51 protein-coding genes and 1 tRNA gene (2 of these 52 running past the window's edge) are annotated in these 56,968 nt (G+C 71.1%); 16 read left to right on the forward strand and 36 right to left on the reverse strand.

Annotated elements, in window-relative coordinates:
* Positions 1–1,125: the 3' portion of a family 43 glycosylhydrolase gene (locus EWH70_RS24275; protein WP_130477793.1), read on the forward strand. The gene continues 270 nt to the left of window position 1, outside the view; 1,125 of the gene's 1,395 nt are visible here — the last part of the coding sequence; its start codon lies beyond the left edge, outside the window; its stop codon occupies positions 1,123–1,125.
* Between the two features lie 90 nt (positions 1,126–1,215).
* On the opposite strand, the gene EWH70_RS24280 is transcribed toward EWH70_RS24275, so the two are convergent.
* The 9 genes from EWH70_RS24280 to EWH70_RS24320 form a co-directional block, all read right to left on the reverse strand.
* Positions 1,216–2,991 carry a family 43 glycosylhydrolase gene (locus EWH70_RS24280; RefSeq protein WP_205669231.1) on the reverse strand — a complete coding sequence of 592 codons (1,776 nt, stop codon included), beginning with the start codon at positions 2,989–2,991 and terminating at the stop codon, positions 1,216–1,218.
* A 4-nt stretch (positions 2,992–2,995) separates the two neighbouring features.
* Positions 2,996–4,336: a right-handed parallel beta-helix repeat-containing protein gene (locus tag EWH70_RS24285; RefSeq protein WP_130477795.1), complete on the reverse strand. Its 1,341-nt coding sequence runs from the start codon at positions 4,334–4,336 to the stop codon at positions 2,996–2,998.
* Positions 4,337–4,508: 172 nt separating this feature from the next.
* On the reverse strand, positions 4,509–7,592 hold the full coding sequence (locus tag EWH70_RS24290; RefSeq protein ID WP_205669232.1) for a glycoside hydrolase family 2 TIM barrel-domain containing protein: 3,084 nt from the start codon (positions 7,590–7,592) through the stop codon (positions 4,509–4,511).
* Positions 7,593–7,657: 65 nt separating this feature from the next.
* Positions 7,658–9,058, reverse strand: coding sequence for a BNR repeat-containing protein (locus EWH70_RS24295; RefSeq protein ID WP_130477796.1), 1,401 nt, complete (start codon positions 9,056–9,058; stop codon positions 7,658–7,660).
* A 41-nt stretch (positions 9,059–9,099) separates the two neighbouring features.
* Positions 9,100–10,185, reverse strand: coding sequence for a glycoside hydrolase family 43 protein (locus tag EWH70_RS24300; RefSeq protein ID WP_130477797.1), 1,086 nt, complete (start codon positions 10,183–10,185; stop codon positions 9,100–9,102).
* Positions 10,186–10,226: 41 nt separating this feature from the next.
* On the reverse strand, positions 10,227–11,120 hold the full coding sequence (locus EWH70_RS24305) for an alpha/beta hydrolase family protein (protein ID WP_130477798.1): 894 nt from the start codon (positions 11,118–11,120) through the stop codon (positions 10,227–10,229).
* Between the two features lie 39 nt (positions 11,121–11,159).
* A complete protein-coding gene (locus EWH70_RS24310) occupies positions 11,160–13,403 on the reverse strand; it encodes a rhamnogalacturonan lyase family protein (RefSeq protein ID WP_130477799.1) in 2,244 nt (747 codons plus the stop codon).
* A gap of 30 nt (positions 13,404–13,433) precedes the next feature.
* Complete coding sequence (locus tag EWH70_RS24315) at positions 13,434–14,474, reverse strand: rhamnogalacturonan acetylesterase (RefSeq protein WP_130477800.1); 1,041 nt, start codon at positions 14,472–14,474, stop codon at positions 13,434–13,436.
* Between the two features lie 11 nt (positions 14,475–14,485).
* On the reverse strand, positions 14,486–15,445 hold the full coding sequence (locus EWH70_RS24320; protein WP_240687195.1) for an alpha/beta hydrolase family protein: 960 nt from the start codon (positions 15,443–15,445) through the stop codon (positions 14,486–14,488).
* Between the two features lie 435 nt (positions 15,446–15,880).
* Between EWH70_RS24320 and EWH70_RS24325 the strand changes: the two genes are divergently transcribed.
* Positions 15,881–16,747 carry a glycoside hydrolase family 16 protein gene (locus EWH70_RS24325; protein ID WP_130477801.1) on the forward strand — a complete coding sequence of 289 codons (867 nt, stop codon included), beginning with the start codon at positions 15,881–15,883 and terminating at the stop codon, positions 16,745–16,747.
* Between the two features lie 594 nt (positions 16,748–17,341).
* On the opposite strand, the gene EWH70_RS24330 is transcribed toward EWH70_RS24325, so the two are convergent.
* The 8 genes from EWH70_RS24330 to EWH70_RS24365 form a co-directional block, all read right to left on the reverse strand.
* Complete coding sequence (locus tag EWH70_RS24330; protein ID WP_130477802.1) at positions 17,342–18,679, reverse strand: helix-turn-helix domain-containing protein; 1,338 nt, start codon at positions 18,677–18,679, stop codon at positions 17,342–17,344.
* Positions 18,667–20,745: a DUF6807 family protein gene (locus EWH70_RS35875; RefSeq protein ID WP_240687196.1), complete on the reverse strand. Its 2,079-nt coding sequence runs from the start codon at positions 20,743–20,745 to the stop codon at positions 18,667–18,669. Before EWH70_RS35875 ends, EWH70_RS24330 begins: the two co-directional genes overlap by 13 nt.
* A 38-nt stretch (positions 20,746–20,783) precedes the next feature.
* Positions 20,784–21,512: a cupin domain-containing protein gene (locus EWH70_RS24340; RefSeq protein WP_130477803.1), complete on the reverse strand. Its 729-nt coding sequence runs from the start codon at positions 21,510–21,512 to the stop codon at positions 20,784–20,786.
* 20 nt (positions 21,513–21,532) lie between these two features.
* Entirely contained in the window at positions 21,533–22,366 is an 834-nt protein-coding gene (locus tag EWH70_RS24345) for an ABC transporter permease (protein ID WP_130477804.1), read from the reverse strand.
* A 4-nt stretch (positions 22,367–22,370) separates the two neighbouring features.
* On the reverse strand, positions 22,371–23,279 hold the full coding sequence (locus EWH70_RS24350) for an ABC transporter permease (RefSeq protein WP_130477805.1): 909 nt from the start codon (positions 23,277–23,279) through the stop codon (positions 22,371–22,373).
* Positions 23,276–24,379 carry an ABC transporter ATP-binding protein gene (locus EWH70_RS24355; protein WP_240687197.1) on the reverse strand — a complete coding sequence of 368 codons (1,104 nt, stop codon included), beginning with the start codon at positions 24,377–24,379 and terminating at the stop codon, positions 23,276–23,278. Before EWH70_RS24355 ends, EWH70_RS24350 begins: the two co-directional genes overlap by 4 nt.
* Entirely contained in the window at positions 24,366–25,571 is a 1,206-nt protein-coding gene (locus tag EWH70_RS24360; RefSeq protein ID WP_130477806.1) for an extracellular solute-binding protein, read from the reverse strand. Before EWH70_RS24360 ends, EWH70_RS24355 begins: the two co-directional genes overlap by 14 nt.
* 115 nt (positions 25,572–25,686) lie before the next feature.
* Complete coding sequence (locus EWH70_RS24365) at positions 25,687–26,751, reverse strand: LacI family DNA-binding transcriptional regulator (protein WP_165436393.1); 1,065 nt, start codon at positions 26,749–26,751, stop codon at positions 25,687–25,689.
* A 120-nt stretch (positions 26,752–26,871) separates the two neighbouring features.
* On the opposite strand from EWH70_RS24365, the gene EWH70_RS24370 reads away from it, so the two are divergent.
* The 3 genes from EWH70_RS24370 (at position 26,872) to EWH70_RS24380 (ending at position 28,998) form a co-directional block, all read left to right on the forward strand.
* Entirely contained in the window at positions 26,872–27,924 is a 1,053-nt protein-coding gene (locus EWH70_RS24370; RefSeq protein ID WP_240687198.1) for a LacI family DNA-binding transcriptional regulator, read from the forward strand.
* Positions 27,925–28,298: 374 nt separating this feature from the next.
* A complete protein-coding gene (locus tag EWH70_RS24375; protein ID WP_130477809.1) occupies positions 28,299–28,520 on the forward strand; it encodes a hypothetical protein in 222 nt (73 codons plus the stop codon).
* 100 nt (positions 28,521–28,620) lie between these two features.
* On the forward strand, positions 28,621–28,998 hold the full coding sequence (locus EWH70_RS24380; RefSeq protein WP_130477810.1) for a hypothetical protein: 378 nt from the start codon (positions 28,621–28,623) through the stop codon (positions 28,996–28,998).
* Positions 28,999–29,110: 112 nt separating this feature from the next.
* Here the strand turns inward: EWH70_RS24380 and EWH70_RS24385 are convergent.
* From EWH70_RS24385 to EWH70_RS24400, 4 genes are all read right to left on the reverse strand, one after another.
* Positions 29,111–29,184: transfer RNA gene (locus tag EWH70_RS24385), tRNA-Leu, on the reverse strand.
* 73 nt (positions 29,185–29,257) lie between these two features.
* Complete coding sequence (locus tag EWH70_RS24390; RefSeq protein WP_130477811.1) at positions 29,258–29,923, reverse strand: response regulator transcription factor; 666 nt, start codon at positions 29,921–29,923, stop codon at positions 29,258–29,260.
* Positions 29,920–31,071 carry a DUF418 domain-containing protein gene (locus tag EWH70_RS24395; protein ID WP_240687199.1) on the reverse strand — a complete coding sequence of 384 codons (1,152 nt, stop codon included), beginning with the start codon at positions 31,069–31,071 and terminating at the stop codon, positions 29,920–29,922. The genes EWH70_RS24390 and EWH70_RS24395 overlap by 4 nt, the downstream gene beginning before the upstream one ends.
* A gap of 126 nt (positions 31,072–31,197) precedes the next feature.
* Positions 31,198–32,439, reverse strand: a complete 1,242-nt coding sequence (locus EWH70_RS24400; RefSeq protein WP_130477812.1) for a sensor histidine kinase — start codon at positions 32,437–32,439, stop codon at positions 31,198–31,200.
* A 118-nt stretch (positions 32,440–32,557) separates the two neighbouring features.
* Here EWH70_RS24400 and EWH70_RS24405 point away from each other — a divergent pair, with 118 nt between their 5' ends.
* Positions 32,558–32,800: a hypothetical protein gene (locus tag EWH70_RS24405; RefSeq protein ID WP_130477813.1), complete on the forward strand. Its 243-nt coding sequence runs from the start codon at positions 32,558–32,560 to the stop codon at positions 32,798–32,800.
* A 13-nt stretch (positions 32,801–32,813) separates the two neighbouring features.
* On the opposite strand, the gene EWH70_RS24410 is transcribed toward EWH70_RS24405, so the two are convergent.
* The 5 genes from EWH70_RS24410 to EWH70_RS24430 form a co-directional block, all read right to left on the reverse strand.
* Positions 32,814–34,037, reverse strand: a complete 1,224-nt coding sequence (locus EWH70_RS24410) for a cytochrome P450 (protein WP_130477814.1) — start codon at positions 34,035–34,037, stop codon at positions 32,814–32,816.
* Positions 34,030–34,350, reverse strand: coding sequence for a DMT family transporter (locus EWH70_RS24415; RefSeq protein WP_130477815.1), 321 nt, complete (start codon positions 34,348–34,350; stop codon positions 34,030–34,032). Before EWH70_RS24415 ends, EWH70_RS24410 begins: the two co-directional genes overlap by 8 nt.
* 2 nt (positions 34,351–34,352) lie before the next feature.
* The gene (locus EWH70_RS24420; RefSeq protein ID WP_130477816.1) at positions 34,353–34,691 is read right to left on the reverse strand and encodes a DMT family transporter; all 339 of its coding nucleotides are present in this window, start codon (positions 34,689–34,691) and stop codon (positions 34,353–34,355) included.
* Positions 34,688–35,233, reverse strand: a complete 546-nt coding sequence (locus EWH70_RS24425) for a TetR/AcrR family transcriptional regulator (protein WP_130477817.1) — start codon at positions 35,231–35,233, stop codon at positions 34,688–34,690. The genes EWH70_RS24420 and EWH70_RS24425 overlap by 4 nt, the downstream gene beginning before the upstream one ends.
* A gap of 110 nt (positions 35,234–35,343) precedes the next feature.
* Positions 35,344–36,243, reverse strand: coding sequence for an arginase family protein (locus EWH70_RS24430; protein WP_130477818.1), 900 nt, complete (start codon positions 36,241–36,243; stop codon positions 35,344–35,346).
* Positions 36,244–36,357: 114 nt separating this feature from the next.
* Here EWH70_RS24430 and EWH70_RS24435 point away from each other — a divergent pair, with 114 nt between their 5' ends.
* Positions 36,358–37,380: a glycosyl hydrolase family 18 protein gene (locus EWH70_RS24435; protein WP_205669234.1), complete on the forward strand. Its 1,023-nt coding sequence runs from the start codon at positions 36,358–36,360 to the stop codon at positions 37,378–37,380.
* A 139-nt stretch (positions 37,381–37,519) separates the two neighbouring features.
* Positions 37,520–38,917, forward strand: coding sequence for an alpha/beta hydrolase (locus EWH70_RS24440; protein WP_130477819.1), 1,398 nt, complete (start codon positions 37,520–37,522; stop codon positions 38,915–38,917).
* Here EWH70_RS24440 and EWH70_RS24445 read toward each other — a convergent pair.
* Genes EWH70_RS24445 through EWH70_RS24455 form a run of 3 tightly spaced genes read right to left on the reverse strand, consistent with a single transcriptional unit; the run spans position 38,907 to position 41,555 of the window.
* Positions 38,907–39,920 (reverse strand): hypothetical protein, encoded by a 1,014-nt coding sequence (locus EWH70_RS24445; RefSeq protein ID WP_130477820.1) that lies wholly within the window; start codon positions 39,918–39,920, stop codon positions 38,907–38,909. The two genes, EWH70_RS24440 and EWH70_RS24445, sit on opposite strands and share 11 nt — an antisense overlap.
* The gene (locus tag EWH70_RS24450; protein WP_130477821.1) at positions 39,917–40,429 is read right to left on the reverse strand and encodes a SigE family RNA polymerase sigma factor; all 513 of its coding nucleotides are present in this window, start codon (positions 40,427–40,429) and stop codon (positions 39,917–39,919) included. The genes EWH70_RS24445 and EWH70_RS24450 overlap by 4 nt, the downstream gene beginning before the upstream one ends.
* The gene (locus EWH70_RS24455) at positions 40,419–41,555 is read right to left on the reverse strand and encodes a glycosyltransferase 87 family protein (RefSeq protein WP_130477822.1); all 1,137 of its coding nucleotides are present in this window, start codon (positions 41,553–41,555) and stop codon (positions 40,419–40,421) included. Before EWH70_RS24455 ends, EWH70_RS24450 begins: the two co-directional genes overlap by 11 nt.
* Before the next feature lie 75 nt (positions 41,556–41,630).
* Here EWH70_RS24455 and EWH70_RS24460 point away from each other — a divergent pair, with 75 nt between their 5' ends.
* Positions 41,631–42,053: an SRPBCC family protein gene (locus EWH70_RS24460; protein ID WP_130477823.1), complete on the forward strand. Its 423-nt coding sequence runs from the start codon at positions 41,631–41,633 to the stop codon at positions 42,051–42,053.
* On the opposite strand, the gene EWH70_RS24465 is transcribed toward EWH70_RS24460, so the two are convergent.
* Entirely contained in the window at positions 42,025–42,633 is a 609-nt protein-coding gene (locus EWH70_RS24465) for a cysteine hydrolase family protein (RefSeq protein WP_130477824.1), read from the reverse strand. The genes EWH70_RS24460 and EWH70_RS24465 overlap by 29 nt on opposite strands.
* A 37-nt stretch (positions 42,634–42,670) precedes the next feature.
* Between EWH70_RS24465 and ligD the strand changes: the two genes are divergently transcribed.
* The 3 genes from ligD to EWH70_RS24480 all read left to right on the forward strand — a co-directional run bounded on the left by ligD (position 42,671) and on the right by EWH70_RS24480 (position 45,203).
* Complete coding sequence (gene ligD, locus EWH70_RS24470) at positions 42,671–43,648, forward strand: non-homologous end-joining DNA ligase (RefSeq protein WP_240687200.1); 978 nt, start codon at positions 42,671–42,673, stop codon at positions 43,646–43,648.
* Positions 43,649–43,709: 61 nt separating this feature from the next.
* Positions 43,710–44,885, forward strand: coding sequence for a phosphotransferase (locus tag EWH70_RS24475; protein WP_205669235.1), 1,176 nt, complete (start codon positions 43,710–43,712; stop codon positions 44,883–44,885).
* Positions 44,886–44,906: 21 nt separating this feature from the next.
* Positions 44,907–45,203 (forward strand): hypothetical protein, encoded by a 297-nt coding sequence (locus tag EWH70_RS24480; protein ID WP_130477825.1) that lies wholly within the window; start codon positions 44,907–44,909, stop codon positions 45,201–45,203.
* Here EWH70_RS24480 and EWH70_RS24485 read toward each other — a convergent pair.
* Together EWH70_RS24485 and EWH70_RS24490 are read right to left on the reverse strand one after the other, a co-directional pair.
* Positions 45,200–46,147 carry a zinc-binding dehydrogenase gene (locus EWH70_RS24485; RefSeq protein ID WP_130477826.1) on the reverse strand — a complete coding sequence of 316 codons (948 nt, stop codon included), beginning with the start codon at positions 46,145–46,147 and terminating at the stop codon, positions 45,200–45,202. The two genes, EWH70_RS24480 and EWH70_RS24485, sit on opposite strands and share 4 nt — an antisense overlap.
* Positions 46,092–48,299 (reverse strand): MMPL family transporter, encoded by a 2,208-nt coding sequence (locus EWH70_RS24490; RefSeq protein WP_205669236.1) that lies wholly within the window; start codon positions 48,297–48,299, stop codon positions 46,092–46,094. Before EWH70_RS24490 ends, EWH70_RS24485 begins: the two co-directional genes overlap by 56 nt.
* 101 nt (positions 48,300–48,400) lie before the next feature.
* Here EWH70_RS24490 and EWH70_RS24495 point away from each other — a divergent pair, with 101 nt between their 5' ends.
* Complete coding sequence (locus tag EWH70_RS24495; RefSeq protein WP_130477827.1) at positions 48,401–49,099, forward strand: response regulator transcription factor; 699 nt, start codon at positions 48,401–48,403, stop codon at positions 49,097–49,099.
* Positions 49,096–50,469 (forward strand): sensor histidine kinase, encoded by a 1,374-nt coding sequence (locus tag EWH70_RS24500; RefSeq protein ID WP_130477828.1) that lies wholly within the window; start codon positions 49,096–49,098, stop codon positions 50,467–50,469. Before EWH70_RS24495 ends, EWH70_RS24500 begins: the two co-directional genes overlap by 4 nt.
* A gap of 93 nt (positions 50,470–50,562) precedes the next feature.
* Here the strand turns inward: EWH70_RS24500 and EWH70_RS35880 are convergent, their stop codons facing one another.
* Positions 50,563–50,784, reverse strand: a complete 222-nt coding sequence (locus tag EWH70_RS35880; RefSeq protein ID WP_205669238.1) for a VOC family protein — start codon at positions 50,782–50,784, stop codon at positions 50,563–50,565.
* Between the two features lie 48 nt (positions 50,785–50,832).
* On the opposite strand from EWH70_RS35880, the gene EWH70_RS24510 reads away from it, so the two are divergent.
* Complete coding sequence (locus EWH70_RS24510; protein ID WP_165436394.1) at positions 50,833–52,152, forward strand: serine/threonine protein kinase; 1,320 nt, start codon at positions 50,833–50,835, stop codon at positions 52,150–52,152.
* Between the two features lie 104 nt (positions 52,153–52,256).
* Here the strand turns inward: EWH70_RS24510 and EWH70_RS24515 are convergent, their stop codons facing one another.
* Genes EWH70_RS24515 through EWH70_RS24525 form a run of 3 tightly spaced genes read right to left on the reverse strand, consistent with a single transcriptional unit; the run spans position 52,257 to position 56,487 of the window.
* Entirely contained in the window at positions 52,257–54,353 is a 2,097-nt protein-coding gene (locus EWH70_RS24515) for a transglutaminase TgpA family protein (protein ID WP_130477830.1), read from the reverse strand.
* Positions 54,350–55,528: a DUF58 domain-containing protein gene (locus tag EWH70_RS24520; protein WP_130477831.1), complete on the reverse strand. Its 1,179-nt coding sequence runs from the start codon at positions 55,526–55,528 to the stop codon at positions 54,350–54,352. Before EWH70_RS24520 ends, EWH70_RS24515 begins: the two co-directional genes overlap by 4 nt.
* 5 nt (positions 55,529–55,533) lie before the next feature.
* On the reverse strand, positions 55,534–56,487 hold the full coding sequence (locus EWH70_RS24525; protein WP_130477881.1) for an AAA family ATPase: 954 nt from the start codon (positions 56,485–56,487) through the stop codon (positions 55,534–55,536).
* Between the two features lie 89 nt (positions 56,488–56,576).
* Between EWH70_RS24525 and EWH70_RS24530 the strand changes: the two genes are divergently transcribed.
* Positions 56,577–56,968, forward strand: the 5' portion of a protein-coding gene (locus EWH70_RS24530) for a hypothetical protein (RefSeq protein ID WP_130477832.1). Its footprint extends 58 nt past the window's final position; the window shows 392 of its 450 coding nt (coding positions 1–392); it begins with the start codon at positions 56,577–56,579; its stop codon lies off the right edge, out of view.

Genomic DNA, 56,968 nt, shown 5'->3' on the forward strand with positions numbered 1-56,968 from the left:
AACGGGTTGTTCCTGCGGCACCGGGACTGGCGCCTGCGCGTCGACGCCAACACCGGCGACTCGGCCTTCCGCGCGGACGCCACGTTCTGCCCGCAGGACGGCTCCGTCGCCGGGTCGCTGTCGCTCTCCTCCTACAACTACCCCGCCAGGCGGATCCGGCACCGTGACTCCGGATTATGGCTGGACACCTACCAGGACAGCCCGAACTTCCGGGCCGACAGTTCGTTCCGGCTCAAGTCGCCATGGGCACCCAAGGTGAACAAGGGCCCCGTCGTCCCCGGGCTGTTCGCTGATCCGCACCTCACCAGCTTCAACGGCCGCTACTACCTCTACCCGACCACCGACGGATACGCGAGCTGGAGCGGTACCTACTACAAGGCGTTCTCCTCCACCGACCTCGTGAACTGGACCGACCACGGCGTGATCCTCGACCACGGGCCGGACGTGTCCTGGGCGGACAACTCGGCCTGGGCGCCGGCCGTCGCCGCGAAGAACGGCAGCTACTACCTGTACTTCAGCGGCGGGCTCGCGCGTGGCGACACCAGCAAGCACATCGGGGTGGCGGTCGCCGACTCCCCCACCGGGCCGTTCCGTGACGCGCTGGGCCGGCCGTTGATCCGCAGTGGCCAGTACACCGGTCAGGCGATCGACCCGATGGTGTTCACCGACGACGACGGGCAGTCCTATCTGTACTGGGGGCAGGGCGCGGCCAGGGTCGTGCCGCTGAACCCCGACATGGTGTCGTTCGATCCCGCACGGGTCCGCGTCATCACACCGCCCGGGTACAACGAGGCGGCGTTCGTGCTGAAACGTAACGACATCTACTACTTCATGTGGTCGGAGAACGACACCCGCAGCGAGGACTACCGCGTCGCCTACGCCACCGGACCGACCCCGCTCGGACCGTGGACCAAGCGCGGCATCGTCCTGCAGAAGCGGCTCGGCGCCGGCATCAAGGGCCCCGGCCACCATTCGGTCGTGCGCGCACCGGGAACCGACACCTGGCACATCGCGTACCACCGCTTCGCCATCCCAGCCGGCAACGGCACCAACCGCGAGGTCGCCATCGACCGGATGGAGTTCAACGCGGACGGCACCATCCGCCCAGTCGTGCCCACCCCGTGAAGGACGCACGCGGGACGCACGTGAAGGCCCCCTTCATCACGTGAGACGTGGTGAAGGGTGCCTTCACGAACTTGCCGGCCAGCGCGAGAACTACGACACCCTGACGAGGGAGAGCTGGTCGACGATGACACCGCCCGAGCCGGATGCCCGCACGGTGACGGTGGCGGCGCCGCTGGGCAGCTGGATGCCGGTGAGCTCACGCTTGGCCCAGCCACCCGACGACGGGATAGCGAGAGTGCGCTGGGTGCCGTTGGCGCCGGTGATCACGACCTGCCCGGCACTGCCCCGGGCATGCAGGGCCAGTTTGTAGGTGCCCGCCGGGACGGAGGGAATCCGCTGCTCCACACCGCCGCTGTTGCTCATCTGGAGCGCGAAGCGAGACCCGTTCACACCACCGTTGACGTTGGTCACCCGGCCACCGAGGTTCCGCCATCCCCGCACACTGGACACGATGATCCGGTCGGCCTGGATGTCCGGGTTGAGGATGTAGTTGTTCGCCGGCCCGACCCGCCACTCACCCGTCGTGGCGTTGAACTGCCACTGGCTCACCGAATGGAACTGCGGCCGCGCACCGGTCTTGGTGATCGGCACCCACTGGTTGTAGCCGATACCGTTCCAGGCGAAATCGGCCCACCGGTCGCCGGCGTAGATCACCGTGTTCTGCTTGGTGCCCTTGACCGTCACGAAGAACCCGGTCTGGGTCACGTGGCTGTAGTCCATCTCGGTGCCGGCCAGGACGTACTCGCTGCTGTAGGAGCCCTGGACGTTCCCGCTGGTCGACTCCCTGACGTGGTTGACCGAGGTGTTCCAGCCGTGCAGGTCCGAGGCCGCGTGGTAGTACTTGCCGTCCAGTTTGAACATGGCGTTGCCCTCGCGGCCGGAGGACACGCGGCCGATCTCCACACCGGGCTCCACCCGCAGCGAGTCGGACTCCCTCAGCTTGGCCACGAAGGCGCGAGAGCGGCCTTCACGGTTGGAGAAGATCAGGTAGTCCTTCCCGTTGTCGTCGGTGAAGACGGTCTGATCTCCGGTACCGGTCGTGGGCGAATTCTGGACCTGGGTCTGGAAGTAACCGTAGTCGAAGGTGTCGGTGGGTGAGTCGCCCTGCAGCAGCAGGACGCCGTGCCCGCCCCTGCCCTGGTGCCACATCTGCACGGCCAGCACGTACTTGCCGGTGTTCTCGTTGTAGGAGACACCGAGCCGCCCGACCCAGCCGGCACCGCCCAGGTTGGCGCCGCTGCCGACACCGGTCGAGCGCGTCGCGACGCGGTTCTCGAACTTCCAGTTCACCAGGTCCTTGGACGAGTAGACGGGGATCGAGACGAACCTGACGTCGCCGTCGTACTTTCTCGTCGGATTGGCCCGGTAGAGCTCGGCGCCGGTGTAGTGCACGCCGTACCAGTAATAGGTGTCGCCGAACTTGAAGACCCCGCCACCCTGCGAATAAATGGGGTTGCCGCTGGTGTCGTTCCAGAAAGTGTTGTTCGTGATGGTCTGGAACGTGCCCTCGTCGACAGGCTTGAGCTCGGCGGCGGCCGTCATCAGTGCCGTCTTCGCGGCGGCGACGTCCGACGTCGCGGCGGACACGTCACCGGCGACACCGGCCGCGGTGGTCAGCGCCTTGGCGAAGGGTGCCCAGGTGTCAGGCGTGTACTTCTCCCGAACGCGTGTGCGGTACTCCGACACCAGGTACTCCAGGCCGCGCTCCACCGCCGGTCCGGTGGCGGCGCCCTCGTCCGGCGCCGCCGCCGGCGGCGCCTCCGCCACCGAGGTGCTCGTCGAGAGCGACGCCGTCAGCGTCAGGGACAACACCGCGGCGGCGGCCACCTTCCAGTACTTCGAAGCGACAAGCGATGTGCGTTTCACAAGGTCACCTTCCATCGTTCTCGAAGGCACCGAGGTCCGGTGCCTTCCCGTTGAAGGGCAGTCCGACGTCGGTGCCCTTGTCGATCAGGGCACTGTTCGCCGCGAGACGAAGGTGGGGCAGCACGGGCAGGCTCCCGTCCGCCCCGCGGGGCGCGTCCCAGCCGGACGTCGACACACTCCGGAACTGGGCGTCCGACAGGGGGACGCCCAGGTTCCAGGTGTTGAACGCGGCGTTCGTGCCTGCCATGTACGACGTCGGCGTCCCGGTGTAGGCGATGTTGTTACGCAGGTTGCCCCGGCCGACGGTGGCGCCCTTCGAGTCGACTCCCCGCATGTTGAAGTTGGGGTTGTTTCCGTAGCCGGTGTTGTTGAAGAAGTCGTTGGCCACCGGGTGGTGGTTGGCGTAGAAGCCCGCCGCCTTGTTGAGGAAGGCCACCGAGAAGCGGACGGTGTGCTTCACCGCGTTGGGGTCGTAGTCACCGCCGAAGCCGCCCGCCTTGAAGCCGGCTCCGTTGCCTGCGGGATTCGTCGTCCCCGGCTTGTACCCGTTGCGCCAGGCCCACGAGTGCTCGATGGTCACCGGTGAGTACGTGGAGATGAGGTCGAACCCGTCATCGGCGTTCCACCACGCACGGCAACCGCGGAACACGTTCGCGGGCCTGCCCCGCGGCGTGTAGTGCGAGCCGAACCCGTCGGCGTTCTCGCCGGGCTTGTCGTTGCTGCGCAGGTCGTAGTTGTCGTGTGCGTCCGAGTTGAGGACCAGGTTGCCACCCCCGCCGCTGATGAACAGGCCGGTGCCCATGTGGTGGTGGGTGTCGATCTGCTCGAAGATGTTGTTGCTGCCGGAGATCCAGAGTCCCCAGGACTCGGCGTTCCGGTTGTTGTTCTGCGGAACGCCGGTGACCTCCAGTCCTTTGAGGTGGATCCAGCTGCCGGTGACGTTGAAGCCCTTGATCCGGCAGTCGTCCCTCATGCGCGAGAAGTCGAACACCGGCTTCTCGCCCGGATGGGCCCAGTACCGGATCGGGTTACCCGAGCTACCGCTCTTGTTCAGGGTGATCGCGTCGACCCTGGCGGTCTGGTTCGCGCAGGCGCTGTTCGCACGAGTGTAGGCGTACCTGCCGCCCCGGAAGTAGACCGTGTCACCCGCCTTGGCGGTGGTCTGCGCACGCGCGATCGACGCCCACGGCGCGGCCTGCGTACCCGCCGCACTGTCACTTCCGTCCGGGGCGACGTAGTAGACGCTTCCGGCTGCCGCGTCCGCGGTGGACGCCGGAGCGGCGGCCATCGCGGCGGAACCGGCCGCGATCACCGAGAGCAGGAGGGCACGACCGACGAACCTCATGATTCACCTGCCGTCGTACAGGCGGCGCGTCACCGCGTGAGTCCTGCGGTGGAACGACGACTCACCGGCCGAGTAATGAACCGAAATCATGATTCGCATCTCCTTGGCGGGAATAGAGCTGGACCGGTGCCAGTCGGGCGGGCACCACGGTCTTACACACTGTGTCCACGGATCAGTGACGACCGGCGGCCAGTTCCGCGATCCCGAGGAACCCGTGGGTGGTGCCCGGGGCGCGGCTGGTCAGGTCCAGACGGATCCGGCCGGTGCCGACCGGGGCGAACGTGACGACGGTCGGCTTGCCCGGTTCCTTCGCCCACTCGACCGTCGCGTCGCGGACCGGCACGAACGTCGTCCCGTTCCAGTAGGACACCGAGATCGTCGCGGGCAGGGAATGCGAGCCGTCGACGAGGAACGAGGCCCGCACTGAGCTGATCGGGCCACCTTCCAGGCCGGACAGTGACACCCACTCCGCCGCGTGCGCACGGCTCACCGGCGGGAGCAGGGCGGTGGCCTCCTTGAGGTAGTAGTTCGACCACTTCGTCGACACGTCGCCGTCGAGCATCGCGGCCGGGATCGTGTCCGGCGCACCCGAGTAGCTCGCGTCCGCTGCCGGTGCGGCCGGTGCGGCCGGTGCGGCCGGTGCGGCCGCCTCCGCCACGGGACCGGCCGGCAAACCGGCGTCAGGCCTGCCACCGATCGCCCTGATCGTCGCGGTAGCGATGCGCAGGCCCGGTGCCCGCGCAGTGACCGTGACCGTGGACGTCTGTCCGGAGCGGACTATCGCCAGTGCCTTGCCGTTGAACGCCGTACGCGAGGACGCCTGGTAGTTCTCCGCGCTCTCCTGCCGGCCGTTGTCCAGGCCCGCCAGGCTGCCGCCCCTGACGTGGAACGAGATCCGGTTGTCCGCTCCCGGCACGACCACCCCGGCCCGGTCGACGACCTCCGCGGTGACGAAGGTGTGCGACTTGCCGTCGGCCCTGGTGACCTCGCGGTCGGGCGTCAGCCTGATCGCGTGCGGCGCGCCTGCCGTGACGACCTCGTCGCGGGCGACCTCCACGCCGCCGCGCTTGGCGACCGCGACGAGCCGCCCGGGCTCGAACGGCACCGTCCAGGCCAGGTGCAGCTTGCCCGCGCTGCCGTTGGGACTGGTGTAACTGCCGGGGAAACGCCCAGTGGTCTGCGTCTTGTCGTCCCCGCTCGCCTCGGTGGTCTCCAGGTACCGGGCGCCGTACGTGGTCGTCTTCGTGTCGAACTTCCGCTCCCCCAGCGACCTGCCGTTCAGCGTCAGCTCGACGGTGTCCGCATTGCTGTAGGCCCACACCGACACCGGCTCACCCGGCTTGTGGCCGGTCCAGTTCATCGGCAGCAGGTGCACCATCGGCTCGGTGGTCCACTGGCTGCGGAAGAGGTGGTAGAAGTCCTTGGCGAACCCGGCGGTGTCCACCGCGCCGAAGAACGACGACTTCACCGGGAACACCTCGTTGTAGGGCGTCGGCTCGCCGAGGTAGTCGATGCCGGTCCACAGGAACTGGCCGGCGAACCACTTGCGGTCGCGGTCCTTCTTCAGCCCGTACTCGCCGCTGTAGGTCCACGGAGCCAGGTTGTTGTCGTAGGAGGAGGTGTTGCGCCGGCCCGGCGTGTAGTTCTCGCCGGTGTTGAGCTGTTCGGGGTCCTGGTAGTAGCCGCGCGTCGAGGTGGAGGACGACGACTCGGCCTCGAAGAAGAACTTCCCCGGATAGCGGGCATGCAGCCCGTCGATCGAGGAGGAGTTGTTGTAGTTCACGCCCAGGCCGTCGAGCATCTGCAGGATCTGGTCCTGCGGTGATCCGACGGCCGGGACCTGGCGGTAGCGATCGGAGCCCATCACGATCGGCCGCGTGGTGTCGACCGACCGCACGTCCTCGATCAGCCGCTTGGCCATCGGTACCCCGGCCGGGAAGGAGGAGTCGGGGATCTCGTTGCCGATGGACCACATCACCACCGACGGGGAGTTCTTGGCCGCGTGCACCATCTCACGGACGTCGGCGCTGCTGTGAGCGTCGAAGAACCGGCCGTAGTCGTACCTCACCTTGGGGGTACGCCAGGTGTCGAACGCCTCGATCTGCAGGAGCAGGCCCATTTCCTCACACAGCCGGACGAACTCCGCCGAGGGCGGATTGTGCGAGGTCCGCACGGCGTTCACACCCATGCTCTTCATGATCCGCAACTGGCGGGCGGTCGCGTCCGGCGAGACCGCGGCGCCCAGGGCACCCAGGTCGTGGTGAAGATTGACGCCCTTGAGCTTCATCTCCACACCGTTGAGCGAGAAGCCGTTGTCCGGATGGAAGGCGAAGTACCGCACCCCCGTGCGCGTGCTCACGGTGTCCACCACCGTGCCACCCTGACGGACCTCGGTGTCCACCGTGTACAGATACGGCCGGTCCACCGACCACAGCACCGGCCGGTCGACGCGCACGTCGACCGTCGCCGTGCGTGGTTGCGCGGCCAGCGCGGCCGTCGTCGTCCCGCTGCCGACGACCCGCCCCTCCGCATCCCTCACCGTCGAGACGATCTCCGCCCGGGCGTCACCCCGCTCACTGACCGCGGTGGTCGCCACCCGCATCGTGGCGAACCCGGACCCGATCGTGTTCTCCAGATCCGGGGTCGTCACCTGCACGCCATGACGTGTGACGTGCACCGGTTCGGTGACGACGAGCCGGACGTCGCGGTAGATGCCGCTGCCGGAGTACCACCGGCTGCTCGGCACCTGGTTGCGCACCTTGACCGACAGCACGTTCGGCGCGCCGCCGACGTGCGCGTGCGGGGTGAGGTCGTACGCGAAACCGGTGTATCCGTACGGATGCCGGCCCAGCAGTGTGCCGTTGAGATACACCTCGGAATCCATGTAGACCCCGTCGAACTCGATCGACACCTTCTTGCCCGCCATCGACGACGGCAGCGTGAACGTCTTGCGATACCAGCCGAGGCCGCCCGGAAGGAAGCCCGTCCCCGCATTGGTGTGCGGTCCCTGCTCGGGGTCGAGCCCGATACTCCAGTCGTGCGGCAGGCGCGTGTCACGCCAGCGCCGATCACGCACATCCGGCTGTGGTGCGTCCGCACCGGTCCTGTTGGCCAGCAGGAACTGCCATCCACCGGTGAAATCCACTGCCCGTTCCCCGAAGCCGGCCTGCTCCCCCGGCACGGCCTGCGCCGCAGGCGCACCACACAGCCCCGCCGCGACGACGCAGCCCAGGAGCAATGCCAGCGTTCTTCTCACTACATTCGATCGTCGATTCGGCAAGATCACACCGCCCAGTAGTTCTGTTGGAAGTATTTCTCGGCCTAGCCCAGCCGGAAGTCCGCGACCCGGATGGGGGACGGGGTGGTTCCGGTGGAGCGTTGCTGGTAGAGCACGGACAACACGCCTTCGGTCGCCACGCGGCTGTAGTCGACGTTGACCTCGCCGAAGACGTTCATGCCGGCGCGGTCGAAGACCAGGGTCCAGTCGGTCCAGTTGCTGGCCTTGGACGCGGAGACGATCCGGCCGAACGGCATGATCAGGTAGATGTTGTCGTCGCGGTCGAACACGGCGCGGGTGCGGCCGGTGGCGTTCGGCTGGATCGGTACCTCGCGCTTGACCCACGACCCCGCCGGGGTGCGGAACAGATGGAACGTGCGGCCCCAGCGGGTGCGGTCGGCGGCGTAGCGGGTGACGCACTGGGTGAACCGGCCGGGAACGTAGCTGATCACCGTGTGCGGTGCGCCGGTGCTGTCGACGGCCTGGCTTTCCTGGTTCATCAGGCCGTGGTTGGGGCCGAGCGGGTCGACCACGAGGTTCGCCGCCACCCCGACGGGTGAGCCGCCGGTGGTGCCGGCGACCTGGCCGGTGTTCCGGCGCCAGGTGCGGCCCCGGTCGTCGCTGTAGACGTAGCCGGTGTCGTGGTTGGTCAGCCCGCCCGAATTGCACAGCACACCGGAGTTGCCTTCGCGCCAGGTGAACGCGGCGTGCAGCCGTCCGCCACGGCCGTAGGTCAGACCGTGCAGGTACATGTTGCGGGTCGTGCTGGTCACGCCGTTCGGCCCGGTCCATGAGCCGCCGGCCGATGACCACCTGCCGAGCTTGCGCCACGTCGTGCCGTCGTACTCGGCGAGCTCGTTGGTGCCGTTGCCGGAGCGGCCGGTGCGGTAGCTCAGCTGCAGCCGCCGCTCCGGCGTGACGACGAACTGCGGGTAGCTGATCCCGCCGAGCTCTGCCCCGTCCAGCGTGCGCTGCACCGGGCCGAACCGAGCCGTGGACCACGCACGCGACGCGGGCGCAGATACCAGGCCGGCCTCGGACTTGACATAGAACACCCGGGTGTCGTGGACATCCATGGCCACGTGCAGGCGGCCGTCGGTGGGAGAAATGCCCAGCGAGATGACGTTGTGCGAGTCGTTGACGGTCAGCTTGTGCGGCAGGACCGCCTTCTCCCACGCCCCGGCCGGAAGGTGGCGGCGGGCGACCACGGCGTTCCGGTTCGCGGTGTACCAGGCGGTGTACTGGTAGCCGGCGTGGGTGAGGATCGCATCCGACTGATAGGACTGGTTGTTCACCAGCCCGTCGTAGGACACGAAGTACAACGCCGCCGGATCGAGCTGAGTGTCCCGCAGCAGTGTCACGCCTGGCCCGGCACGTTCGGCCACGGCGGCCGCCGGGGACACCAGTGCGAGGCAGGTGACCAGGAGGATCATCGCGCGGATCATGGGTGAACCCCTTCGCGTGGCGGTTGCGTACACGGAGCGGTTCATCCCCACTGCCGCAGCAGGCGGTCGTACTCGGCCTGGGTGACCGGCAGGACGGTGCCGTGGCGTGGACGGCCTGGCATGGTGTAGCTGGAGACGGGCGCCCACCGCCGCGCGTTCAGGTCGGTGGTCGTGAACGGGACGTAGCCCCGGCCACCGTACTCGTCGATGAACATGTACCAGCGTTCTTCGGTGTTCGACTTGACGACCAGCGGTCCCTCGCCCTGCCTGATCGCGTTGTTGCCGATGCAGTCGGCGACGAACGGGTAGTTGCGGTTGAGGATCGTCGCCGACTTCTCCGCGAGGATGAACTTGCCGCAGGGTGACTGCGAGGAGCCGCGCTCGTCCTTCGTGAACCGGTAGTAGGTGCCGTTGTGCTTGGTGAGCGTCGAGTCGATCGTCGAGTACCCCTTGTCGACCCAGACCTGCGCGGGACTGAAGGTGCGGAAGTCGCGCGTCGTGGCGTACATCATGCGGTTGTAGGTGTTGGCGGTGTGGTTCGGATCGTTGGGGGAATACAGCTTCGACGCCCAGAACACGACGAACTGACCGAGCCCTTCGTCGAAGTAGGCCTCCGGTGCCCACGTGTTCCCGGCGGTGTCCGGCGAGACACGCGCCAGACGCGGCGGGCTCCAGTTCACCAGGTCGGCCGACTCCCAGACCACTAGGGACTTGCTGCCGGTCCGCTGCACCTGGTCCCAGTTGCCGTTGCCGTACATCCGCAGGTCGGTGGCGATCTGGTAGAACTTGCCGCCCTGCGGTGCGCGGATGATGAACGGGTCACGCACGCCACGGGTCCCGAGGGTGGACGTCAGCACCGGGCGTCCGCTGTTGAGCCGGCGCCAGCGCGTCGGGTCGTTGCCCTGGCTGAGTGCGAAGTACACCTGCTCGCCGGCGGCGGAGTTTTCACCGGTGAAGTGGGTGAACAGGTAACCCGCGTACTGCGGGGCCGGGGCGAGCGCGGCCGCGTTCGCCGGCGGCCCCGCGACCATTGCCGCGGCGACGCTCGCGATCAACGCCAGCAGGACCGTGATGCGGCGTCTGGGCCGCCCTCGGGGTGCCGTGTTCGCACGGAAGGACTGTGTCATCGGGACCGTCCAATGTGGTCGAGGAGGAGTGGTCTGTCAGGTCAGCCCAGCTGGGCTTCCCACCTGGTCCTGGGGCCGGCCGCGTCGGCGGGGAGGCGGTCCCGTGCGGCGGTGTCGCCGTACATGGTCCAGCGAGCCCAGTCGACGACGGTCTTGGGGAAGCGCTGGTCGCTCCAGAAGCTGGTGTGGCTGCCGCCGAGGAAGGTGAGGAACGCCTTGGGCCACCTCATCTCCGTGTACGCCTGCCGGGCCGAGGAGTACGACGTGGTGGAGTCACGGTCGCCGTGGACGAACAGGACCTTGGCCGACACCGAGCCGGCCGGGTTGCCCATGTCCACACAGGACTGCGGGTTGGCGGAGATGACCCGGCTGTCCGGCCAGCGGGTGAGCAGGCCGTGGGTGACCATGCCGCCGAGGGAGTGACCGGAGACGCCGACGCCCACGCTGGTGTTGATGTGCCCGGCCAGTGGACCGCTCGTGTTGAGCGCGAGGGTGTTGGTGAGGGCCTGGGAGACGTCCTTGGAGGTGTTGCCGTTGTTGACGTCGGCGAAGCTGTGGTTGAAGTGGGGGGCGGGGACGACGAAGCCGGCCGAGGCCAGGGCCCGGATGATGAACAGCGAGTTCTGCGGGCTGCTGCCGAAGCCGTGGGTGAAGTTGTAGACGGGGAAGACACCCTCGGCGACCGGGGCGTTCGTCACCGGGTTACCGCCGGGATTGCCGGTGGCGGGGTAGTAGACGTAGGTGTTGATCCGGCGGTTACCGCGGGTCCAGCCGTACTGGCGCACACCGACGGCGAACGGCTTGGTCGGCGCGGTTCCCAGAGTCCGGGCGGGGGTGGCGGCACCGGACAGGCCGGTCCCGACCAGGGTCGCGCCGCCCACGGTGGCCGCGGCGACCGTGCTCAGCCTCAGGAACGTGCGTCGTTGCATCGACATGATGACTCCTTGCGGTGGTGGGGACGTGCGGACAGGTGGTCAGCGGACGTGGATGTTCGGCCGGGGCGGGGTGCTCATGCCGTTGCCGAGGAAGAAGCTGGGATGCGGTGGCTGGTTGTAGGCGGTGTTCTGCCATGCGATGGCCACCCGGTACTGCGGATCGTGCAGCAGCGTGTGGATCCGCCGGTCGGTCTGGGTGGTCGTGGCGTAGACGCGCAGTGCGGCGTTGTCGTCGCGGGGCAGGATGACTTCCTCGCGCCAGTCGCCGAACAGGTCACCGGACAGCGACGGGGTGGCCTTGCTTCCGTTGACGGAGTGCGCGCCGGAGCCGGTGAGCAGGCGGGTGTCGCCGCTGGTGCCGTACTTGTCGACGTGGTTGCCGTCCAGCAGTTCGCGCACCGGGTCGGCGTCCCACCAGGCGAGGAAGTTCGCGCTGGCCGGTGTTCGTCCGGCGCTGCCGCCGGAGGAGTTGAACAGGTTGGTCAGGCCGGTGCCCTTGCCCCAGAACTCGGCGCCGGGGTTGCCGGCGTGCACGTCGCCCGCCACGCCCCGTGCCGGGCCTTCACAGCCGCAGGTGTTGTTCTTCTGCATGATGACCGCCCCGCTGTTGGCGTCGCGCAGGGTGGCGGCGGCCCCGGAGCTCTGCTCGTGGATCTGCCAGATCTCCTGACCGGGGCGGCCGGGTACGAAGTCGCTCACGTGCAGCGCGTCACCGTGGGCGTAGAAGCCGGTGGTGTAGCGGCCGGTGCCATTGGAGTTGATGGTCATGCCGCCGTAGATGATCTCGTCGGTGCCGTTGCCGTCGACGTCGGCGATGGACAGCGAGTGGGCGCCCCGGCCGGTCCACTGCCTGCCGGCGCTGTCCGAGTCGAACTTCCAGCGCCTGGTGAGCCGGCCGTCCCGGAAGTCCCAGGCCGCGAGCGTGCTCTTCTCGTAGTAGCCGCGGCCCATGATCAGGCTGGGCCGCTGCCCGTCGAGGTAGGCGGTGCCGGCCAGGAACCGGTCTCCCCTGTTGCCCTTGCAGTCGCCCCAGTCGCAGATGTTGCCGCGGGCGGGTTCGAAGTTCACCGTCGACATGACGGCGCCGGTGAGCCCGTTGAACATGGTCAGGTACTCGGGTCCGGTGATGATGTAGCCGTCACTGTTGCGGTGCAGCGCGTTGCCGTTGCCGATCACCTGCCCGGTGCCGGAGACCGTGCCGTCGCCCGTCTTCACCGCGAGCTCGGCCTTGCCGTCGCCGTCGTAGTCGTACACCTGGAACTGGGTGTAGTGCGCGCCGGCACGGATGTTGCGGCCCAGGTCGATGCGCCACAGGCGCTGCCCGTTGAGCCGGTACGCGTCGAGGTAGACGTTGCTGGTGATCCCGGACTGGGCGTTGTCCTTCTGGTTGCTGGGATCCCATTTGAGGAAGATCTCGTACTGCCCGTCGCCGTCCACGTCACCGACGCTCGCGTCACCGGCGGTGTAGCTGCTGCCGGGCCGGGAGATCGGCACGTCCAGGTGGTTACCCCCGGTGAAGCGCAGGGACGGCTCGGACGGTTCCTGCTCGGTCCCGTTCACGACCGCGCGGACCGTGTACGACGCGTTCGCGGGCGCCCCGGAGTCCAGGAAGTTCGTCGAGTTGGTGATCGGCGAGGCGGTCAGCTTCGTGGTGCCGCGGTACACGTTGAACGCGGTCGAGGCCGGCTCGTGGCCGAACAGCCGCCACGACACCAGGTTGCCGGATCCGGCCCGCACACTGATCAGGCCCCGGTTCAGGTCCTCCAGCTGCCTGCCCTCGCCCGGCGAGTTCCCGCCACCGGCATCGAAACCGAGGTAGTCGATATTGGCCAGGCCGTCGGCGGTGGTCGGGCTCACCCGGATGGTGTTCGCGCCGGCGTTCACCGGCACGGTGAGAGTCTTCGTGGCCCACGCGGTCCAGGCACCGGTCGGCTCGAACGCGACGCCGGGATGCGTGACCGCGCCGTTGACCAGCACATCGGCGGCACGACCTTCGGTCGCGCCGTTGGCATACCGGATGGCGATGGTCGCCGTGCCCTTCTGTGCCCCGGCCACCGTGAACTGCGCTGCCGCGCCGACAGCGTTGTGGCCGTTGCAGAACCCGCTGCCCGAGTAGCCGGTGTGGTTGGACTCGACGACACCGTCACAGGTGGCCGGTGCGCTCTCCACCTCGAACCGGGTGGCCGCCGCCGAAGCCACCGCGATGACGACAACGCTGCCGGCCAGAGTCAGGGCGGCAACGCCGGCGGCGAGCACTGCGGTGCGCCGTCGGTGCGAAAACATGGTTGTCCTCCATCAGCCGAGTCGAGACGGTCAGCGCAGGTAGCCGGCCAGCGGCAGGTTCAGTTCGCGGGCGCCTTGCGCGACGAGGCCGGCCATCTCCGCGCCGCCATGCTCGGAGAAGTGGGTGTTGTCGCCCGTTTCCCTGGTGAGGTACAGCGTCTGGGATGCCGACGGCCCCAGCGATTCGACGAGCGCCTTGCTCTTGGCGGTCAGGTCGATGACCGGAACACCGGCGCTGCGGCCGAGTGCACGCATCACGGCAGGCAGGTCCACGCCCTTGCCGTTGATGTGCAGCGCGGTCCCGGTGAGCTTGCCGCCGCTGAACTGCCTGCGCACCGGTGGCGTCACCAGCACCGGCACGCCGCCGCGCTCGCGCACGCCATTGACCAACCGGGTGAGGTTGTCGCGGAAGGCCGTCGCTGTGGTCTGCTTGTCGTTGTGCCCGAACTGGATGAACACCAGGTCCTTGCTCTTGATCAGCGGCTTCATCGTCGGGAACAGCGCCCGGTTGGACAGGAAACTGCCGGAGCTCTCCCCCGAGTCGCCGTAGTTCGCGATCACGGCGCCTTCGCGAACCCTCGCGGGCAGGAACTGGCCCCAGCCCGCGTAGGGCGCGGTGAGCTGGTCGCAGGTCGTCGAGTCGCCCGCGAGGTAGACCCCCAGCGGGGCCTTCGCCGGTGTGACGGTCAGCGAGGTGATCGCGGGCGCGCTGCCGCGGAACGTGATCTGCAGGCCCGGTGTGCCGATGCCGCCCTGCCCGGTGGGCTGCCCTTCCGGATTGCGGACGTTGACCGTCGCCGTCGTCCGGACGACCTGGCCCGAGGTGGTGGAAACGGCGTTGAAGACCTGCCTGCGGGCTTCCACCGACATCGACGTGTTGGCCGCCTTGGTGGCGCTGCCCAGTTCCACGGTGACGTCGTAGTTGCCCGGCGCGACGTTGAAGCTGCATCTGATCGGGGCCGTGCCGGAGCACTGTGGCGGCAACGCCGCGGCCGCCGCCACAGCGGGGATCGGGGCCAGCACGGCCGCGTTCAGCACGGCCGTGAGAAGCACGAGACGCTTGAGAGACATCGGTTCTCCTGTCAGACGTCGGCTGCGCCGGTGGACCCGGTCAGAAGCGGGCAGCTGCTGCGGTAGGACCGGATGCCGGTCCAGTCCCGCAGGGGGCACAGGAACCGCGGGTACCGCGTGTCCTGGTCGATGAAGATCTTCATCCACGGGATGACCTTGCGTGTCATCACCGAGTTGTTCGAGGTCGGGAAGCCGTGCCCGGCGCCGGCGAGCTCGAGGTACGCCTTCTCGGTCGAAGCCGGGATGGCGTTGTAGTGGTTGATGATGCTCGCCGGGGTGCTCGTCGCGTCGTTCTGCCCCGCCAGCAGCATCGTGGGGACCCGCGTGCCGGACGGGGTTTGCGACGGGCTGTACGGCGCCAGCCCGATGGCGGCCTTCAGTGTCGGCCGGCGCAGGGCCGCCGAGATGGTTCCGCCGCCACCCATCGAGTGCCCCATCACCGCGAGGCGGTTCGGATCCACTCTGGTGCGCACCGAGCTGCGCTGGGTCAGGTAGTCCAGCGCCGCCAGCAGCTGGGTACCCCGCGCGTACTCCCGGTCGTTACGGTTGATGGTGTCGATGCCGACGACGACGAACCCGAACGAGGCAAGCCAGTGCCCCATCCAGGCGCCTTCGGCCGCCCAGGTGGCCGTGTAGCCGGGCGAGACCGCGATCGCGCCGAACGTGCCCTGGCTGGTGTCGGTCGGGTAGTAGATCTTCGCGGCGCCGAAGCCGTGCCCGCCACCCACGCTGGTCTCCGCGGTGGCGAAGGTGCCGCGGTTCGCCGCGATGCTCGCCTGGGTGGGGTTCGGTCCGCGCTGGTACGGGTTGTCCTCCGCGGCAAACGCCGATCCATGGACCACAGTGGACACGAGGATGCCCAGTGCGGCCAGGAACGTGATGGCCGCTCTTCTCGGCGACCCGTTGGAGTAGCCCCTTTTTCGCCGGGCGGATGGATCCGCCGGGCGCAGCTGGATTCGCGACATGGTCATGCGGTACCTCTTCCTCGGCAGGGGGGGCGGTGAAGAGAAAGCCGGTGTATCCGGAGGCTTCAGCGGATGCCGGGAAGAAAGGTGACCTTCCTTGCGCAGCGAATGCCGTAGGCGGTCATTCGATCTCCTTTGATCGAGCGAGGCAGTGGCGCGTACGGGACCAGATTGTTAACGCACACAAGCTTCTTGATCCAACGTCCTCTCTGATGAATACCGCATGTGAGTGATCGTTTCAAGAGACCGTCGTCGATTGATGTGAGCGTTCACAGAACCTGTCGAATTCGACGACACAGTCGATAGCACCACGGCGCCGGTTGACATTTCTTGACAGTCCCTTGACGAGGCTATCGACGCTCCTCGCCTGGGCTTTACCTTTGACTGCCCCGATCGTCTTTCCCGCTCGCATGCGGCAGGTTGCTCAGGAGACGGTAGACAATGCGCAATGCAGCGACAAGAAAATCACGACTGGCCTCGCTGGTCGCGGTGTGGCTCATGCTGGCCTCCACTCTGGTCGTCAACGTCACGGTTGCCGGACCCGCCACGGCGGCCGACACTCCGTCGAACCCACTACAGAAACCGGGCTGGGTCCTCGATCGCCATGACGAGTTCAACGGCAGGCTGGACAACAGCCTTTGGATCACGAACTACCTGGAGTCACGGACTCCGGAGTGGCGGTCCAAGGCACGCTACGGGTTCCGCGACAACGCCCTGGTACTGCGGATCGACGACAGCCAGCCAACCTACTACGACAACAACAAGATGAAGGTCTCCAGCATCCAGACCGGGCAGCGGACGAACCTGCACAAGAACGACCGTTACGACCATCCGATTCCCACGGTCATGAAGTACACGGCCAAACAGGGCTACTTCGAGATCCGCGCCAAGAGCAACGGGCGAAGCGGGATCCACACCGCGTTCTGGATGATCGGCAAGCAGGACACGTGGGCGCAGCGCGGAGAACTCGACATCATGGAACACGCGGGCATCCACGGCCGCAGCCGTTTCAACTACAACCTCTTCCCCTGGTCGGACCCGAACCTGTCGAATTCCGTGCACAGCGTTGGCGTGGGTTTCGACATGACCACGGAGATGCACATCTACGCCGTCGAATGGACCCCGACCCAGCTCAAGCTGTACGTCGACAACAAGCTGACCAAGACCATCAACCAGTCGCTGAACTACCCGGCGGTGTTCCTGCTGGGCGTTTACGAGAACGCCGGCTGGACCGGTGAGGTGGACCCCTCGGACCGGAGGCCGAAGGAGTTCGTCGTTGACTACTTCCGCGCCTACAGGAAAGCCTGAGCCCCGCCGGACCGACGGCCACGAAGCTCGTGAAGGCCACCTTCACCACGTGAGACGTCACGGCTCCGGCAAAGTCCGGGGTGCGGCAGGGCAAGGTGGATGGTCCCGAGCGCAGAACTCGCGTGCGTGAGCGCAGAACTCACCAGCTGGACCGGGTTCTCACCTCGTACCGGTCACCAGCGTGAGCGGTCGCTCGCGCGAGTCGTCCGTTCTCGAGCGCGAGTCGTCCGTTCCGGACCCGCGAGTTGACCGTTCACGCCCGCCTCCTCCCACTCTCCGGCACGGCAGTTCCAGATCACGAGACACCGGCCGGGTAAAGCACGTGAAGGCCACCTTCACCACATCTCACGTAGTGAAGGTGGCCTTCACCACCCTGGCCAGTTCCTCCAGACGGGACACACCTGTCACACCGGCACCGGCAGGCACACCCACCCCAGCCGCCACCACGAACGAGACAACACCGGGGCCCATCCCGCCGCAGCCAACGGCACCCCACTTGCGCCATGCGCAACCAAGGTGCCCTCAGCAACCGCCCCGGGCCCGGCCACACCGACTTTGCCGGGGCCCTGACGTCTCACGTACTGAACGTGGCCTTCACGTGCTTCGGCCGGGACCGTACGACAACGCGTCTGATCGGCCCGCGAGCCGGGCGCGAAGCCGGGCGAGTTCCTTCCGCAGCAGTGTGTTGCCTGCCGACCGCACAGCCGGCATCACCGGTCGTGCCAGCGCGATGGCCGCGTCGAGATCGCCGGTGCAGGCGTGGCTGTCGGCCAGGCGCAGCGTCAGCAGGGGCCGGCTCGGGTGCATCCGGGTGGGGAGGGTCTCCAGCGCGGTCTCGGCGAAGCGCACCGCGCGGGCCGCCATCGTCCGGTCGCCGGTGGTGTCGGCCAGGTCCCGCAGGGCGCCGGCCAGGTGCGAGGCGATGAAGGTCTCTCCCTCGGCACCGAACAACCAGGGCGCTTCGATCCGGTCCCGGTCGCCGAGTCGTTCGGCCATCCGCCGCGCCTCCCCTGCCTGCGTGGTGAACCCCTCGCCGTCACCGAGCAGTGCGTGACCGCGTGCCTGGTACAGCTTGGCCTGCACGACGGTCCACCGACGGCCGCGGTCCACCTCGGCCGCGGCGCGGCTGTGTTCCAATGCCGTGGCGGCGTCGCCTTCCAGCCAGGCGAGCACGCTCATGTTGGTCATCACCTCGCTCGCGGTCGCGAAGTTGCCCGCGGCCATCGCCCACTCGACGGCGCGCTGCAGCCACATCATCCCGACCCCGTGCTGGCCGCGCTTCACCCGGAGCCAGCCGGCCAGGTCGGCATACTGGGCGGCGAGTCGCAGCAGACCGGCCGAGACCGCACCCCGGGCTCGCGGAATCAGCTCCACGAGCCCGCGCAACGCCCGCTCCACCGGAACGGACAGGTCGCCGGTGAGCACTTCGGCATCGGCCTTGAGGTAGGTGGTCAGCAGGACGGCGAAGCCGTGCAGCGTGTCGGTGTCCGCCGTTGGCACGCGGCCCTTCACCAGGAGCAGTTCCGCGAGACCGGTGGCGGGCACCGGCACGCTGCACCCCTCGGTGTCGTGCAGCGGGCAGGTCACGCCGAACGCGGGCAGGTCGATCCGGCGAACCGGTGGCGACGGCGCCGTGCCGGCGCCCGGCGGGGTGCTGGGCAGCGGCAGCCCGCCCGGCGCACTCACTCCGATGGCGGTTCCGCCCGTGGCCAGCCTGAGCAGCGCCCCTGCCGCGTTCAGCAGGTGGTCGGCCTGGCGCGCGAAGGCGATGCGGGGCGCCCGGGCGCCGCTCTCGAGCTTCGACAGGTAGGTGTGGTCGTAGCCGAGTCGCGCCGCCAGCTGCACCTGCGTGAGTCCCGCGAGCTCGCGGAACCGTCGGAGTTCCCTGCCGAAGTGCTCCCGGGTGAGCATCGGCTGCTCTACGGACGCCACGCCTCACCCGCACGCTTCGCCAGCAGGCCGCAGTCTCCCGCGTCCCGGGCACCGTCGGCGATTATCACGTCGTACCGGAGCGACAGCGTGTCATCGGCGGCCACCTCGTGTTCGGTGTCGTAGAACGGCGCGGGACAGACAGCGGCGAAGACCCCGGAGCGCACGAACCATTTCGTCGGATACGAGTAGTTCGATTCGTGTTCGGCGAACACCAGGGTGGAAGCCCCGGCGGCGCCATCGTGCTTCCCCACGAAACCCAGCCAGGCAGCGCGGCAACCCATCAGCTCGTCGCCACCGGTACCGTCGGGACTCACCACCACTCCACCGGAGAACGACCGCGGACCCCGCCAGAACAGGCCGCTGTAACCCGCGTCCGCACGGCCGTTCGTGGTGGGACTGCCGAAAGCCACCGGGCCGCCGCTGGTGTTGCGCATCGCCGTCCAGTACGACAACTGCCACGCGTCCAGGTCCGGGTGGACCCGGACGGAGAAGCCGCGCCGCTCGGTGAACAGTCGAGCACCGGACCGCGAGATCCAGTCGAGCTCCTCTACCACGTCGACACGCTCCGCGCTCGCGTCCAGGCTGGCGAAACCGGTGTGCAGCTGGGTTCCGTTGTTGTCGAGCTGGCGATACCCTTCGCCGCGGACGTAGGTCGGCCCGCCCCAGAAGTTCTGGTCCCCGACGTTGCACAGAGACCAGGAAATGCCCTTGTGCCAGACATGGTCGTGTGGCCGGTACACGCTCACCAGGTCGCCACCGAGAGTCCGCAACGGGTGGAAGTACGGTTTGGGTGACTCCAGCCGAGGTTCCCACGGCCGGTACACGTAGCGGAACAGCTCCGCCCCCTGCCAGCGTACGTGGACCGCACGGTTGTACTCGTGCAGCAGTCCGAGGCCGGTCTCCGCCGATCGCTCCTGGGCCGGAATCGTTTCGACGTCACTGGTCACGATGCTCCTTTCAGCGGTCCTCCGCGAGCTGGACCACGGCGGGCCGTCGCCGCGCATTCGTTCGTAGAACGGAGACCGGGGTCCGAGGTCATCGGGCCGGACGGGCCGGCCTCCGAACGCGGACGCGTAGATCCCGGCGACCAGCCGCAGCGTCGACCTCGCGTCCGATGTGGATACCGGCGGTGCGGTTCCCTCCCGCAGGGACCGCACCACCTCGCGGAACTGCGCCAGGTGCTCGCTGCGCACCCCGGCCGGTCCGGACTCCCACGCCTCGGTTATCCGCCGCTCGTGGCCCGGCGCCGGCGTCACCCGCCAGTCCGCGTCGGTGTAGCCGTACAGATGGGTCAGTTCCACGGTCGCGTACTCGAAATCGAAGCGCAGGTAGCTCTCCTCCCTCGGCGACACGACGCTGTTGACCACCGAGGCGACAGCCCCGCCGGCGAACTCGACGTGCGCCAGCGAGACGTCCTCGGTCTCGGTCACCCGCGCCTGTTTCCGCGCGAGCCCCCGCACCGAGGTCCACTCGCCGAGGATCGACAGCAGCAGGTCGATCTGGTGGATGCCGTGTCCCATCGTCGGCCCACCACCCTCGGTGTCCCAGCGGCCCCGCCATTCGACGTCGAAGTACGCCTGGTCGCGGAACCAGGTGGTGTCGCACCGCGCGAGAAGGGGACGTCCGGCCGCGCCGGACCGCATCAGGTGCTGGAGCCGCCGGGCGCCGGAGCCGAAGCGGTGCTGGGACACGGTGGCGACGAACCTGCCGTACTTCTCCTCGGCATCGATGAGCCGATCGAGATCGGCGAGGCTGAGTGTGGCGGGCTTCTCGACCACCACGTGACTGCCCGCCTCGAGAGCGGCCCGCGCCATCGGCTCGTGAACGCCCGGCGGAGTGCAGATGTGCACGATGTCGGCACCAGCGCCGGCGAGCAACGCCTCGGCGTCCGGGTAGACGGCGGCGACCTCGAACTCGGCCGCGAATACGGAGAGCCTGCCGGGGTCGGTGTCCGCGGCGGCCACCAGCGCCACATCGCCGGTCTCCTCGGCGAGCCGGCGCAGCGCGAGTGCGTGCGTCCGGGCGATTGCCCCGGTGCCGACGATTCCGACACGATACGCGGTCACTGTCCCCGCTCCCCTTCCGTCCGGCGGTGTACGCCGCATCACGTGACCCGCGGCGCGACCGCCTGGTCACGCCGGTACGGGGCGAGATAGCCGCACATACCGAGTGTGTCCTCCGCCGGGTCGGTGAGCCGGGTGACAGCGGCGGCACGGAGGTGGGAGCCATCACCTCGCCGCAGGGCCGCTATCTGCGTGCCCGTCCGCTCGGCGGCGGCCAGTGCCCTGTCCCGCCAAGTCTTCTCCCAGTCCGGCAGCCGGTCGGCCACCAGCGCGACGGCGGCCGCGTAGAACCGTTCGAGTGCCTGCGCGCCGCCCACGACGAGTTCGCCGAAACCCGCGACGGCCAGGTCCCTGCGGCGCCTGGCCCGGTGCTCCCGCTCGCTCGGGTCGCCGTCGCCGATGGCGGCCACGGACGCGTAGGCCCGCGGACTTTCCAGGTACCGGGCGGGAAAGGTGAGGACCGCGTCGCCCGCCTCGGGCAGGCCGTCGTTCTGCATCAGCACCTGCACCCGCAGGCCGCCGTTGTTGACGGCCCGGTGGACAGTGCCCGGTGTGAACCACACCGCGTCGCCCGGTTCCAGCGGTACCCGGCTCAGCCCAGCAGCGGTGACGGTGTGGAGCTCGCCGGTTCCCCCGAGCACCACGTAGCACTCGGTGCACGTCAGGTGCATGTGCGGTGAACCGCCGTACGAGCCGTCGTCGGTGTCCCACGGGTAGACCCGCAACCGCGACATTCCGATACCGCCGGGTAACAGGGGTTGTTCCGGCATGTTCTGCCCTCCTGAAAAAGTCAGATACGTCTGGCCGTGACCGCGTCCGCCGGGTTCACGTAACGCAGGCCCGCGATCAGCAACACGACGGCGAGACCCATGTAGAACACGGCCATCGCCGCGATCAACGGGGGTGGCGGGCCTGCCGGATCGGCGGCAGCGCCGTAGAGCGTCACCACGAGCGTCTGCGACTGCTGGTTGGCGACGAAGAAGGTCAGCTCGAACGAGCCCAGCATGCGTACCATCACCAGCATCGCGGCTGCGAAGATTCCCGGGCGCAGCAGCGGGGCGAGTACCCGCACCAGCAACCGGAACGTGTTCGCGCCGAACACCCGCGCCGCGTTCTCGATCTCCGGTGAGATTCGCTGGACGAACGGGATGGTGATCAGCACGACCAGCGGCACGGTCGGTACCAGGTTGGCGATGATCACGCCGGCCAGCGAACCGCCGAGCCCGATCCGGTAGAGCAGCGCGGTGAGCTGCACGGCATAGGTGAGCGGCGGCAGCATCACCGGCAGCAGGAGAAGCAGTACGACCACGCTCTTGCCGGGAAAGCTCCGCCGGGCCAGGGCATAGCCCGCCGGCACACCGACGGACAACGCGATCACGACCACCGCCACGGCGGCCTGCACCGTCGTGACGAGTGCGTCGCCGACCCCCGCGTGCCAGGCTTCGGCGAACCAGTCGACGGTGAAGCCCGCCGGCCACCAGCCGCCCCGCCACTCGGTGGAGAAGGCCTCGAGCACGACCGAGGCGAACAGTGACACGAGCACGAGGATGAAGCAGGCGGCGGCGCTCCAGGTGATCACCGAGGTGAACGTCAGCTTGCCAAGCCGGGAAATGGTCCGGGACATCGGTTCAGCCCTTTCCCGAGGCGGATGGCCCGGCGTAGAGCCGCGAGCGGATACCGAACAGCACCCCGAGCACCACCAGCTCGACCACCGTCATGACCACCGCGATCGCGGACGCGTTGCCGTAGTCGAACCGCTGCTGCGCCGCCTGGTACAGCGGGATCGACATGACGTGGGTGGCGTTGTCCGGCTGCCCGATCAGCACCGCGGAGGGGAACACGGCGAACGCCTCGACGATCGCCAGCGTCAACGCGGTCATCAGCCCCGGGACCATCAGCGGGAACAGCACGTGCCAGAACCGTGCGGCCGGTCCGGCGCCGAGGGTCGCCGCGGCGTCCTCGATCCGGCGGTCGACGGCGGCGAACATGCCGACGAGCAGCAGGAACGAGAAGGGCACGGTGGACAGCAGCAGCGCGATGAAGGTGCCCGTGTAGTTGTAGAGGAACGAGCCCCGGGGCAGGCCGATCGCGTCGAGCGACAGGTTGATCCAGCCGTTCGGGGCGAAGATCTGGGTCATCCCCGCCGCGAGCAGGACGCTGCCGAACGTCATCGGAAGGACGAACAGGCCGATGATCAGCGTCCGGCCACGGAAGGCCCGGCGCATCCGGTATGCCAGCGGGAACGCGAACGCCACACTGACCACGGCGGCTGGCAGCGCCAGCCGCAACGTGTACCAGATCGTCTCCCGCAGGTACGGGTCGCTGAAGAAGGACTCGTAGTTGGCGAAGGCACTGCCGCCCTCAAGCGGTTGCAGGCTGATCATCAGCCCGTACACGTACGGGTAGAGGAACAGCATCGCGATCACCGCGACGGCAGGGATCAGCAGGAGCAGCACCGTGTCGACGCCCCGTTCGGCGAGCGCCGCGCGCCACGACCGCCTCCTGCTCTCCGCACCGGCGAGCGTCCCGGTGGTCATCCGTCGACCTGACCGAACGCGAGCAGGCGTTCCCGGGGAAGGCGCACCGGCACCGAGTCACCGGGCACGACGTCGCTGCCGGTGCGCAGGAGGAGTACCTGACCATCCCGCATGCGTCCCTGTACCTGGATCTCACGGCCCATGAACTCGACCACCTCGGTCGCGAGCGTGATCTGGTTCGCGCCACCCTCCCCCACGGTCACCTCGTCCGGCCGGATCGCCAGCGTCACCTCCGCACCGGCCTGGACACCCGCCACGGCGGTCGCCTGGAACACGTAACCGTCCCGATGAACGGAAACCGTGTCACCCGGCCCGGCCGCCGCGGTCGCGCGGGCGGTGAAGAGGTTGCGATACCCCATGAACGCCGCGACGTACGGGCTGGCCGGCCTGCTGTACACCGTCGCCGGCGGTCCGCTCTGCTCGACCCGGCCGTCGCGGAGGATGACCACGCGGTCGGCCAGCGACAGGGCTTCCTCCTGATCGTGCGTCACGTAGAGGGTGCTCAGCCCGAGACTCTGATGCAGGCGTTTGATCTCGGTGCGCAGCTCCACGCGGAGACTGGCATCCAAATTGGACAGTGGTTCGTCCATCAGGATGATGTCCGGTTCGATGGCCAGTGCGCGCGCGATCGCCACCCGCTGCTGCTGCCCGCCCGACAGCTCGGCCGGCCGCTTGTGCGCGTGATCGGCCAGCTTCACCGTGCGCAGTGCCTCCGCCGCCCGACTGCGCCGCTGCACCAGCCGCACGCCCCGCATGCGCAGGCCGAACTCGACGTTGCGCTGGATCGTCAGATGCGGGAACAACGCGTAGGACTGGAACACCATGCCGAAGCCCCGCCGCTCGGGCGGCAGGGTGTCGATACGCTGCTCGTCCTTCCAGATCTCACCACCGGTGAGCGGGAGCAATCCGGCCAGGCAGTTCAGCGCCGTCGACTTGCCACATCCGGACGGGCCGAGCAGCGCGACGAACTCTCCCGCGTACAGCGTCAGGTCGAGTTCCTTCAGCGCGATCGCCTTGCCGAACGACCGGCTGACCCCGCGCAACCGCAGCTCCCGGAAGGAGTGCGTGGTCGCCGTCAGGTTCGATTCAGCCACCCGCACGGCTGCCCACCTCCCTCGACCACATGTCGAAGGCCTTCAGCTGATCGGACGGGGCCAGCGGGGGTTTGATCACGCCGTTGGCGAACGCCGCCGGGTAGAAGTCCTTCCTGCCCCACTTCGCCACGAACTCCTTGCCCGCGGCGTCCGCCTGGTCCACCGACGTCCCGGCGATCGCGGTGGTCAGCACCCCCTGCGAGTACGTCAGCACCTGCTGGTCGTGCCGCAGCACCCACTTCATCAGCTCGAGGACGACGTACAAGGTCTGCGGCGAAACCCCGTTCGGCACCATCATGTAGTGGGCGTCGGCGACCCACGCCTGGTTGTCGAACAGCGCCACCTGGGTCGCCGGGCTCCAGGTCCCGTTCTGCCGGTTCGACACGTCGTGGGCCACGATGGTCGGAATCAGCCCGAGGCTGCCGTCACCGAACTGCTTCGCCAGGATCGTCGAGCTCGCCGGGTAGGAACTGACATACCGGCCGAGCTCCTTCAGGTACGCCCAGGTCTTGGCCCATCCACCGACCGGATCAGCGGGGTTGCTGTCGCCGAGCAGGTAGGGCAGCGACATCAGGAAGGTACGGCCCGACCCGGAGTTCGCCGGCTGGGCATAGCTGAACTTGCCGGGGTTGGCCTTCGCCCACTCCAGCAGGGCCTGCGGGGTGCGTGGCGCGGACGTCTTCGCCGGATCGAAGGCGAGCACCGGCCCGGACGGCGTGTAGACGCATTCGACGCCATACCCCTGCGCCATCGTCTGCAACTGCCTGCGCCCGTCGTCCTGCAGACTGTTCAGGTCGGGCAGGTGTGCCGACAACGACGGAAGCAGTTGCCGCACGATCTTCTGCTCGATCGCCCCGCCGAGAACGTCGGTGCCGCCGAGCAGAAGGCCGATATCGACGGCGCCGGCGGCCTGCTGAGCCTTGAGCTTGCCCACCGTGTCGGGTGCCGACGCGGTCTCGTAGCGGACCGACGCCACCAGCTCCGGGCGGGCCTTGACGAAGTTCTCGATGAGCAGCTTGTTGGTGGCGAGATCGCCGCCCCCGTCGAGCACGGTCAGCGTGATCGGTTGCGCCGGCTTCTCCGGAGCCGTGGTGTCCTCGCCACCGCCCCGCGTCGGCGCGGTACACGCACCCGACGTCGCCGCGAGCACCGACGTCACGACCAGGGCCGCCGCGAACCGGATTCTCCTTCGTGCCACCTAGCGCCTCCTCGTCGAAGCGTCACCGGACCGGTGCTCGCGGGTCGCTCGGTAAACGTATTCCGCAGCGAGTGTGGCTTCCGCCGGAACGGGAGTCAAGAGCCGGCCGGGGGCCTCAGCCGGCTGCCGGCCCGCCGGGGAAGGCGTGCGGGGCCGCACGGCCGGCGAGGCGCAGGCTGTCGCGGACCACGAGGCGTCCGCCGACGCGGAGCCTGCCGGTCTCGCCGTCCGCGTCCAGCGCACGGGCGATCGCTTCGGCGCCGACCTGGCCGAACGGCAGGGCCAGCGTGGTCAGCCTGGGCGTGACGTCCGCGGCGAGCGGTATGTCGTCGAACCCGACCACCGACACCTCATCCGGCACCTGGACACCGGCCGAGTTCAGCGCGGCGAGCGCCCCGATCGCCACGACGTCGTTCATTCCGAGAACGACGTCGGGACGCTCCTTCTCCCCGATCAGCCCTGTCATCGCGTCGAACCCGCCCTGCCGGCTGCGCTCGCAGGCGACCGTGCGAATTCTGGAGGTCGCCGAAAGGCCCTCCGTGAAACCGGCGACCCGCTCCTGTCCTGCCGGGTTGCCAGGGGGCCCGGCCAGGATCACCACGTGTTCGTGTCCCTGCTCCGCGACGAACCGGCCGACGGTGCGTGCCGCGCCGCGGTTGTCGAACCCGATGGAGGTGAACGGCAGGTCGGTGTCACCGACCATCACCACCCGGCCGCCGTCCTCCACGTAGGACCGTAGCGCCTCCAGCAGCTTGCCCCCGAGTGCCGACGCGTCGACCCGGCCGGAGGTCAGCACGAGCGCCCGGTGCCGTAACGCCCGGGACACCTCCACCGCGCGTAACTGCCCCTCCTCCGTGCCGCCGGTCGAGGACACGGTCACGTACGATCCGGCCGCCCGCGCAGCACGCTCCATGGCGGCGACAACCAGGGCTATCGTCGGCGTGGTGAGGTCATCGGCCAGCAACGCCACGGCATCGCTGCCCCGCCGCATCGCGCGGGCCGACGCGTCGGCGACGTAACGCAGTTCCGCCGCCGCCGCGAGCACCCGCTCGCGGTACTCGGGGCCGACCAGGCGGCCACTGTCGCCCAGCACGCGTGAGGCAGTCGCCACCGACACGCCCGCACGACGGGCCACGTCGTGCAACGTGACGGTCGGCCGGGCACGGCGAGGCACAGACACCGCTCCTTTCCCACGCCGCCCCTGCCGGGCCGCTGCCCGGACCTTATTCCGCCGGGCACTCCACCTCAAGCGCACCGGCATGGTCCCCTCCTCCGGTACCACCATGAGACGATGCGTTGTGTGGTCACGGACATTCCCGGCGGAGAGGCGAAGGGACGCAAGGCCGGTTCACGCGTCACCCTCCACGACGTCGCACGCGAGGCCGGAGTGTCCTATGCAACCGCTTCCCGGGCCGTCCACCCCGGCACCAGGAAGGTCAAGGAGGCCGCCCGGAACCGGGTGCTCGCGGCAGCGGCGAAGCTGAACTACACGCCCAACCTCCCGGCGCAGGCCGTCGCACGCGGTTCCACGATGACGGTGGCGCTGGTCGTCGGTGATGTGGTCGATCCGTACTTCTCGTCCCTCGCCGCCGGCGCCCGGCGGGCCGCGGACGACGCCGGGCTGACCCTGACGATGGCCGTGACCGGTGGCGACCCCGCACGCGAACTCGAGATCGTGCGCCATCTGCGAGGACAACGCCCGCAGGCGATCGTCGTGACCGGCAGCAGGCTCACCGCAGGCTTGCATCAGGATGAACTGATCGACGAACTGCGCACCTTCGAGCGGACCGGCGGCCGGGTCGTGCTGATCAGCCAGCCCGAACTGCCCTTTCCCACCATCGCCCTGCAGAACCGGGACGGGAGCCGCCGCCTCGCCGCGGCTATCAAGCGCCTCGGCTATCGCCGGCCCGCAGTGCTCCGGGGGCCGCTCCAGCAGCGAACCTCGCAGGAACGGCTGGACGGCGTCGCCGACGAATACGAACTCGCCCCCGCACACGTCATCGAGGCGGCGTTCACCCGCGACGGCGGCTACGCGGCCATGCGCACGCTGATCGAGCGCGGCCTCGGCGACATCGACGTGATCGTCGCTCTCAACGACGTCATGGCGATCGGCGCGATGTCCGCGCTCCGCGACGCGGGTATCGTGCCCGGTCGTCAGATCGGCGTCGCCGGCTTCGACGACCTTCCCACGGCCTCCGATGTCATCCCCACGCTCACCACCGTGGCCGCTCCCCTCACCGTGATGGGCGCGCGGGCCGTCCAACTAGCCCTCACGGACGCGGCCACGTCCGGCCCCGAGAAGGTCACCACCGAGGTCGTCATCCGGGACAGCACCCCACCGCGACCTGCGTAGCGACCTCCGGACGGATCGCACGGCACCGGTCAGCCGACCACGGCGATCACACGGCGACCAGGTGGTTCGCGAACACGAAGGGACCCATGGGCGGCTTCGGTACTATGGCTTGAGAGGCGCCACCGACATGTCGGCTGACCGGCGCAGTCCGCTGCCGACGCGGAGCCTCTGGCGCTTACGCCCTCCCCCTGATTTGGAGGAGCGCGATAGTGAGTACCGAACACCCTTCGACAGGGCGTGGAGCACTTGAGCACGTCCAGCCGCCCATAGTCGGCTACGAGTCGAAGCGGATGTTCTCGAACACAAATCCCATCTTCCCCACGCCAGTACCGCATCTCCATTCCCTGACTGCCGACCCGTCGACGGTGTTTGACATGGCCCGCGTCGACGCGTCAGGCCGCTTCTCCAGCAAAGACGTCGTCGAACACCCGGACTGGCCGCATGATCACCGGTTCGACATCCACGTCGTGCAGGACACCGCTCTTCTCATCCCTGCCCGTCCGGCCAACACCGGGTCTCGCGACACCATCTCATCGGTATCCCAGAACGGGTTCGGCGCATCCTCGGGGTTCAGCCGAGCCACAAGGTGTTACTGATCGGGTTTCCCGAGCACAGGATTCTCCTCGTTCAGGGGCACCGAATCCTCAACGCGATGGCGGTGCGCTACTTCAGGTCGTCCACAGGGCGGGGAGGCTAATGGCCGCGCAGCGGCGGGAGCCGCTCTCACATGGAGCTTCGAGCGCCGAACTGGAAGCCGCACGAGTGCTGCTGAACAAGCTGGGGGTGTCGCCGGCAGCCCTCATTGGCGACCGCGATCACAAACCTGACCGGATCCCGACCTTCGCCGAATACATCCCGAACGTCTTCGACGCCATCAGTGCGTCGCCGGGTCGCCTGCTCGGCACCTGCCTCGCCGTGATCGAGGACGCCTGGGGCCATCGTCGGCTCGACGAACCCACCGTAACCGACCCCTGCAAACCAAGAACCGAGCGCGTTCACGCCCCGGAGCGACGGCGCTCAGCTTCCCGACTTCGGTGCGATGGTGTTGATCTTGCCCCACGTACCCAGCGGTAGTGGTGGTCGAGCCATGGGCCCTCCTCTGTCAAAGGGGAGGGTTTTGTGTGGTTCTGCAGCGATCCTACCCGACCCGAGCGCCGCAGACAGCGCTCTGACCAGGCGTTTCGAGTGCCCCGAGTGAGACTCGAACTCACACTGGACGGTTTTTGAGACCGCTGCCTCTGCCGATTGGGCTACCGGGGCCACCACGTGCTGTGATCGTGGAAACCCGATGCTAGCAAGCTCCGCACCTGGGGCGTTCGACGGCCCGGCAGCGCTACCCGGCGGCGCCGACGTCGTGGGCCAGGAGGGCGAGCTGCACGCGATTGTTGGCCTCCACCTTGGCCAGCGCGCGGGAGACGTAGGTCTTCACCGTGGCCAGGCTCATGTGCAGGTCCTTGCTGATGTCCGCATTGGACTTCCCCATCGCGATGGCGAGCGCCACCTCACGTTCGCGTTCGGTCAGCCTGGCGAACAACGTACGGGCGCGGTCGCCCGCGGTCCGCTGCCCGGTCGCCACATGGGTCACCAGGCGCTTGGTCACCGTGGGAGACAGCATCGCCTCGCCACGCGCGACCAGTTCGATCGCACGCACGATGTCACCCGGCGGCGTGTCCTTGACCAGGAAACCGCTGGCCCCGGCACGCAGCGCGCGCAGCACGTGCTCGTCCGCGTCGAAGGTGGTCAGGATGATCACCTCGGGCGCACCGGGCCGCGAGCGGAGCAGCTCGGTCATGCGCAGTCCGTCGACGCGCTGCATCCGGATGTCCATCAGCACCACGTCGGGCTTCTGCTTGCTCACCGCGTCCGGCACCTCGCCGCCGTCCCTGGCCTCGCCGACGACCTCGATGCCCTGCGCTCCGGCCAGGATCATGGTCAGCCCGCTGAGCACCATGGGATCGTCGTCGACCAGCAGCACCCGGATCGGCGCGGAATCGCTCATGTACCCATCGTAGTCGCGGCGTCCTTACGCCTGGGCGCGTTCTGTGCCCAGGTCCAGAACAGCTCCACCGGGCCCCTGCTGAAGTGTCGCAGCCAGACGACGGCGAACACCGTCAGCACCGCCGAGAGCACGAACCACGCGGCGATCACCCACCAGGGCCGGTATCCCGCCAGCGTCACCGCCAGGCCGAGGCCCCAGCCGTAGGCCAGCGCCGAGCCGAGCAGGTTCTGCAGGATGTAACCGGTCAGCGCCGTCTTGCCGACGGCGGTGAGCCCGCGGCGCAGCACGCCGTGCCTGCCGGGCAGCCGGAGCACCACCGTGACGGCCAGCGCCAGGATGCCGGCGGCCACCATCGGCGCGAACACGTACCGGCTGACGGCGCTGTTGTCCTGGACCAGCGTCATCGCGAAGTTGAGCGGCAGACCGAGCCCCAGGCCGAGGATCATCATCCGGCGGCGCAGCACGCCACCACGCTCGTCGTCGGTGAACACACCTGCCCGCCAGATCCGGACACCGGCCAGGAACAGCGAGATCGCCATCGGGATCATGAAGATCGACTCGGCGCGGTAGACGAACCACAGGTCGATCCGGCTCAGGACCTGCTCCCACCAGGTGCCGTCGGCGAACAGGCCGGGACGGCTGACCGCGATGTTGCCCTGGCCGGTCGCCGTCAGCGCGATGCCGGCCGCCAGCACCAGGTGCAGGCAGCCCGTCCCGTACATCCAGCCGTTGATCACCCGGGTGCTCCTGCCGACCAGGAAGGCCACCACCACCGACGCCACCGCGTAGCCCATCAGCACGTCGAACTCGAAGATCAGCAGGTAGTGCACCAGTCCTTCGACGAACAGCAGCGTGGCCCGCCAGAGGTAACGGCCGGGCCAGGCGGCGCCCCTGCGCACCGCCGACCGGTACTGGATCTCCAGCCCCACGCCGAACAGGATCGTCAGCAGGGAGATGAACTTGCCGTTGGCGAGGAAGCCGAGAAACGCCTCCACCGAGTGGGCCAGCGAATCGTAGGGCGGGGAAGCCGGCCCCCGGGAAGGTCCTTCCGGATTCCCGAACAACCAGATGTTGGTCGCGAGCGATCCCAGGATCGCGATCCCACGCAGCACGTCGAGAGCCTCGACGCGCCGCTCAGCTGCTGCCACCGCGTGGCCTCCCGGCTGGTCGACTCCGTCATTCACCTGGAGGTTATGAACGGGCGTCCCGGCCGGCAGTCAACTTCCGGCTGTGATCGGCCGGTGTGCCGTCCACTTTGGTGGACGGCCATGCGGTCATTCCCGCCAGGGCAGCCACACCTCGACGGCGAACCCACCGTCGCCGGTACCGCCGGCGTGAAACCGTCCCTCCGCGAGCGCGGTGCGTTCCTCCAGCCCGATCAGCCCGGTTCCGCTCCCCCGCGCCCACGACGCCGGACCCGCCCCGCCGCGGGTGTTGCGCACGCTGATGTCCATCCCCTCGCCCGGTTCGCCGGTGATCCGCACCCGCACGGCCGAGCCGGGCGCGTGCTTGGCGGCGTTGGTCAGCGCCTCCTGCACCACGCGGTAGGCGGTCCTGCCGGAACTCCCGCCGACCTCGGCGAACCGCGCCGGGTCGAACTCGGCGATCACCTCGATCCCCGCCTCCGCGGCCTCCGCGATCAGCGCCGGAAGGCCGGCCATGGACGGCCGGCTGAGCAGCCCGCCGTCGAACTCGTCGTGGTCACCGCGCTGCCGCAGAACGCCGATCGCGCCACGCAGCTCGATCATCGCCTGGTGCGCGCTGGTGCGGATCAGCGCCAGTGTGCGGTCGATCGTCTCGCGGTCGAGGTCCTTGCGGAACTCCAGCGCGCCGGCGTGCAGGCTGACCATGGAGATCCGGTGCGCCACGATGTCGTGCATCTCCCTGGCGATGCGGGTGCGCTCGGCCCGGCGAGCCTGGTCGGCGCGGGCCAGAGCGTCTTCCTCCGTGCGGCGGGCCTTGTCCCGCAGCGAGTCCAGCAGCCGGCGTCGCACGCCGATGAACATGCCCCACGACGACAGCGCCGTGGTGATCAGCGCCGCCATCAGCAGCCTGGTCAGGGTCAGCTCCTGACCCCACACCTGGTAGTACAGCGCCGCCGTGACGGTGTGCGCCACGGTGAGCGCGACGGTCATCCACACCGAGGCGTGGACCGCCACGGTGAAGATGGCGATCGAGGTCGACACGATCGCCAGCGGGGAGATCAGGCCGATCGGCAGCATGATCAACGCGACCGGCACCGGCCACTGCCGGCGCACCCAGAGCAGGGCGCAACTGGCCACGCCGAGCACCACGCTGACCACCTCGAGCGGACCGGCGCCGGCGTTCTGGGCGGCGAACCACACGATCAGCGGAACCGCCCAGGCGACGGCCAGCGCGACACAGCCGACGTCGGCCACCCAGTCGCGTGCCGACCGCCCCGACGAGCCGGCGGGTTGCTCGTACACCCGCGCCCGGTCGAGCTCACTGAGCCAGACGAAGGCGGCCCGGGCCGCCCGTCCCACGATCGCCCCCATTCCCCCAGCCTAGACACGAAGCCTGCTTTCGGCGGCGAACTGTCAACCATCGACCGACACGGCAGTGGCGGCGGATCGCCAGGCTGTGGGTCTCACCCAGCAATCGGAGGACGAGAACATGGACGCACCACCACCGCCACCCGCCGACGGTCAGGGTGGCGCCAACATCGCCCAGTCGGTCGCCGCGTTCGCCGGGATCTACCTGGGGGTCATTCCGCTGATCTTCAAGCTGACCGGTGCCACGACCACCGAGTTGCTGCTCACCCTGCGGCTGCCGGACCCGTGGGCGCTGGTCATGGCCATCGTCGCCACCGTGGTGTCCGCGGCGGCGTTCGTCGCGCTCTCGGTGCGCCGGCACTGACCGGCCAGGGAACTCAGGCGGCGACCGGCAGGGTTTCCAGGCCACGCAGCGACATCGCGCGGTACCGGGCCTTGCCGGCGCCGGTGAGGCCGGGCATGCGCTGAGCCAGCGCGCGGAAGACGATCTCGCCCTCCAGCCGCGCCAGCGGTGCGCCGAGACAGTAGTGCGGGCCCGCCGCGAACGCGAGGTGGTCGACCGGCCGCTCCCGTTCGATGTCGAACCGGTCGGGATCGGTGAACACCTCGGGATCGCGGCCGGTGGCACCGAGGAAGACGTAGAGTTCCTCGCCCGCCGCGATCCGCCTGCCGCCGAGTTCCACTTCGGACTGTGCGAAACGCACCGTGGCCTGGGCAGGGGACTCGTACCGCAGCGTCTCCTCCACGACGTTGCCCGCCAGCTCCGGGTCGTCGCGCAGCAGCTCCCACTGGCCGGGGTTGTGCAGCAGGGCCTGCGTGCCGTTGCCGATCAGGTTGACCGTGGTCTCGAAGCCCGCGATCAGCAGGATCCGGCACAGCGCCAGCACCTCGTGCGGCGCGATGCGGGTCTGCTCGAGGTCCGCGGCCAGCGTGCTGATGACGTCCTCGCCGGGATCGGCCGCCCGCTGCCGCAGCAGCCTGGCGAACAGCCCGTCCAGTTCCCTGGTCGCGTGGGCGACCTGCCTGGCGTGGGCCCGCGACCGGACGCCGTCCAGCGAGCCGGCGACGACCTGGCCGTAGCGGCGGAAGGTGCCCGCGTCCTCGTCCGGGATGCCCAGCAGGTCGGCGATCACGGCGACCGGCAGCGGCAGGGCGAGGTCGGCGATCAGGTCGAACCGGCCCGCGCGCAGCGCCTCGCCGAGCAGCCGGTCGGTGACCCGCTCGATGTTGCCGCGGTAGCTTGCCATCCTTTTCGGACTGAACGCGGGCAGGGCGAGCTTGCGGACCCGGCCGTGGTCGGGCGGGTCGAGGGCGAGCAGGGAGTAGTCGTACTCCGCGCCGGGGTGGTAGCCCAGTTCCGCGGTGTCGTCGCGTTCGTAGGGCGTGTCGCGGACGCCGAACCGGCGGTCGCGCAGGATCCTGCCCGCGGCCTCGTGCCCGACCACCGACCAGACGCCCACCGGACTGCGCGACACCGGGCCTCGCTCCCGCAGCCGCCGGTAGAGCGGGTAGGGGTCGCGCAGCCCGCCGGGCAGTTGCAGGCGGCAGAACGGGTCGCGGCCGATCCGGGCGTGCGCCCACAGGCGCAGGTAGCTAACCATGGCCCAGCTCGATCATCAGGACGCCGCCGACGATCAGCGCGATCCCGGCCATCATCGGCGGGGTGAGCGGGTCGCGGAAGAACGCCCGGCCGAGCACGGCGGTGAGCGCGACGCCGGACGCGGCCCAGATCCCGTAGGCGACACCGACGCCCATTCCCATCCCCAGCACGGCGCCGAGCAGCGCGAACGAGGCGGCGTACCCGAGCACCACCGGGAGGATCCACGCCCTGCGGGTGAACCCGTCGGACGCCTTCATGGACAGGGTCGCCGTCGTCTCCAGCCCGATGGCGGCGACCAGCAGCAGCCACACCACGTTCAGCCACCTCCCGCGCGCTGCGCGCCGAACTCGACCAGCAGCACCCCGCCGATGACGAGCACGATGCCCAGGCCGATGACCCAGGTGAGCGAGTCGCCGAAGAGCACCGCGCCGCCCACCGCGGTCAGCGCCACGCCCGACGCGGCCCAGATCCCGTAGGCGACGCCCACCGGCATGCCCAGCCGCAGCACCCGCGCCACGGCGGCGAAGGCGCCCGCGTACCCGGCGACGACCGCGACCAGCCACCACGGGCGGGTGAAGCCCTCCGACGCCCGCAGCGACAGGGTGGCAACCACCTCCAGCGCGATCGCGCCGGTCAGCAGCGTCCACCTGTTCATCGCCGGTCACCCCGCGCCAGCAGGCCGATCCGCCGCAGGACGGCCGCCCGCATCCGGGTGCCGATGCCGCTGGTGCCGGTGGCCTCGGCGAACCACAGCCCGTCGGCCGCCAGCCGGGCGACCACCCGGTCCACCGCCGCGTCGTCCACAGTGGACTTCGGCTCGGCGACCCAGCGGTCGAGCATGGCGCGCCACGGGGCGAGCAGTGCCTCGTTGTGCAGCGAGTCGACCAGGATCTCCATGTCCGCCCTGCTCGCGGAGGCACCGGCGAACACCTGCGTGTAGGCGCGGACCCGCTCACCGGGCGTGGCCTCGTCGAACGGCTTGCCCAGCTCGCGCAGCATCGCCTCCTCCCAGCCGCCGATGATGTGCTCGACCACCGCGAGCATCAGCGCGTCCTTGCCCGCGAAGTGGTAGATCAGCCCGCCCTTGCTCAGCCCCGCCTCCTGCGCGGCCGCCTCCAGCGTCAGGCTGCCCACCCCGTCCCGCTCGGCCAGCCGCACCGCGGCGTCCAGAATGGCCGTCCTCGAACTCGGTCTCATGGGCGTAACTGTACCGACCGGTTGGTGCAGTTACAAGCGCGGTGACAGCCGGATGCTCGTGAAGGCCACCTTCACCACGTGTGACGTAATGAAGGTGGCCTTCACGAGCGTCAGGCGCGGGTCAGGGCCTCCACCAGGAGGTCGGCGAGGGTGGCGGCGAGGCGGCCGTCCGGGTCGAGGTCGGGATCGAAGATGCCCACGTGCATGCCGACGCAGCCGGGCGCGGCGACCAGCGTCGCCAGCAGCTCGGTGAACTCCGGCCCGTCGAGGCCGCCGGGGTCGGGGCTGTCGACGGCGGGCATGATCGCCGGGTCGAGGATGTCGACGTCCAGGTGCAGCCAGAAACCGTCCAACCCGGCCAGGTGCTCGACACCCGCCCTGGCCGCCCGCGCCGGCCCCTCCGCCCGCAGCCTGGCGGTCTCCCACACCGGAATCCCGGCCGCACGCAGCTCTTCGAGGAAGGCGTCGTCGTCACGCACGCCGTAGACGACCGCGTCGGTGTCGCGCACGTACGGCCCGCGGCCCTCCAGGTCGGTCAGGTCGGCCTGGCCGCGGCCGGTGACCAGCGCCAGCGCCTCCCCGCCCGCGGCACCGACCGGGCCGACGGCGCCGACGTTGCCGGGGTGCCGGAAGTCGCCGTGCCCGTCCAGGTAGGCCACGCCGTAGCGGCCCCGGCGCGCCAGCGCCAGTGCCGGGCCGAGCAGGATGCTGCACTCCCCGCCCAGCACCACCGGGAACTCCCCGGCGTCCAGCAGCGCCTCCACCCGGCCGGCGAGCACGCGGCTGTAGCCGGCGATGGCGGCGGCGTTGAACACCCCGTCACCGGGCTGCCAGCCCCCTCGGTCGTAGCGCGGCGGCGTGACGCAGCCGGCGTCGCGCGCGCCCAGCCGGGTCAGCAGTCCCTGGTCCCGCAGCGCACCGGCGAGCTTGTAGCAGCCGGGCACCAGACCGTCACCTGGCGGGCGCAGGCCGAGGTTGGACGGCGCGTCGAGGATGGCAAGCGATCGCATTCCCCGACCCTAACTTTTGTTGGGTATTACCCAAAGTCGCTGATGACTTGGTGAAAGACATGAAGTAAGTTCAAGACCGCCGCCGCCACCCCGCCCAGTGAAGGGATCGTGTCGATGAGGACACCTGCGATGGCCGGCGTCAACGGGAACTCGCCCCGCCTGGCCTCCGCCCGCCGTGTCCGGTGGGCCGCCGCGGGCCTGGCCGTGGCCACCGCGCTGGCCACGCTGACCGGAACCGCGGCGACGGCCGCACCGGCTCCGGCCGCCGACCTGCCCGCCGGCTTCCGCAGCGTCGGCTACATGCCGTCGTGGTCGGGCAGCGTCAACTCCATCCAGTACCGCAAGCTCACCCACATCAACTACGCGTTCGTGCTGCCCAACGCCAACGGCTCCCTGCAGGCCGTTCCCGACCCGAACAAGCTGCGCTCGCTGGTGTCGCAGGGCCACGCCAACGGCGTCAAGGTGTCGCTGGCCGTCGGTGGCTGGAACGACGGCAACGACTCGGCGTTCGAGGCCCTGGCCGCCAACGCGAACAGCCGGACCACCTTCGTCAACGCACTGGTCAACGTCGTGAACCAGTACAACCTCGACGGGGTGGACATCGACTGGGAGTACCCGGATCCCGGGCAGTCGGCGAACAACTTCACCGCGCTGATGCGGCAGCTGAGCACCGCCATGCACAGCAGGGGCAAGCTGCTGACCGCCGCGGTGGTCTCCGGCGGCGGCACGGCCAACGGCGTGCAGCCCGCGGTGTTCGGCCTGGTCGACTTCCTCAACATCATGGCCTACGACGGCGGCAGCCCGCACGCCAACTACGACTGGTCGATCGCCTCGGTCAACGGCTGGAAGCAGCGCGGCCTGCCGGCGAACAAGGCCGTGCTGGGCGTGCCGTTCTACAGCAGGCCCGGCTACCAGACCTACGCCCAGCTGGTCGCCCAGAACCCGGCCAACGCCAACCGCGACTGCGTCACCGTGAGCGGCACCCAGCAGTGCTACAACGGCATCCCCACGATCAAGCGCAAGACCCAGTGGGCCAGGGCGAACGCCGGCGGCATCATGAACTGGGAGCTGTCCCAGGACGCCTCCGGCGCCAACTCGCTGGTCAGCGCGATCTACACCGCCGCGGGCGGCAGCTGACCGACGCACCGGACATGGCCGCTCGCACCCGCGCGAGCGGCCATGTTCTTTATCTACACAACTCCGGTGGTACCGGCGGGCCGTGTCTAGGGTCACAGCGGTCGGCGCGACGAGGCGCCCTGCTGCGAGGAGGTCGACGGTGACCCGACTACGTGCGGCACTGGTCTGCGTGGCGAGCGCGGTCCTGCTGGCCGGGCTCACGCCCGCGGCGGCCGCCGGCGGTGGCGGCCCCTCCCCCGCGGACTGCCCGGAGAAGCTGCCCGCGGGCACCCGCTGCTTCGGCGGCAAGGACGCCGCGGGCGCCTACTACCTGATCGCGTTTCCCCGGTCCTGGAACGGAACGCTGGTCATGCACGCCCACGGCGGGCCCGACCTCGGGGCCGCCTCGCCGGAACGCACCAGCGAGGACCTGAGCCGCTGGGCGGTCATGGTCGACCAGGGCTACGCCTGGGCGGGCAGCTCCTACCGGCGGGGCGGCTACGGCACCCGCATGGGCGCCGAGGACACCGAGAACCTGCGCAGGCTGTTCGGCTCGGCGTTCGGCACACCCCGCCGGACACTGCTGCACGGGCAGTCCTGGGGCGGCAACATCGCCGCCAAGACCGCCGAGCTGTACGGGCGCCACTACGCGGGCGTGCTGCTCACCAACGGTGCCGTCGCGGGCGGCACCCGGGGTTACAACCACCGGGTCGACCTGCGGGTGGTGTACCAGTACTACTGCCGCAACCACCCGCGGCCGGACGAACCGCAGTATCCACTGTGGACGGGCCTGCCCGCGGACTCGGCGATGACCACTGCCGACCTGCGGGCGCGGCTGCAGGAGTGCACCGGCTACCAGTCACCGCCCGAGCGGCGCACGGCCGTCCAGCAGCGCAACCTCAGCGACATCCTCGCGGTGACCCGCATCCCGGAACGCACGCTGGCCTCGCACCTGCAGTTCGCCACGTTCACCTTCCGGGACATGGTGGGAACGCGGCTGGGCGGGCGCAACCCGTTCAGCAACGTCGGCGTGCGCTACACCGGCTCCCACGACGACGCCGCGCTCAACCGCGGCGTGGCCCGGTTCGCGGCCGACCCGGCCGCCCGCCGCGACCTCGCCTACGACAGCGACCTGACCGGCGAGGTGCCGATCCCGGTGCTGAGCCTGCACGCCATCGACGACCCGACCGTGTTCGTCGAGCAGGAGTCGGCCTACCGGGCGACGCTGCGGGCGACCGGCCGGTCCGGGCTGCTGGTCCAGACGTTCACCAGGGAACGCGAGCACAGCGCGCTCAGCCCGTCCGGTTACGCCGCCGCCGTCGACGCGTTGCAGCGGTGGATCGACACCGGCCGGGCGCCGACGCCGGCGTCGGTGGCCGCCGCCTGCCCGGCCTTCGACGCCCGCTACGGCACCGGCTGCCACTTCGACCCCGGCTACCGGCCTGCCGCCTTCGAGGACCGGGTGGCGCCCCGGCCGGGGCAGCGGCACTGGCCGGCGATGAGCGGCCTGGAGTCGTGGCTGTGGAGTCACATCCCCGGTGTGGGCATCAAGCCCTGACCGGGTTCGCCGTCCAGGACGCCGGGTCCGCCGGGTCGGGTACCAGCTCGACCGCGGCGGCCAGGTCCTGGACCACGCCGGGCCCGCCGTAGCCGGCGAGGTCGCCGGGCGGATCGGCCCGCGCGGTCACCGACAGACCCGCGCCGACCCCGAAGACGGTGAACGAGTCGGGCTGGGCCGACACCGCGTGCCCGGCGAGTTCGCCGGTCTGCGGGAGCTTCTCCCCCGGGACGAGTCCACTCCGGACGCCGACGGCGAGTGCGCGCACCGGCTCACCGGGCGGGTCGATCCGCTCACCGGTGGCGTAGAGCAGGACGGGGGCCTCGCCGTCCTGGCCCCGGATCCCGACCGGCCGCAGCCCGCCGCCGGGGGCGGGCACGGTGAACGGGAACCGCGGCCGCTCGCCGCCGGGTGCGACGCTCTCGGCCACCCGCCGCGCCCTGGCGTCCAGGTCGCCGAACGGGCCGTCGAGCACGACATAGCCCCAGGCGCCGGGCTGCCACTCCCAGGCCATGGTCACGACGTCGCCCTGGTGCCGGTAGTACACCGGCGACGGGCCCTGCCCGCCCCTGGTGATCCCGTCCCAGACGAAGCCGTTGCCCGGCGACGGTCCGCGGCCCCGCGCGTAGACGGTGACCGTGCCGCCGCCCACCCCGGACCGCTCCAGGCCGAGCTGGACGGTCTGCCGGTACCGCCCGGTCTCGTAACCGACCGGCGTGTAGCCACCGGCCGATCCGACGACGAGTGCCCGCTGGAACGGGTCGAACTCGCCGAAGCCCGCGGGGGTGACGTCCTCGGGGGCCGATGAGCCACGGAACAGTCCCGGCACCAGGACACCGGCCAGGACCACCAGCACGGCGGCGATCCCGCCGGCGGCGATGCGGGCGCGGCGGCGCGCACGCCCGGCACGCACCGCCGCCTCGACGTCCACAGTGGATTTTTCAGGCGGGGAGACCCGCAGCGGCGCCAGCAGTTCCGCCAGCTCGCGGTCGTGGTCGGTCACCGGTGCACCTCCGTCCATTCCGGCACCCGCGCGCCGAGCAGGTCACGCAGCCGCCGTAGCCCGTGCCGGGTCTGGCCTTTCACACTCGCCTCCGAGCAGCCGACGGCCCTGGCGACCTCGGCCACCGGCAGGTCGCTGAGGAACCGCAGGACCAGGACCGCCCGCTGTTTCGGCGGCAGCCGGTCCAGTGCCGCGCGCAGCACCTGCCGGGTCTCGACGTCCGGCCGCTCGCCCGCGGCCTGCGGCAGCTCGGCGGGCCCGCCCACCAGCCGCACCGCCGCCCACCGGCGGCGCTGCTCGTTGAGGAACGTGCGCACGACGATCCGCCTGCAGTAGGCGTCCAGGTCGCCTGCCCGGCGCGCCCGCCACCAGTGCAGGTACAGCCGGGTGATGGCGACCTGGACGACGTCGTCGGCGCGGTGCGCGTCGCCGCACAGGCCCAGGGCGATCGCCCGCAGCCGGGGCAGCTGCCCGGTCACGTAGGCGGTGAACTCGCGCTCAGTGCTCACCGGCGTGTCTCCTGCCGAGCCAGGCCGCGCCGGCGAGCGCGGCGAGACCGGTGAGCAGGTAGGCGTTGCCTGCGAGGTGCTGCCACGGCGCCCAGGCCAGTTCCCGGTGCTCCGCCGAGGGCAGCCAGGACTGCGGTGGCAGCACGAACACCGGCGCCGCCGCGACCCACCGGGAGCGGCGGGTGATCAGGACCAGCGCGGCAGGCACCACCCACACCCAGTGATGGGACCAGGAGATCGGCGAGAGCACCAGCGCGGCCGTCGCGTTGACCAGCAGCGCCTCCGGCGGGTCCAGCCGTCGCATGGCGGTGACGGCCGCCCAGGCCACCCCCGCCGCCAGCACCAGGGTGACGGCCAGGTGTGCCGCGGGCGGCAGGTCCAGCCGGGCCAGTGCCCCCGGTATCCCCTGGTTGGTGACGAACGGCGAGCCGCTGAGCCCGGACGCGGTGAACAGCTCGCCGAACCAGTACCGCGCCGAGGCCTCCGGCGCGGCCAGCACGCCGGCCAGCACCGTCGCGGCGACCGTGGCCGCCGCCGTCGCGACGGCGCGGAAGTCCTTGCGCAGCAGGAAGAACAGCAGGAACGCGGCCGGGGTGATCTTGATCGCGACGGCGAGGCCGACCAGCAGGCCACGTGGCCACCGGGTGCGCGGCAGCAGGCAGTCCGCGACCACCATGGCCATCAGCCAGAGGTTGACCTGGCCGAACCCCAGCGTGGACCGGACCGGTTCGCACAGCAGCGCCACCGGGACCGCGGCCGCGAGCGGCCCGGCAGGGGCGGCGGGCCACAGCCGGCGCGCCACGACATGGCAGGTCAGCGCCAGCGCGGCGACCGACGCCAGCGTCACCAGCGCCGCGGCCACCGGCCAGGGCAGCGCGGCCAGCGGGGCGAGCACCAGCGCGGCGAACGGCGGGTAGATGAACGGCAGCCAGATCCCCGCCGTGGTGGCGGCCAGCTCGCCGTAGAGGTCCGCGCCGGAGAACAACGCGGCGACGCCGAAGCGGTAGACCTGCAGGTCGATCGCCGCGAGCCCGCCGGTGACCGCGAGAACGGCCACGATCACCGCCGACACGGCCGCGGAGGCCACGACCAGGGCACGCGGCCGTGCGGCCAGCTGAACACTCATGCCCCAGGGACACGGCCCGGCCCGGCCGCGGATACGTGATCCGGGTCACAGGCTGGACGCCGTACAGTCCGGCCCATGCGACACGAGGTGGTCACGACCGTCCAGGCGCCGGCCGAGCTGGTCTGGCGCACGATCAGCACCGTCGAACGGTGGCCCGAGTGGACCCCGACGATGCGGGAGGTGACCCGCGCCGACACCGGTGAGCTGCGGGTGGGCAGCACCGCCGAGGTCCACCAGCCCGGCCAGCCGGTCCGCACCTGGACGGTCACCGAACTGGAGCCCGGCCGGTCGTTCACCTGGACCACGACGGGCCCGGGCCTGCGCCTGTCCGCCGATCACAGCCTGTCCGGCGACGGCTCCGGCGTGGTGGTGACGCTGGGGTTCACCGTCACCGGGATCCTGGCGCCGCTGACCGGCCTGCTCGCCGGGCGCACCATCCGGCGGGCCGTCGAGACCGAGGCGGCCTCGCTCAGGACGTGGTGCGAAGAGCGGTCCTGACCTCCTCGGCGGTCAGGCAGCCCGCGGTGGTCAGCTCCAGGTTGGCCAGCGACACCGCGTGGGTCTCCGGCGTCGCGGCGGCACAGCAGTCCGACACCGGGTGCACGGTGAAGCCGAGGTCGGTGGCGTGCCGGCAGGTCTGCTCCACGGTGAGGTTGGTGGCCACGCCGGTGACCAGCAGGGTGTCGATCCCCCTGGCGGTCAGCCACTCCGGCAGGTCGTTACCGGCCAGGCCGGACAGCTTCTGGTTGTCGACCACCCGCGTGGCCGTGCCGTCCATCGGCTCGATGATCCGCGAGCCGGTCCCGTCCGGGTGAAACGCGGCGCGGCCGGCCTCGACCGACCGCATGAACGCCGTGTTGCCCACCAGCGCGCCGCCGTCGTCGGGGACGGTGAACCGGGTGAACACGAGCGGGACACCGGCCTCGCTCATCCGCTGGTGGAACCGGGTGGCGCGGCCGACGACGCCGTCGCGGGCGACCGGTTCGGCCAGCAGCGGCCCGAAGAAGCCGCCGGGCTCGATGACGTTGTGCTGCCAGTGCAGTGCCAGGACGGCGGCACGGTGGGGACTGATCGACATCCCGGCATCCTGTCACGCACCGGGTTAGGCTTCGCCGGTGTCCACTCCGGAACCGATCGCCCCGATGCTCGCCTCCGACGGCAAGCCGCCGACGGGCGAGTGGGGTTACGAGTTCAAGTGGGACGGTTTCCGGGCCTGCATGACCGTCGCCGCCGACGGCACCACCCGGCTGCACAGCAGGCTGGGCAACGACATCACCGGCAAGTACCCGGAACTGGCCGGGGTGCTCGCCGGGACGCTGGGCGGCAAACCGGCGATCCTCGACGGTGAGCTGGTCGCGCTCGACGCCGAGGGCAGGCCCGAGTTCAACCTCATGCAGACCCGCCACCAGCAGGGCCCCAGCCCGGCGCTGGTGGCCCGGACACCGGTGACCTACTTCGTGTTCGACCTGCTGCGGCTGGGCGAGGAGACGCTGCTGGCCGCGCCGTACGAGCACCGCAGGGCACGGCTGGAGGAACTGGACATCGCCGACTCGCGGCAGCTGGTGCTGCCGCCGTGGTTCAGCGGCCACGACGTCGACCCGGACGACCTGCTCGCGGTGGTCCGGCAGCGGCGGCTGGAGGGCATCGTCGCCAAGCGGCTGTCCTCGCCGTACCAGCCGGGGCGGCGCTCGCCGCACTGGGTCAAGTACGCGCTGACGTCGAAGCAGGAAGTGGTGATCGGCGGCTGGCGGCCCGGTGAGGGGCGCCGCTCGGGTGGCCTGGGCGCGCTGCTGCTGGGCGCGTACGACACCGACGGCAGCCTGGTCTACATCGGCGACGTCGGCACCGGGTTCACCGACCGGGCACTGGACGACCTGCTGGCCAGGCTGGCGCCGCTGGCGCGGCGGACCAGCCCGTTCGGCACCGAGGTGCCCCGGGACCGGGCGCGGCTGGCGCGCTGGGTCGAACCGGAGCTGGTCGGCGAGGTCGAGTACCGCCACTTCACCAAGGACCAGCGGCTGCGGCACACCGCCTGGCGCGGCCTGCGGCACGACAAGACGCCGGCCGACGCCGTGGTGCCCGCGCCCAGCTGAGGTTAAAGAGTCCTCATCAACGGCTCACCGGCGTGTCATCCGCGGCTCGCACAGTGGGGTCATGGCCGCACCACTGACCCTGCTGACCGGCGAGACCGCGGGCGACCTGCTCGGCGCGGTACTCGCCGAGGCAGGCGGTGTCGTCGAGCAGTGGTCGGCCACCCAGGTCGACCACCAGCCCGGCAGGCGCACCACCGTCAGCTACTCGGCCCGCGTGCGCTGGCCGGACGGCACGGTGACCGGCGAGACGTTCGGCGCCTGCTCGGGTGACCTGCCCGGCGGCGTCGCCCGGCTGAGCGACGGCACCACCGAGATCGGCATGTGGCGGTTCCCGTTCGACCCCGCGCTGCCCGGGCTGCCGGTGGCCTGCGACCCCGAGCGGGCCCGGCGGCTGGTGCTGCGCAGCGGCGTGCGGGCCGACGGCCCGGTGCGGGTCCGCGTGCGGGCCTACCGGCCGCGCCGCCGCGCGGTGGTGGAACTCGGCCTGCCCGGCAGGCGCCGGGTGTTCGTCAAGGTGGTGCCGCCCGCGCGGGCCGCCGGCCTGCACCGCAGGCACCGGCTGGCCGAGGGCGCCGCCGTGCCGGAGTCGCTGGGCTGGACCGACGACGGCCTGGTGCTGCTGGCCGGGCTGCCCGGCCGCACCCTGCGCGAGGAACTGCTGGCCGGGGGCGACGGCCCGGTGCCGCTGGACCCGGACAGCGTCACCGCGGCGCTGGACGGCCTGCCGCCCGCGCTGGCAGCCGGGCCACGCCGGCGCACCTGGGGGCAGAAGGCCGGCCACTACGCCGGTGTGCTCGCCGACGCCGTCCCCGGCCTGGCCGGCCGGGTGCACGCGATCGCCCGGGCCGTCGACCACGGTGAACCCGAGGGACCCGGCGTGCCCGTCCACGGCGACTTCTACGAAAGCCAGCTGATGGTCCGCGACGGGCTGGTCACCGGCCTGCTCGACCTGGACACCGCCGGGCGCGGTGAACGACTCGACGACGAGGCCTGCCTGCTGGCCCACCTCGCGGTCCTCGCGCAGACCCGCCCGGCCCTGCGCCCGCGGGTCGACGACCTGCGCGACCGCGTCCACCGCCACCTCACCCGGAGCACCGACCCGGCGGCGCTGGCACGGCGCACCGCGGCGGTGGTGCTCTCGCTGGCCACCGGGCCTCACCGGGTGCAGGAACCCGGCTGGCCCGCCCGCACCGAGCAGCGGGTGGCACTGGCCGAACAGTGGCTCGACCGAGCCTGAACCCCGAGAAGAGGAGAACACATGAACAGCAAGCGTCCCTGGATCGTCGCCGGTGCCACGCTCGCGCTGGCCGGTTTCGGCACCGCGGTGGCTGTCGCCGCCGACAGCGGCCCGGTGCACGACTCGCGGCCGGCGCCGGTGGTCCAGCAGTACGACCCGGCTCCGCAGCAGGCGGCGGCGGTGGACGACTCGCCGGAGTCGGCGGACTCCCCCGCCGCCTCGGTCAACGACTCCGCGGACTCGCCCGCCGCCGCGCCCGCGCCCCCGTCGCCGGACAACACCGCCGACAGCGCCGCCACGGCTGACAGCCCCAACTAGACGGTCAGCACCGTCTTGCCGACGACCGTGCGTGCCTCGATCGCGGCGTGGGCGTCGCGGGCCCGCTCCAGCGGGAACGTGGCGCCCACGCGCGGGCGCACCGCGCCGGACGCGATCCGCTCCATCGCCAGCTTCATCAGCCGGGACCGTTCCTCGCCCGACGGCGAGGACACGATCCCGGACAGCGCCACACCCCGGGCGCGGGCCTCGTCCGCCTCGACGCCCGCGAAGTCACCGCTCGCGGCGCCGTAGGCGCGGAACCGGCCGCCGCGGGCGGTGACGTCGAACGCCGCCCTGCCGATCGCGCCGCCGATGCCGTCGAAAACGACGTCGGCGCTCAGCCCGTCCGTCCACTCCGGACGGCTGTAGTCGACGACCGCGTGCGCGCCCAGTTCCCTGGCGGCGGCGAGCTTGCGTTCCCCGCGGGCGGCCGCGATCACCTCGGCACCGGCGGCCCGGGCGAGCGGGATCAGCCAGGACCCGAGGCTGCCACCGGCGGCCGTCACCAGCACCCGCTCCCCCGGCCGCGGCGCCGCCCCCTCCAGCTCACCCAGCGCGGTGGCGCCGTCGTGCAGTGCCGCCAGCGCCGCCTCGGCCGCCACGCCCTCGGGGACCGGCACCAGATCGGCCACCGCCGCCTCCACCCGCTCGGCGTAGCCGCCGGAGAAGCCGAGGTGCGCGACGACCCGCCGGCCCGCCCAGCTCGCGTCCACCCCGTCACCCAGCGACCGCACCGTGCCCGCGACCCCGGCGCCGAGCACGAACGGCGGCTCGAGCCGGAAGTACTCCCCGCCCCAGCCGGCGCGTAGCTGGGTGTCCAGGAACAACACCTCGGCGTGGGACACGTCGAGCACGACGGTGCCCGGCCCCGCCACCGGATCGGGTGCCTCACGCACCCCGAGCACCTCCGGACCGCCGAACGCCGACGCCGCGATCACCCTCATGAACAACCTCCCGTGTCGTAGTCGCCTCCACCCTGAACCCTGAACCTTTGTTGAGGTCAAGCCTGAGAATCCGGGCGGCCCAGCCGGGCAGCCACCAGTTCCACCGGCCCAGCATCGCCACGGTCGCCGGGAGCAGCACCGACCGGATCAGCGTCGCGTCGAGCAGGATCCCCAGCCCCACCCCGGAGGCGAACACCGCGACGTCCAGCTCCCCGCCGAGTGCCATCGACGCGAACGAGAAGAACAGGATCAGCGCCGCCGCGGTCACCAGCCGCCCGGTGCGGCCGACCCCGGCCACCACGGCGTCCACTGTGGACCCGGTGCGGTCGTACTCCTCCCGCATCCGCGCGAGGATGAACACCTCGTAGTCCATCGACAGCCCGTAGAGGAACGCGAACACGGTGATCGGGACGAACGTGCCGATCACGCCGTCGGGCTGGATTCCCAGCAGCGCCTCGGTTCCCCAGCCCCACTGCCACAGGATCACCAGCACCCCGAGCACGGCGCCGAGCGAGAGCAGGTTGAGCGCGATGGCCTTCAGCGGCAGCAGCAGCGAGCGGAACGCCCGCGCCAGCACCACGAACGTGAGCACGGCCAGCACCGCGAGCATCCACGGGAACGCTCCGTAGGTGACGGTGAGGTAGTCCAGCTGCTGGGTGGCGTTGCCACCGACCGCGACGCCACCGGGCACGGCCGCCCGCACGCGGTGCACGGTGTCCCGCCCGGCCGGCGTGCCCGCCTCGTCGGCGGGCAGCACGGTGAGCAGCGCCGAGCCGTCCCGCCGCCAGGCCGGGCCGGACGGTGCCGCCACCGCGTGCACCCCGGGCACCGCCCGCAGTGTGGCGGCCACCGCGCCGGGGTCGGTGCCCGGCGGGACGTACACGTCGAACGCGGTCAGCGGCCCGGTGGGGACACCGGCGTCGCGCAGTGCGCTCAGCCCGGCGTGGCCGGGGCCGGTGCGGGCCAGGTCCCCGGTGACCGGCAGGTTCAGGTTGATGCCCAGCGCCACCAGCGACAGCGCCGCGAGCAGCCCGGCCGCACCGGCGGCCAGCGGCCTGCGCCACCGCACGACCAGCCGGGCCCACGCCGTCCAGCCGCGCTGCTCCCGGGCGGCTCCGCGGGGCCGGGCACGCGACAGCAGCAGCGGCAGGACGGTCAGCGTGACGGCCGCGCTGGCCGCGGTCACGGCGGCGCCGCCGACGGCGAGGCTGCGCAGCAGCGGGATCGGCAGCACCAGCATGGCCAGCAGGCCGATCCCGACCGCGACGCCGGAGAACACGACGGCCCGCCCGGCGGTGGCCATCGCCCGGTGCACGGCCTCGTCACCGTCGATGCCGCGGGCGCGTTCCTCCCGCCAGCGGGTGACCAGGATCAGCGCGTAGTCGATGGCGATGCCGAGGCCGAACAGCGGCACCATGGTCAGCGTCGTCTCGTGGATGTCCACCACCAGCGCCGCGGCCAGCAGCCCGAGCAGTGACACGGGCAGCGCGATCAGCGCGGTCAGCAACGGCACCAGTGCCAGCGCCGAGCGGAACACCCAGCCCAGCACGAGCACGGCCAGGCCGATGGTGACCAGCAGCTTCACCGAGACGTCGAGCCCGCCGGTGTCGGCGCCGGTGGCCAGCGGGTCCAGGCCGGTCACCCACAGCTGGGCGCCGGGTGGCAGCCGGGGCCGCAGTGCGGCGTCGACGGCGGTGTCCAGCCCGGCGTCCTCGCCCAGGGCGCTGCCGGGCAGGCCGCCCTGCTCGACCGGGCCGCCGAACACCAGGGCGAACGTGGTGCGGCCGCCGTCCCCGGTGAACCCGCGGTCACCAGTGTCCACATAGGACACCACGCGGGCGCCGGTGGCGGCCGCGACCTCGGCGAACCCGCGGCGCAGCGCGGCCGTCACGGCCTCGTCGTCGACCGTGGCGCCCTCGGGCAGGGTGATCACCGGGAGGTAGGGCCGTTCGTAGCCGCCGGTGCCGTAGGTGTCCAGGATGCGCTGGTTGGCCTCGTAGCCGGGCAGGCCGGGGTAGCTGTTGCTCTCCGACACCGTCGGCAGCAGCACGGCGAGCGCGCCACCGCCGCCCAGCGCCAGCAGCAGGGCGACCACGACGGTCAGCCTGCGGTGCCCGAGCACGAACCGGGACAGTCTCTCCAAGTTCTCCATGCCGTCCAGCGCACCAGCCGGCTCTGCGGCCGCCGTGCGAGCGATCTGGGAGTTCTCTGTGAATGCCGGTCCGCGGCGCCGCCTGCGGTCAGACTGTCCCCATGAGCCCACCACCGACCCGCGTGCTCGTCGTCGACGACGAGACCTACCTCGCCGACCTGGTGGCGACCGCGCTGCGTTACGACGGCTTCGACACCGCCATGGCGGGCACCGTCCGGCAGGCCGACGAGCTGGTGACCGCCTACGCGCCGGACCTGGTCGTGCTGGACGTGATGCTGCCCGACGGGTCCGGGTTCGACCTGTGCCGGCGCTGGCGCACCCAGCGCGGCGTCGACGTGCCGGTCGTGTTCCTCACCGCGCGCGACGCCACCGAGGACAAGATCGCCGGGCTGTCCGACCAGCTGGGCGACGACTACGTCACCAAGCCGTTCAGCCTGGAGGAACTGGTGGTGCGGGTGCGGGCGGTGCTGCGGCGCAGCAAGCCCGGCGGCCGGTCGGCGCGGCTGGCCTTCGCCGACCTGGAGATCGACGACGAGGCACACGAGGTCCGCCGGGCAGGCACCCGCATCGAGCTCACGCCGACCGAGTTCGCGCTGCTGCGGTACCTGGTGGCGCACGCCGGCCGGGTACTGACCAAGCGGCAGATCCTCGACCACGTCTGGCAGTACGACTTCGGCGGCAACGACGGTGTCGTGCAGACCTACATCTCCTACCTGCGGCGCAAGGTCGACGCCGCGGGCCAGCCGCTCATCCACACCGTCCCGCGGATCGGCTACGTCGTCCGCCTGCCCGGGTCATGACCCTGCGGACACGGCTGGTCCTCACCGTGCTCGGCCTGCTGAGCGCCGGGCTGGTCGTCGCGCTGGGGGCGACGTTCGGCGCGCTGCAGGACTGGAAGGGCCGCCAGGACGACGACGTGCTCTCGGCCGTGGGCCGCCAGGTGGAGGCGACCGGGCTCGGCGACACCGGCGCGGTGTGGCAGCGGCTGGCCGCCGACGGCGTCGTGCCGTCACTGCTGCAGCTACGTGGTCCGGACGGCCGGCTGCTGCGGTCGTCGGGACCGGGCGGCCTGACGCTGCCCGACCCGCTGCCCGCCGAGCTGTGGCCGGACCGGCCCGGCGGCGAGCGGTTCGCCGAGCCCGCCGACGGCTGGCTGGTCCGGACGAGCTGGGCCGGGCAGGACATTCTCGTGGTCGGCGCCCGCACGGACAGCTCGGACGAGCTGCTCGACCGCACCCGCAACGTCGTGCTGATCTCCGGCGGCGCCGCGTTGCTCGCCGTCGCGCTGCTGTCCTGGCGGCTGGTCCGCCGGGAGCTGCGGCCGCTGGCCGGCATCGCCGAGGCGGCCCGGCACGTCGGCCCGGACGAGCTGTCCAGGCGGGTCCCGCACGCCCGGCCGGGTACCGAGGTGGGCACGGTCGCCACGGCACTGAACGGCATGCTCGACGAACTGCAGGCGGCGTTTCACGCGCGGGAGGCGTCGGAAGAGCGGCTGCGGCGGTTTGTCGGCGACGCCTCGCACGAGCTGCGTACCCCGATCGCCACCATCCGCGGCCACGCCGAGCTGTTCCGCCGCGGCGCCGCCGACCGGCCGGAGGACCTGGCGAAGGTGCTGAGCCGGATCGAGTCGGAGGCGGCGCGGATGGGGGTGCTGGTCGACGAGCTGCTGCTGCTGGCCCGGCTCGACCAGGGCCGCCCGCTGCGGGCCGAGCCGGTCGAGCTGACCGGGCTGGCCGCCGACGCCGTCGCCGACGCGCTGGCCACCGCGCCGGGCAGGGACCTGCGGCTGGAGCACGACGGGCCGGTGACGGTGACCGGCGACGCCGACCGGCTGCGGCAGCTGCTGGCCAACCTGCTGGACAACGTCCTGCGGCACACCCCGCCCGAGGCCTCCGCCGTGGTGCGGGTGCGTGCCGGGGCGTCGGTCGAGGTGGCCGACACCGGCCCCGGCATCGACCCGGACGAGGCGGACCGGGTGTTCGAGCGCTTCCACCGGGGTGTCCACAGTGGACACGGGTCCGGGCTGGGACTGTCGATCGTGGCGGCCGTGGCGGCCGCACACGGCGGTTCGGCGTCGGTCACCGCGACACCGGGCGGCGGGGCTACGGTCCGGGTGCTGCTGCCAGCCGCAGGCCGTGCAGGGTCGTCTCGGGCGGGTTCGGGCCGGTGAGCAGCAGCGTGGTGATGGCGTCGGCGGAGCCCTCGGTGAAGTGCGCGTGCCCGCCGGGCAGCGGGACCACGGTGCCCTCGGCCGCGATCCCGGTCAGCCGGCCCAGCCGGTCATGGCCCTGCCGAACGCCGAACCGGCGAACTCGGCGTGGTCGACGACCGACAGGATCTCGACGTAGCGCTCGTCCGGGCGCCACGCGCCGTTCTGGAAGCCGTCGAACGGTTCGTTGGTGTGCGCGGGCAGCCCGGCCGCGGTGTAGTCGTCCACGGCGGCCGCGACGTCGGCGACGCAGTGCAGCAGGTGGTCGAATCTCACGCTAGTTAGCCTGCCTTACTTACCGGGTTCACTACGATGGGCGGCGAGATGAACACACCCGCACTCGCCCCGCTGGGCACCGGCCCGGTCGCCACCGTCTACGCCGGCGTCACCGAGACGGGCGAGGCGGCGGCGGTGAAGGTCTACCCGGCGCCGCTCGACCGCGACACCCGTGCCGCGCTGGACCGGGAACTGGCCGCACTGGAGGCACTGCGCCCGGTCGCGGCCGTGCTGTCGGCGGACGAGCTGGAACTGCTGCCGGACGGCCGCCCGGCACTGTGGATGCCGCGGGCCGCCCAGTCGCTGGCCGACCTCACCGCCGGCGGGCAGGGCCTGCCGGTGCTCGACGCGCTCGTCATCGCCGAGGCTGTCGCGCTCGCGCTGGCCGCGGCGCACCAGGCCGGTCAGGTGCACGGCGGCGTGACGCCCGGCAACGTGCTGCTGCTGCCGTCCGGCGAACCGGTCCTGGCCGACTTCGGGGTGGTGCTGCGGCAGCGGTTCACCCCCGGGGAGTCCCGGCGGGCCGTCGACTTCGCGGCGCCGGAGGCGGTGCGTGCGGGCACCCTGGACGAGCGCGGCGACGTGTACGGCCTCGGCGCGATCCTGCATCTCGCGCTCACCGGCCGGTCGCCGCATCCGCCGCGGGTCGGCGAGCAGCCGGGTCAGCACATCCTGCGGGTGCTCAACGAGCCGGTGGCGCCGGTGACCCGCGCGGACGTCCCGCAGGCGGCGACCGGGCTGCTGGCCGTCCTGCTGGCCAAGGACCCGGCGCACCGCCCGGACGCGGCCACGGCCGCGCGCAGGCTGAGCGAGCTGGTCAACGGGTCCGCTGAGTCCACTGTGGACACCGCTGGTCCGGCAGCCGCGCGGCCGCCGGTGACCGCGCCGGTGCTGCCCGAGCCGATCGCCGTGGTCGAGCCCCGCGGGCAGCGCCGGCCGGCGTTGTCCCGGCACCGCACGGCGATCCTCGCCGCGGGCGGGCTGGTGCTGGCCGCCGCGCTGGCCGCGGTGTTCCTGCTCGGTGGGCAGGAACAGCCGCCGCCCCCCGCCGAACCGCCGGTGGGGGCCCCGGTCCCGGCGCCCGCACCGCAGCCCGGTACCGGCCGGGTGGACCTGGACCCGCCCGCCGACCACGGCACCGAGGCCGAGCTGCGCTGGCGGGGTCCGGACAACCTGTTCTACGTCGTCATCGTCACCGAGCAGGGCCTTCCGGAGCCGCGGCCGCCGATCCTGGTGCAGCGCAAGACGTCGGCCCGGGTGCCGGTGGAGCCGGGCAAGCAGTACTGCTTCCTGGTGCAGGGCACCGACGCGCGCGGCGTCTACAACAGCCAGTACCAGCCCTTCCGCGGCGCCACCTGCCGCCGCTGACCGCCTCGCCTGTCGCCCCCGCGCACTGCACGTGAAGGCCACCTTCAGCACGTCAGACGTAATGAAGGTGGCCTTCACGTGCTTCGACGCTCAGCCGGGCACGCTCACGATCGCGGGGGCAGCAGGGCGCGGGCGTTGAACGCCGCCCGCAGCCGTGCGCCGGCCGGTCGCCGGGACAGTCCCTTCCGGACCGCCCGCACCGCCTGCCACGCCGGGCCGGCGGGGACCGAGCCGCCCGACCACAGCGCCGCGTCCACGGTCACCGCCAGCGACCGCAGTGCGTCCACTGTGGACTCGTTGGTCAGCGGTGCGGACGCGGCGGCCAGATCGCGCACGGTCATGCCGACCGTCACCGGGACGCCGTGTGCCCGCAACCGGTCCCGGGCCTCGGCCCACGCCGCGACGGCACCACCGCGGCGGCGACGGCGCCACGACCGCACGGCCGTCGCCAGCGGCACCCCGAGCAGCCAGCCGAGGACAACCACGGCCAGCACGGCTCCGGCCACCACGGCGGCCAGCGGCCAGTCCCACGAACCGCCGGGCTCCTCCCCCGCGCCCGGCGGGGCCGGCGGCAGCGGCGGGTCCCGCAGTTCCTGCGGCGGCGGGAGCTGCGCGCGGGCCCGCTCGGTCACCTCGGCCAGGCCGCCGCCGGTGCCCGAGCCGGCGGCGGCGTTGCCGATCGGGTCCAGCGGAACCCAGCCCACCCCGGCCACCGCGACCTCGGGCCAGGCCAGGACGTCGGCGTTGCGCACCACGAACTCGCCGGCCGGCGTCGGCTGCGGCGGCGCGCCGTAGCCGACCGCGACCCGGGCCGGGATACCCAGCAGGCGGGCCAGTACGACGTAGCCGGTGGCGAACTGCTCGCTGGTGCCCTGCTTGGTCTCCAGCAGGAACCGCCGCAGCTGCGGCCAGGCGTGCCCGGTGGGGATGTCCCGCCCGGTGGCCAGTCGGTAGTTGTCGGTGAAGAACCGTTCCAGCGCCAGTGCCGCCTCGAACGACGGCCGCACGCCGACCGCCTCCCTGGCCAGCTTCTCGATCTCCGGCGGCACCCCGCCGAGCGCGCCGAACCCGCCGGGGGCGTGCGGATCCAGTGCCGCGCCGGACAGCCGCGCCGGCTCGGTCTCCCACCAGCTCAGCGTGTAGCTGGCCGCGCGGGCCGGCGGGCCCGCGGTGACCAGGGTGCCGCGGGCCTCGTCGACCAGCGGGTCCACCCCGCCGACCGACGCGGGCAGCGGCTGGCTGGGCAGCCACGGCCCGTCCAGCGCACCGGTCGTGGTCACCGCGGCACTGCGCCGCTGGACCGGCACGGTCACCCCGGTCCCCGGTGGCAGCTCGGCGCCGACCCGGCGGAAGCTCCCGCCCGCGGTCCAGCTGACGCCGTCGAACTGGTCCAGCACGGCGACCGTCCAGTACGCCGGGCGGGCGTCGCTGGTGTAGCGGAACACCTCGACGTCGGGGCGGGTCAGCCTGCTGGCGATCTCGCCGAGCGGGTTGGCCACGGCCGCCGCGGACAGCGGCGCGGTCTCGTCCTGCTTCAGCGACCACGCCGGCCTGCCGAGCGGGTCGGCCATGCCGACGGCCAGCGCCCCCACCACACCGAGCGCGACGGCGGGCGCGGCCAGCAACGCGATCCGCTGCCCGCGCACGCCGACGTGGTCGCCGGTGTCCACCAGCAGCAGCCCGGCCACCGCCGCGACGGCCAGCGCCACGGCCAGCGCGGGACCGGCGCTCAGCGCGGAGTACGCCTGGCTCAGCCCGATCACCGCCAGCCCGGGCAGCAACGCGGGCAGCGGGCTGCGCAGCCGGTGCAGCAGTTCCAGGCCGATCGTGGCCGCGACGACGACGGCCACCGGCACGAACGCCAGCAGCCGCGGTTCGGGCCGGGCGGGCCAGGTCGACTGCAGGGTCAGCTGCCAGCCGTGCAGAACCCCGTCGGCGAGCACGCCGAACGCCTGCCCGGTGGGCACGCCGACCACGGCCACCGCGACCGCGAGCAACCCGGCCACCAGCACCAGCAGCGACCGCCACGGCACCAGGCCGGGCAGGCGCCGGCACAGTTCGGCGACCCCGAACGCGACCAGCACGGCCAGGCCTGCCGGCAGCCAGAGGGCACCGAAGGTGAACACCGGCGCGAACAGCAGCCCGCCCAGCAGCACGAGGGCGAGCACACACGCCTGCGCGACGCGGGACCGGCTGATCACGACACCACCGCGTTCCACTGCCGGATGGCCGACTCGGCGTCGACGGCGCTGATGCTGCGGGCCTTGGCCACCCCGGCGACGCCGTGCACGCCGAGGCCGTCGACCCCGAGCCCGTGGGTGCCCACGCCGATCACGAACAACGACGAGTAGTGCGGCCGCAGCGTGGCCAGGCCGCTGAGGTGCTCCTTGCCCGCACGGCCGGTCACCACCACCAGGCAGCCGCCGCGCAGCCCGGTGCGGCCCGGCTTGGCCAGCTCGTCCGGGATCATCGCCGGCGCGTTGCCCCGGGACGCCTCGCACAGCACGTCCATCAGCTGCCGGACGGCGGGCGGCCCGCCGAAGACCATGCGGTCCTCGCCGTCGGCGGTGAGCAGCCGGCACCGGTGCCCGGCCCGCGCCGCGGCGCTGACCAGTGACGCGGCCACCTCGACGGCCTCCTCGAACTCCTGCGCGGACAGCACGGCGGTGCGGGTGTCCAGCAGCAGCGTGAACCGCGGCTGGTCGGGGTCGACGTAGTCGCGCACCATCAGCTGCCCGGTGCGCGCGGTGGCCTTCCAGTGCAGGTGCCGCACCTCGTCGCCGACGACGTACTCCCGCACATCACGCAGGTCCGACGACCCGCGCAGGGCGTCGTCGGTGGTGGTGCCCTCGTGGTGGTGGCGGGGATGCCCGCCGACCAGGGCGCGGGCGGCGTGCACCCGGGGATGCACCCACAACGTGGCGGTGCTGCCGGTGGACAGCGGGCGGCGGACCAGGCCCAGCGGGTCGGCACGTTCCAGCGTGAGCGGGCCGACCGTCAGCTTGCCGCGTGCCGAGGTGGGCAGCTCGTAGTGGTAGGTCGCGGTGGCACCGGGAGCCAGCGGGCGGACGGTGACGCCCAGCGACAGGTCGCGTTCCAGCCGTTCCCGCGCGGTGAATCCGGCCTGCCGCCTGGTTCCGGGGTTGCCGACGAGCAGCCGGGCCAGTGCCGGCCTGCCCTTCTCCACCCGGTCCGGGTGCACCTCGCGGTGCACGTCGACCCTCGGCCGCCGGAACGTCACGGCCACCCCGGCCAGCAGCGCGCCCAGCGCGGCACCGGCCAGTGCCCTCGGCAGTGGGTGCCCGGCCAGTTCCCCCAGCCCGTACAACACCAACGCGGCGACGCCGACGGCGACGCCCCTGCGGGTCAGCCGCATCCGTCTCAGACCTGGTTGATGGCCGGTGCGGGCGTGGCGGACAGCGCCTCGCCGACGATGTCGGCGGCCTCGCGCTGGTTCAGCTCGGCGTCCGGGGTGAGCACGAGCCGGTGTGCCAGCACCGGGACGGCGACGGTCTTGATGTCGTCGGGGGTCACGAACCGCCTGCCCTCGGTGGCCGCGAGCGCCTGCCCGGCGCGGACCAGCGCGATGCTGCCGCGCGGGCTGGCGCCGTAGCGCACGGCGACGTGCTTGCGGGTGGCGTCGGCCAGGCGCACCGCGTAGGAGCAGATGGCCGGGTCCAGATGTGCCGCGCGCACCTCGGTGATGGCCGCCTGCAACGTCTGCAGGTCGACCACCGGCTGCAGTTCGTCGGGGCTGACCCTGGCGCAGTCGCTCATGATGACCCGCACCTCGGCGTCGTGGTCGGGATAGCCCACCGACACCCGCATCAGGAACCGGTCCAGCTGCGCCTCGGGCAGCCGGTAGGTGCCTTCCATCTCGATCGGGTTCTGGGTGGCGATCACCAGGAACGGGTGCGGCACGTCGTTGGTCACCGAGTCGACGGTGACCCGCCGCTCGGACATGACCTCCAGCAGCGCCGACTGCGTCTTCGGCGTGCCGCGGTTGATCTCGTCGGCCAGCACGACGTTGGCGAAGATCCCGCCGCGGTGGAACTCGAACCGCTCGACGTTCTGGTGGTATACCATCACCCCGGTGACGTCGCCGGGCAGCAGGTCCGGGGTGAACTGGATCCGGTTCCACTCACCGCCGATGCTGCGTGCCAGGCACCGCGCCAGTGTGGTCTTGCCCAGTCCGGGCACGTCCTCGATCAACAGGTGGCCCTCGGCCAGCAACGCCACGACGGCCAGCCGCACGACTTCCGGCTTGCCCCGCATGACCTGCTGGATGTTGTCCGACACCAGCTGATAAACGCGGGTGGACAGCTGCTCGTTCATCCCCGGCATGCGCGTAGCGTACGCCCTGCGATACACAACAGGTCCACGGTTGACGCAACCGCGACAACCATCGACAGGCCGGGGGCACGGTGGCACGGGAGTCCGGGGGGCGGGTACTGCCCGCGGTCCTGCTGGCGGTGCTGGTCGCGCTGCCGGTCGGCGGCTACCTGGTGGCCACCGGGTCGCCCGCGCCGGACGACCCGCCCGCGCCCGCCGTCACCGAACGCCCGGTCCTGGTCGGCACGCTGGCGCTGGAACCGGCCGTGCCCGCCGCGGGCCAGCCGGTCACCGCGCGGGCACAGCTGTCGGCGGACCGGCCGGTGCGGCTGCGCTCGCTGACGGTCAAGGTCACCGACGCGGCAGGCGGCTCGCTCGACTTCCCGGTGCTGCGCGACCTTCCGCTGAGCACCACGCCCCAGGAGGTGACGCTGCACCGGGCACTGCCCGCGCCCGGGCAGTACACCTACTTCCTGGCCTACCA

Source organism: Amycolatopsis suaedae, from assembly GCF_004214935.1.
GTDB lineage: Bacteria > Actinomycetota > Actinomycetes > Mycobacteriales > Pseudonocardiaceae > Amycolatopsis > Amycolatopsis suaedae.

Coding starts and splice junctions, on each gene's coding strand:
- EWH70_RS24285 (WP_130477795.1), bottom strand. CDS start 4,336: ATGAGGTTCGTCGGTCGTGCCCTCCTGCTCTCGGTGATCGCGGCCGGT.
- EWH70_RS24295 (WP_130477796.1), bottom strand. CDS start 9,058: ATGATCCGCGCGATGATCCTCCTGGTCACCTGCCTCGCACTGGTGTCC.
- EWH70_RS24300 (WP_130477797.1), bottom strand. CDS start 10,185: ATGACACAGTCCTTCCGTGCGAACACGGCACCCCGAGGGCGGCCCAGA.
- EWH70_RS24305 (WP_130477798.1), bottom strand. CDS start 11,120: ATGTCGATGCAACGACGCACGTTCCTGAGGCTGAGCACGGTCGCCGCG.
- EWH70_RS24310 (WP_130477799.1), bottom strand. CDS start 13,403: ATGTTTTCGCACCGACGGCGCACCGCAGTGCTCGCCGCCGGCGTTGCC.
- EWH70_RS24315 (WP_130477800.1), bottom strand. CDS start 14,474: ATGTCTCTCAAGCGTCTCGTGCTTCTCACGGCCGTGCTGAACGCGGCC.
- EWH70_RS24320 (WP_240687195.1), bottom strand. CDS start 15,445: ATGACCATGTCGCGAATCCAGCTGCGCCCGGCGGATCCATCCGCCCGG.
- EWH70_RS24325 (WP_130477801.1), top strand. CDS start 15,881: ATGCGCAATGCAGCGACAAGAAAATCACGACTGGCCTCGCTGGTCGCG.
- EWH70_RS24340 (WP_130477803.1), bottom strand. CDS start 21,512: ATGCCGGAACAACCCCTGTTACCCGGCGGTATCGGAATGTCGCGGTTG.
- EWH70_RS24345 (WP_130477804.1), bottom strand. CDS start 22,366: ATGTCCCGGACCATTTCCCGGCTTGGCAAGCTGACGTTCACCTCGGTG.
- EWH70_RS24350 (WP_130477805.1), bottom strand. CDS start 23,279: ATGACCACCGGGACGCTCGCCGGTGCGGAGAGCAGGAGGCGGTCGTGG.
- EWH70_RS24375 (WP_130477809.1), top strand. CDS start 28,299: ATGGCCCGCGTCGACGCGTCAGGCCGCTTCTCCAGCAAAGACGTCGTC.
- EWH70_RS24380 (WP_130477810.1), top strand. CDS start 28,621: ATGGCCGCGCAGCGGCGGGAGCCGCTCTCACATGGAGCTTCGAGCGCC.
- EWH70_RS24390 (WP_130477811.1), bottom strand. CDS start 29,923: ATGAGCGATTCCGCGCCGATCCGGGTGCTGCTGGTCGACGACGATCCC.
- EWH70_RS24400 (WP_130477812.1), bottom strand. CDS start 32,439: ATGGGGGCGATCGTGGGACGGGCGGCCCGGGCCGCCTTCGTCTGGCTC.
- EWH70_RS24405 (WP_130477813.1), top strand. CDS start 32,558: ATGGACGCACCACCACCGCCACCCGCCGACGGTCAGGGTGGCGCCAAC.
- EWH70_RS24410 (WP_130477814.1), bottom strand. CDS start 34,037: ATGGTTAGCTACCTGCGCCTGTGGGCGCACGCCCGGATCGGCCGCGAC.
- EWH70_RS24420 (WP_130477816.1), bottom strand. CDS start 34,691: ATGAACAGGTGGACGCTGCTGACCGGCGCGATCGCGCTGGAGGTGGTT.
- EWH70_RS24425 (WP_130477817.1), bottom strand. CDS start 35,233: ATGAGACCGAGTTCGAGGACGGCCATTCTGGACGCCGCGGTGCGGCTG.
- EWH70_RS24430 (WP_130477818.1), bottom strand. CDS start 36,243: ATGCGATCGCTTGCCATCCTCGACGCGCCGTCCAACCTCGGCCTGCGC.
- EWH70_RS24435 (WP_205669234.1), top strand. CDS start 36,358: ATGAGGACACCTGCGATGGCCGGCGTCAACGGGAACTCGCCCCGCCTG.
- EWH70_RS24455 (WP_130477822.1), bottom strand. CDS start 41,555: ATGAGTGTTCAGCTGGCCGCACGGCCGCGTGCCCTGGTCGTGGCCTCC.
- EWH70_RS24460 (WP_130477823.1), top strand. CDS start 41,631: ATGCGACACGAGGTGGTCACGACCGTCCAGGCGCCGGCCGAGCTGGTC.
- EWH70_RS24465 (WP_130477824.1), bottom strand. CDS start 42,633: ATGTCGATCAGTCCCCACCGTGCCGCCGTCCTGGCACTGCACTGGCAG.
- EWH70_RS24475 (WP_205669235.1), top strand. CDS start 43,710: ATGGCCGCACCACTGACCCTGCTGACCGGCGAGACCGCGGGCGACCTG.
- EWH70_RS24480 (WP_130477825.1), top strand. CDS start 44,907: ATGAACAGCAAGCGTCCCTGGATCGTCGCCGGTGCCACGCTCGCGCTG.
- EWH70_RS24485 (WP_130477826.1), bottom strand. CDS start 46,147: ATGAGGGTGATCGCGGCGTCGGCGTTCGGCGGTCCGGAGGTGCTCGGG.
- EWH70_RS24490 (WP_205669236.1), bottom strand. CDS start 48,299: ATGGAGAACTTGGAGAGACTGTCCCGGTTCGTGCTCGGGCACCGCAGG.
- EWH70_RS24495 (WP_130477827.1), top strand. CDS start 48,401: ATGAGCCCACCACCGACCCGCGTGCTCGTCGTCGACGACGAGACCTAC.
- EWH70_RS24500 (WP_130477828.1), top strand. CDS start 49,096: ATGACCCTGCGGACACGGCTGGTCCTCACCGTGCTCGGCCTGCTGAGC.
- EWH70_RS24510 (WP_165436394.1), top strand. CDS start 50,833: ATGAACACACCCGCACTCGCCCCGCTGGGCACCGGCCCGGTCGCCACC.
- EWH70_RS24520 (WP_130477831.1), bottom strand. CDS start 55,528: ATGCGGCTGACCCGCAGGGGCGTCGCCGTCGGCGTCGCCGCGTTGGTG.
- EWH70_RS24525 (WP_130477881.1), bottom strand. CDS start 56,487: ATGAACGAGCAGCTGTCCACCCGCGTTTATCAGCTGGTGTCGGACAAC.